We start from the raw sequence: 50569 nt of genomic DNA, 5'->3' as shown, positions 1-50569 counted from the left end.
GCTCCTCCATCCCTGGTCGGAATCATCTTCTCAACTTCATCCAGACCTTTTCCCCCTACAATCAATTGTGACAATTCTTTTCCGTCTTTGTCCAATCGGGTGATCAGGACATCTTTGGAGCCATATCCTTTTGATGAATTTTGTACATTTCCGGCTACAAAAAATCCTAAATCGGTAGTCTGAATAACTGCCCTGGCTTCTTCATCCGCCGAGGTTCCAAGCGTTTTCTGCCATAATTCATCTCCAAACTCATTGATACGGATCAGCCAGATATCTGAGCCGCCTTTGGAATCATCTTTTTTGTCCAATCCTTTCCCGGAATAAGAAGTTCCGGCCAAGAGAAATCCTCCATCCTGAGTGGTTACTGTAGAGGATAGATAATCATGATTTGATCCTGAGAAATACTTTTCCCAAGCCTGCTCTCCCTGTTGGTTGAGTTTGACTGCATGGAAATCGTAACCGTTATTCTGTTGTTTTCCAGCCTCCGGCTTCGTGCTTGCTGACCGGATAGAACTGCCTGTAATAAGATACTGCTGGTCAATTGTCGTAGTGACCTGGCTGAGAAAATCCTGAGTGGAAGACCTGATGTCTTTCTGCCAGAGAACTTCCTGGGCAGACACCCGTAAGAATGCGCATACGACAGATGCGCCGAGATAAATTTTTTTCATATGCATTATTTTTTGAAAAATAGGATTAAATACAATTTTAAACAATGATCTACTGTGTATTTTTATTGTAATTTTTATATGCAATAGTTTACAATAACCGGGATTACTTTTCAGAAAGTCCAGAAACTATTTTTAGCATAAGGTTTACACAATTATTTTTTAGGCTAAGTAAGCCGGAAAACACATCCCGCGAGGAATATCTTCAAGTATTTTTTCATTTGTGTCTTATTTTTGAGATACATTCAATTATTAATTTTCCGCAAATTTACTTTTTTTACAGTAAAAAGCATACTGACAAATCTCACAATCAACAGCTTACTGCTTATTATTAAATTCTTGGTCCAAAATACTCCTTAAAAACGACAAAACTTGACGTAATAAAAAAGGGGTAACTCTAAAGAATTACCCCCTCAAACATTAACTGTTTGTTGAACTGAATTATGATGTTTTATTTCCAGCCGCCTCCCAAACCTTTGTAAATATCGACTACGGTACTTAGTTGTTTTTGTTTGGCTTCTATAAGATCCATTTTAGCATCCAGAGCATCTCTTTGATTCAACAGAACTTCAAGATAGTCTGCTCTGGAGTTTCGGAACAATTGGTTGGCAATATCAATGGATTGATCCAGCGCTTTTGTTTCCTGAGATTTTAACTGATAATACTGATCAATGTTTTTAATTTTTGACATCAGATTGGCCACATCCAGATAAGCATTCAAAATAGTCTTGTCATACTCGTACAATGCCTGAACCTGCTTTGCATCCGCAGTTTGGAAATTGGCTTTGATGGCACTTTTATTGATCAACGGGCCCGCCAGCTCTCCTACCAGATTATATGCAATAGATTCCGGCATTTTTACCAGATAGGAAGGTTTAAAAGCTTCCAGTCCTAATGTTGCTGAAATTTCCAGAGACGGATAAAATTCTTTTCTGGCCGCCTGAACATCCAGTTTTGACGCTTTTAATTCCAGCTCTGCCTGTTTGATATCGGGGCGGTTTGCAAGAAGCTGTGAAGGAATTCCCGTATAAATCGTCTGCGGAATGGTTGACATGAAATTCTCCTTTGCCCTGATAATCGGTTGCGGATATCTTCCCAGTAAGGCATTGATTTCATTTTCCTTCTCCGTAATCTGCTGGCGGATGGTATATTCTGTCGCTTTTGACTTAGCCAGCTCAGCTTCAAATTTCTTTACCGCAAGCTCTGTCGCTGCTGCCGCCTCCTTCTGAATTTTGGAAATCTCCAGTGCTTTCTGCTGAAGCTTGATATACTGTTGTATTATATCCAGTTGGTTATCCAGTGCCAATAATTCGTAGTAGTCATCAGCTACTTCTTCAATAAGGTTAGATAACACAAAGTTTTTTCCTTCCACTGTGGAAAGATAATGAGCTACTGCTGATTCTTTTTCATTTCTGAGTTTTTTCCAGATATCAATTTCCCAGTTGGCCATTAAGCCACCTTCAAAATTCCCTAAAGGATCAGGAATAGGTTTCCCCGGTTCCATTTCTGTGCTCGCATCTCCTGCCCCTTCACTGGTATAGCGGCCTGCTTTTTTCAATCCTGCTCCTACAGCAGCAGAGACAGTGGGACTTAATTTTCCTTTTTTGGCTAATACACCACTTTTGGCAATTTCAATTTCCTGAAGGGTAATCAAGAGGTCCTGATTATTCTTTAATGCCGTTTCAATGAGACTTACCAGGTTCGGATCTGTGAAAAACTGTCTCCACGGTGTTGTCCCGCTGTTGTTATTAGCATCCTGTTGTTCTTCCTGATTAAAATTTTGAGGTATCGTTTCTTTTACCTCATCTTTTATGACTGTTGCCATCGGCGCTTTACAACTTGCCAGAACAAGCGATAAAGCTAAGGCTATGAATATATTTTTAATCTTCGAATTTTCCATCGTGTTTATAAGGTTCAGTTTGTTCTGTTAAAGGATTTTCTTCTTCATATTTTGCCAGTTTCGATTTCTCTGCTATTGTTCCGAAGATGTAATACAGTCCCGGAATAATCATCAGACCGAAAATGGTTCCGATCAGCATTCCTCCTGCCGCCGCTGTTCCAATGGTACGGTTACCAACAGCACCCGGCCCTGTAGCGACAACTAATGGAATAAGCCCGGCAACAAAGGCAAATGACGTCATCAGGATAGGACGGAAACGAATGGCAGCTCCTTCAATAGCAGCCTTAGCAACAGGTATTCCTTCTTCTGCTTTCTTCTGTACTGCAAATTCTACAATCAATACTGCATTTTTTCCTAAAAGACCGATAAGCATTACCATCGCCACCTGTGCATAGATATTATTTTCCAGTCCTAAGAGTTTTAAGCATAAAAATGCCCCGAAAATACCTACGGGAAGGGATAAAATAACCGGAAGCGGAAGGATAAAACTTTCATATTGTGCCGAAAGAATCAGATAAACAAATCCCAGGCAGACAAGAAAAATAAATATGGCCTCGTTTCCACGGCTCACTTCATCTTTAGAGATTCCGGCCCAGTCGATACCAAAGCCTCTCGGAAGCGTTTTATCAGCAACTTCCTGAATAGCTTTAATGGCTTGTCCACTACTGTATCCCGGTGCCGGAGTTCCACTTACCTGAGCTGAATTGTACATATTATGTCTGGTCATTTCAGATAAACCATACACTTTTTCCAGCCTCATAAAATCTGAATAGGGCACCATCTGATCTTTGTCGTTTTTCACATATAATTTTAAAAGATCGGTAGGCAATGCACGGTATTGCGGCCCGGCCTGAACAATAACTTTATAAGGTCTGTCGAAACGGATAAAGCTTGTTTCATAATTGGAGCCTATTAATGTTGACAAATTATCCATGGCTTTGGCAATTGTCACTCCTTTTTGCTCAGCAAGATCATTATCAATTTTCAGCATGTACTGAGGGAAACTCGCAGAATAAAAGGTAAATGCAGATCCAAGCTCCGGACGTTTTTTCAGCTCCTTTACAAAATCACTGCTCACCTGTTCCATTTTATGATAATCACCACTTCCCGCTTTATCCAGTAAACGAAGTTCAAATCCACCGGCAGCTCCATATCCGGGAACGGAAGGCGGTTGGAAAAATTCAATATTGGCTCCCGGAATATTTTTAGCTTTCTCTTCCAGTTTTTCTACAATTTCAGCGGCAGATTCTTTACGTTCCTCCCAACTTTTAAGATTGATCAGACAGGTTCCTGAATTGGATCCGGTACCCTCGGTCAAAATTTCATATCCTGCCAGTGAAGAAACGGACTGTACACCATCAATATCTTCAGATTCTCTCAAAAGTTCTCTTGCAATCTGGTTCGTCCTTTCTAATGTAGATCCGGGAGGAGTCTGAATAATCGCATAAATCATCCCCTGGTCTTCGGCAGGTATAAATCCTGAAGGAAGCGAATTACTAAGGAAAAAAGTACAGGCACAAAATGCCAGCAACAAAGGAAGGGTAATAGTTTTCTTTGTCACTGTTTTATTCAGCATTTTCTCATACTTGCCGGCTCCTTTTGTAAAAAGATTATTGAATTTTTCAAGGAAAACCGTAACCGGAGTTTTCTTTTTAGCTTTTCCGTGATTGTTTTTAAGGATTAAGGCACACAAAGCAGGCGTTAATGTCAAAGCTACCACTCCTGATAAAATAATGGAGGAAGCCATAGTAATTGAGAACTGACGGTAAAATACCCCCACAGGACCGGACATAAATGCAATCGGGATAAATACCGATGCCATCACCAAAGTAATAGCAATGATTGCCCCACTAATTTCGTGCATCGCTTCTTCTGTTGCCTTTAGAGGAGAGAGGTTCTTTTCTTCCATCTTGGCATGTACGGCCTCAATAACTACAATCGCGTCATCTACCACCACCCCGATTGCCATTACCAGGGCAAAGAGTGAAATCATGTTCAATGTAATTCCAAAAGCGGACATGACTGCAAAAGTTCCCACTAATGAAACCGGAACTGCCAGCGCCGGAATCAAAGTAGAACGCCAGTCTCCAAGGAATAAGAACACCACAATTGCCACCAGAATAAAGGCTTCAAACAGTGTGTGTATTACCTTTTTCATAGATGCATCAAGGAATCTGGACACGTCGTAACTAATTTCATAGTGCATCCCCTTAGGGAAATTATTTTTTTCCAGGTCCTTCATCAATGCTTTTACATTTTTGATAACATCACTGGCATTAGAACCGTAAGACTGTTTTACTGTGATAGCGGCAGAAGGTTTTCCGTTGAGCGTGGAATAAATGTCATACATTGAACTTCCGAATTCAATATCAGCAACATCCTTCAACCTTACGGATTCACCGTCAGGTTTTGCTTTTAAAATAATATTTCCATAATCCTTTTCGTTGTTGAAACGTCCCGGATATTTTAACACATATTCGAACGACTGCGATCTCTTCCCGGAACTTTCACCTGTTTTTCCCGGCGAAGCCTCTAAACTCTGGTCGTTCAGAGCTTCCATCACTTCATCAGCTGAAATACTGTAAGCTGTAAGCCTGTCTGGTTTAAGCCAGATACGCATGGCATATTCACGGGTTCCCAGAATGTCGGCAAAACCTACCCCGCTTACCCTTCTCAATTCGGACATCACGTTGATATCCGCATAGTTGAAAAGGAATTTCTGATCTGCTTTGGGATCATCACTGTACAGGTTAATGTACATCAGCATATTCGGTTCTTCACGGGTGATCTTTACCCCTTCACGGACTACCAGTGGCGGCAGTTTATTCACAACTGAAGATACACGGTTCTGAACGTTTACAGCTGCTACGTTGGGATCTGTACCCAAATCAAAAACAATCTGGATGGAGGCTTCACCATCATTTCCGGCATCGGATGTCATATATTTCATACCCGGCACTCCGTTCAGACCTCTTTCCAGAGGGATAACAACAGATTTAATCAAGAGTTCGTTGTTGGCTCCGGGATATTCTGCCGTAATATTTACTTTAGGTGGAGAAATAGAGGGAAATTGTGTTACCGGTAACTTTACCAGTGACAGAACTCCCATAAACACAATAATCAATGAGATTACAATAGACAGAACAGGTCTGCGAATGAATTTTTTAAACATACCTCTACTACTCTGCTTTTAGTTTCAATGACTGAAGAACTTTTTTAGGATCCTGGAATTTTGTTTTCAGTTTCTGATCATCCTTTACTTTCTGTACTCCTTCCAAAAGGATCTGGTCACCTTTTGAAAGTCCTGATCCCACTACATAAAGATCTGGAAGCTCATAAGCGATCTTAACATTTCGTGATCTTGCCGTTCCGTTTTTATCAACAACGAAAACATATTTCTGATCCTGGATTTCATAGGTTGCTTTCTGGGGAATAATTAAAGCATTATGAACCGGCATCGTCATCTGGACTTTACCTGTTTCGCCATTTCTAAGGAGTTTATTGGGATTAGGGAATTTAGCACGGAAAGCAATATTTCCGGTTTCATTGTCGAATTCTCCTTCTATGGTTTGGATAAGTCCTTTTTCAGGGTATACTTCACCATTTGCGGTAATCAATGATACCTGATCTGTGCCTCTGTCGGCAACATGTGTCTGATAGCTTAGATACTCAGGTTCGGAAACATTAAAATACGTATAGATATTGGTATTATCAGATAATGAAGTGAGCAAATCACCTTCATCGACAAGACTTCCCAGTTTAAGGGGAAGTCTGTTGATAATTCCTGAAAACGGAGCTTTAATATCGGTAAACGACAGGTGAATCTGAGCCAGCTTCATTTCTGCATTGGCAGCATCCAGCTTAGCTTTAGCCATTGCTCTTTCATTTTTAGAGACAATATTATTTCCTGCCAAGGTACTGGCATTTTTCAATTCAATAGAAGCCTGCTCCACTTCTGCTTTTGCTTTCAATAGCTCTGCCTGATAGAGTTTGGGCATAATTCTGAACAGTGTCTGGCCGGCATGAACATATTGTCCCTCGTCGACGAATATTTTTTCCAAAAACCCTTTCTCCTGTGCACGTACTTCAATATTTTTCACAGACTGGATCTGAGCTACATATTCTTTATTGATCACCGTATCCATTACCACGGGAACTGTCACAGGGTATACTGTAACCTCTTCCTTTTCTTCTTTTTTCTTGTTGCAGCCAACCATCAATAGGAGAATGCTTAGCGCAATGCCTGAGGCAACTCTTTTTATCATAATTCTAGAGTTTGTATAAATCGTTAATGTTGTGAATAGAAATAAAAATGGTAATAAAGAGGACTACGAAGTGATGACTACCAACATACACAACGCAGTGTTTCCTGCCCGCAAACAGGTAGAAAACAAGAAAAAAGGATTTTAAATTCTTAGGGAACGGATCAAAATAAATCTTTTGGTAGCAAGGCCAAAGACGAAGCCATGAATGTTTTGTCTAAAACGTTTATAGCTTTTTAATCCGAAAATATAAATCAGGTTGAAGACTCCTGCAAATACAGCAATCGTCTGCATTATATCAGATAATTGAAAATCATTCTCCACAAGTTCTAAGGATGAATTATCAATAGTATCTGCTATTTGCTGAATAGAAAGTTTTTCAAAAGTCTGGTTGAGGCGATTAGCCCTTTTAGGAAGGTGATGAGAAACATGGCCGGAATAATCATTCCGGAGTGTTTTAACATTAAGCCGGCTTTCTACCACAAAAAGCAAAAAAAGACTTGTTAAAAAATATATGATATAGTTTCTCATTTTGAAGTTGCAAATGTACACTTACATTATCATACCATCATAGTAGATTAACAAAATTTAACGAATCTTTAAATAAGCTGAATGGAAAAATGTAAGAAAAATTAAACCGTCTTCTTGGTATGATTAAAAAATCCAGATCGTAAAAAATAGTAACAGGCAGCTAAGAAAAAAAACATATTTCAGCCAATATATTGATAAAAAACCGGGCTGGCCACCCATTTCTTCTTCAGTTTTTATAGAATAAAATTTCTAAACTAATTCCCTATCAAAGAATGACATACCTACAAAAAACTAAATTTTATCATGAATTCAAATAATTCACATACATCTATTGTTATTCTCTGATTTTTGAATTATTTTTGCCGCAAATTACAACAACAAATGAACTACGAAAAAACAACAACTTATCTGATTGAAAATAATCCCATTAAAAAAACAGCACAGCATCTTTCAATCTAAAATCCTTAACAATTATTATTAGTTTTTAGTTTTTTCACGAAAAGTGTTTTAAAATGGTCCTTTCATCAGGACCCGATTAAAATACATTGTTAGTTTATGTAAAATTAACATATATTTATTAAAAATATTCGTATTTTTATATAGTATTAACACAATAATTCATGAAACACTTTAAAATCACTTATCACTATGAAAAATTTATTAACACCGATCCTTATCGGATTGGCAGTCCTTTCCTCAACAGCGTGTAAACATCCGAGTAAAGAAGCAGAAAACGTTACGGCAGCCGCTCCCGAAAATACGGATAACATCTCCAAAAATGTATACGTCGACAGCTATGGAGAAAAAATAGAAGTTACGATCAACCAAACTAAAAATACAGCGACCATACATTTAAACGGCAAAACTTATGACCTTAAAAAAAGCGATGCTTTACCGGAATATACCGCTTCAAATGAAGAGTATCAATATTCTGAAATTAAGGGTAATATCACGTTCCTGAAGAAGAATGTAGATATGGTTCTGTTTCACCTTAAACAGGCTAAAAAAGAATCGGATCCTGCAAAAATGGCATCATATTAGCATATATTAAACAAATGTTTAAATTTAAAATTATGAAAAGCTTATATTACTTTTTATCAGCTCTTTTTCTAAGCGTATTTCTTGTTTCCTGTAATACCCAAACTGCGCAGAAGCCTGCAGCAACAGATATCACCGGCAAAACGTGGAAACTTACAGAGCTTAACGGACAGCCTATCCAACTGAAAAACCCTAAAAATAATCCTCATTTCAAACTTGATATGAAAGGAATGAGATATGAAGGGCATGCCGGTTGTAACGGATTAGGCGGTACCTTTGAGATCAAGCAGGACGTGATGAGAATCAAATTCAATCAGGGAATGTCTACGATGATGGCTTGTGAAGACCTTGATATTGAAAATCAGTTTACTAAAGCCCTGCTTTCAGCAGATAACTATTCTGTAAATGGAAATACATTAACTCTGAACAAAGCAAAGATGGCTCCTCTGGCTAAATTTGTCCTTCAATAAAGAAAGATATACAATATAAAAGCCCTGCAATTGCGGGGCTTTTTTTGTGATTAAAATTGTTTTCTTTTGTTGTACTTTATGTAGCATACAAGAAGACTGAGATTCACCAGAACAGCAAATGCATTGGAAAGGATAATGGGTAATTCATCTTTGACAAAACCGTACCACACCCATAATGATAGTCCTGAAATAAGAACCAAAAGCATAAGCAATGAAATATCTTCGACATTTTTCTCCCGGATAACTTTGATAAGCTGGGGAATCATGGAGATGGAAGTCAGTACTCCTGCAATAATACCTAAGAGGTTTTCATTCATAAGCTGTCATCTTTAAAATTATATCATCTTATTATTTTCTTTACACTTCGGTTACTGAAGAAAAGCTTAGATTACTTAAACCTGTCCGATGAAACTTCTTCATGCAACGGAACACCTTCTTCAATACAACGGTACAGGTCTCTTGCAAAGTAACACCCGTTAAGAATTCCCCTTGCTCCAAGGCCATTGAATACGTATAAATTATCATGAGTTTCATGTCTTCCAATTATTGGCCTTCTGTCTTTTACCGTAGGTCTGAAACCGAAATGTACCTCTTTCACGTCAAAATCATACGGATAGATTTCAGAAAGTCCTTTGACCAGTTGGTCAACTGCCGATTCATCAATATGATGATGAAGTTGGTCTCTGTCGTAAGTTCCACCATAAAAATACAGTCCTGTTCCTGTGGGAAATAAGAAATGTTTTTTCTTTATGGTTATGTTTTCGGGAATTGGCTGAGAAAGCCTGACTTTTATGTGATGTCCCTTATTCGGATTTACACTGATTTCAGAAAAGTAGGGATTATCTCTGACACGCATCCCTTCACAGAAAATAATATTTTTAAAACTAAAATCCTTATATATTGCTCGTGCCGGATCCAACTGTGTATATTCAAATTTTTCTCTGATCAAAAAATCATTTTTTTCAAAATAATCGAATAAACCGCTGAAAAATCCATTTACATCAAGTCTGGCAGACTGATTGACCTTTCCTGACTGAAAGTCGTTTTTTACTCCATTTAAACGCTCAAATTTTTCACTGAGAAAACCTGATAATTCTTCATTCGCTGATTTTTTCAGCCAAAGTTTCTGTTCGTTTTCATCATGAAAAATCCTGTGAATAGGTGCATCTATGAGGTAGTTCTTCCCTGTATATGTCTCTATTTCCCTGAGGCTGTTTTTGAGGAAATCAATTTGCTCCTGTGCTTTCCAGAATGTCGTAAACTTTTTAAGAACAACGGGATTGATAATTCCGGCTGAGACCTGGGAGGCACTTTTTCTGCCTTCAGAAAAAATCACGAATGATTTATTATTTCTGATTAACTGATGGGCAAAGAACAGTCCGGCATATCCATCTCCTACAATAATATAATCTACATTTTTCATATGGAAAATTTCATTTACTTAAAGGTTATATACAATCGCTTACATTACTGATTACCGATTGACAATATATCAAAGGGCAATTTCATCATAAAAAAACCTGAGTAAAAATACTCAGGTTTTGTATAAATATCAAGTGAAATCTAGTAATTCCACATATCATTTTCCATTTCAAGAATCTGCTTTTTTATTCTATCACTTTCATCTATCTGATCATCAGCATCTTTAGGGATATAATCTTTGATTGTACCGTCTCCTAAACCACTGGAAGATTTATAGATCACTGAAGAGAATCTTCTTGCATTGATGATATCATCGAAAGATAAGTCAGCAGAAGAGTTTTTTCTGTTGAAAACATAATTGTTTGCTAAAACATCTCTTGCATTAGGATAGAATATCCAGAACAGGTCTATAAGTTCATCATTTCCTGCGATGGGTTTACCATCCGGTCCGATAACTCCCTGTACGGCAGGATCAGGCCCCATAGCTGCGATACCAAGAGGTCTGTATTTCATCTGACCGTCTCTTTTATCAACGAACCACATTCCCATAATTTTAAGAACTTTTACTTTATCGGTAGTTGTCTTAAATACGTCTGTATATTCTTTTTTCTCCTTATCAGTTAATTGTCTTCCTGAATTTAAAATGTCGATAGCAGCATCGTTGATTCTAACATTCTCCAATCTTTTCTGAATTCCTTCAGGTGAAAGTTTTACCGTAAAATTTTCATCATCATATACCTGCTCTATTTTACCTGTTAAAGCTGCATCCAGCAATAGCTGATATAAAGATCTTGTAGGAGTGGAAAGAAGGCCGTCCGGATTGTCATAATAGAATGGCTGATTGATCTTATCATTCATGTCAATGATTTCCCAAACAAACATACTTTTAAGGATATCTTTATCTTCAACAAATCCGTATTCAAGAGGCTTTACTGTTTTATCTATAATAGTATCACCAACTTTTTGTTTGTTCTCCTCTCTCATCTTTCTAAACTCTTCCGGAGAAGAAGCGTTCAGAATAGTCTGGGAAAAAGCAAATCCCGAAACTAATACTAAAAGGGTACTAATATATTTTTTCATAATCTATTACAATTTTAGTCCTATTGAACGTTAATTAATATAGGAGTAATATTTTTAATCTGTTGTCCTTCTAAACCTTGAGCAGTTGCTTTAATATCAAAGATTGAAACAACATCTCCACTTCTTAGATTTTTAATTAATCCTGCTGCATCATTTAATGAGTTACCATGAATCAGTAATGCTGCTCTGCCAGGTACTCTTACCATAAACTGAGTTACAGTGAATGAAACCGGGAAGTCGAAGTCAGGAATCGCTGCCTGCACAGACTGATTCGGGATAGAAGTTGCCGGCATCGACAATACATTCTGACCTCTCATCTGACCTTGAGGTGGCGGTACATTCTTAATTCTGTATTCAAATACCTGAGATACTGATTTTCCATAAGGATCTACACCGGATAAGGTCAGCTTCACAGTTGTACCTGTAGAAGGTTTTACAATCCATTTTCCTGGTCCTGTATTTCTTACGCTAGCACCCGGAGCTGATAATGAAAGTTTTGAGTTGTCTGCACCTAAGATTGATCCTGAAACAGGGTTTTCAAGTCCCCTGTACATTACATTCATCTTATCGGCAGAAAGTAGCAATCCTTTTTCAAGTTTAACTTCTCTTGGTCCGGCGATAACATTATACGTATGAGTCCATGGGAAACTTTGTGGTTTACCTGAAGCATCTGTTAATGTAATAGTACCTCCTAATTTATGTTCTCCAATTCCAGCACCTGAGATTGGAATAATACCTTTACCATTTTCTTGTCTGCTTACTCCTGAAATGTTGATCTTATTGCTATTAGAATAAGTTCCTAACATTACTTTTATCTCCGCTTGTTTACCCGCCTGAATATCGGTAGGTCCGGAAATAATCGGCTCATAGCTTGTGAATTTAATGCTTGCATCAACTTTTTCCTGAAGTAATAATGCTAATGCATCAGACTGAACATTTCTGGCATCATTTTGGATAATTTCCAGATTAGATATTGCAGCGATAAGCGGCTGATGATAGAATTTATTCTGGAACCAGGTCTTTTCGTTTGGAGATTTTCCTTTAGGATATTCTGCAATCAAAGACTTGTTGGCTCTGTCTACTAAATCTCTAAGCTGTGCATTATTCCCAAAAGTTGCGTTGATATAATTTCTTACGTCATCGATTTTAGCTTTTAAGTCCAGTGCATTCTTTGAAGGTGAGTTTTCATCTCCTTCGTTAAAGAAGTATTCAGTAGTAGCTTCATTATTATTTAATGCCGCAAAATTTTCGCTTACATCAATATCTTTTCCGGTTTTAGGATCTTTATCATGAAACTCGGATTGTTTTTTTAATAAAACCTTAACATCCTGAGCTGATTTCACGAGTGCATCAATTTTGCTCTTTAATACTTTGTAATCCTCCCAAGGTTTAGCATAAGTATCGGGAACTTGTTGTGCTTTAGCTTCAAGCGTTTTTTCAAAGATCTTTTCGTTTTTCTTCTCCGTTAAAGTTCTGGTTTCATTCAATGCTCTGGTAGAGTCGTAGTATGATCTGATGATTTCTGCATCAATATTGAGGGCCATCATCGCGATGAACACCAGATACATCAGGTTGATCATCTTCTGACGAGGGGTCTGTTTTCCTTGTGCCATTTTCTGTTTTTTGTTTTTTGATTAAGTAGTTAAATTTAGAAATGGTTAGGAATTAAGACTTCATAGCAGTTAGCATACCACCATAAACTCTATTTAAGTTGTTTAGATTAGATGTTAAACCTTGTAGTTCTTGATTGAATTTTTCAGATTGCTCAGCAGATTTTTGCATATCTGCTACATATTTATTGGCAAATTCCGATTGTTTTTTACCGCTTTCCAGCTGCATGGCGTATAAGGCATTCATGCTTTCCATATGCTGAGCTGCTTTATTAAGCTGGTCGTTATATTTATGAGTAGAAGCCGAAACGTCCACCGTTTGGTTAATCTGGTCAACAGAATTTGAGAACTTGTCGATACCTGTTCTTAGTCTTTCAAATAATTGAACGTCTAGTCTAGCATCTTCAAGCATTTTATCTAATTTGTTTGAAAGAGAGTTTTCTAATTCAGCAAACTGAGCACCTGTATTTCTTGTTGTTACGTTAGAATGCAATGGGTTTGGGTTGGCATGTTTATCTAATAATTCAGGATAAACATTTTCCCAGGCATAAGACTCTTCAGTTTTCGGAGGGTCAAATGCAAAAATGATAAAGATAATTGCCTCTGTAATAAGCCCTACTGTAAGAGCTATATTACCGTTAATTGGTCCCAGGGTAATGTGAGTAATTTTAAGCCAAGCTCCAAGAATTACAATTGCAGCACCGAATGAATAGAAGAAATTCATCCAAGCATCTTTAGTCTTAAACATATTGAGTTAGTTTTTTTAATGTTAAATAAAATTGTATTGAAAAATAATTGTTTTGTTATTATCTATTAACTCTTCTTGGCTTAACAGCTGCTTCAGGAATATCCTGTACAGTTCTAAATCCGATATAGCTTCTTGCTGAATCTTTTCTTTCCCAATCTCTTGCCCCTGTCATCAACGCATATCCTATATCTTTCCAAGATCCACCTCTTACAGATTTTTTTACATCCTTTTTATCTTTAGTAGAAGGATTTAATGTAGAAGAGAATCCATATGAAGAATTGTTGTAAGCAGATTCTGTCCACTCAGAAACGTTTCCAGCCATATCAAATAACCCAAATCCATTTTTCTTAAATTTCTTAACTGGAGCTGTATATGTATAAGTACCTTTTTTCTCGTCTTCCATGTAGTTACCTCTCTTAGGTTTGAAGTTGGCTAAGTAGCAACCTCTGTCGTCCATTAAATACGGACCACCCCAAGGATAAGTAGCATTTTGCATTCCACCTCTTGCAGCATATTCCCATTCTGTTTCTGTCGGAAGACGGAACTGCAATGGTCTTTGTTTTTTTCTTTTCAGGCTTTCGTTGTAGTCTGTCTTTAATTTAGATCTGAAGTTACAATAAGCTCTTGCCTGATCCCAGGTTACTCCCACTACAGGGTAGTTTTTGTAAGCCTTGTGCCAGAAGTATTGTTCAAATAATGGCTCATTGTAAGCAAAGTGGAAATCCTTTACCCAAACAGTCGTATCAGGATAAATCGCAATACTTTGACTCTTCAGGTAATTGGCTCCTCTTTCGTTATCCGCAAGTGCAGCATCCATATCTCCCCAACGGTACGTATATTTAAGCTTACTTACATCTAAAATTCTTTCGTTTCCTATTCTGGAAGAAGCAGGCAAATACATAGATTCCAAAACTTCCGCATATTCTACATCCGGGTATTTTGAAGTACTCCAGTGTAATGGGATTTTCCAGTCCAGTCTTTTGCTTGCGTCATAGGTTCCGTCTTCACGGCCGCCCTGACCTTCCATATATTCCTGATAAGGAGTTAAATTTTCTTCTTTTTTAGCAAGGTATGCGTAATCTCCTATAGCTGCACCTCTACGTCCGCCTTCGTCACCACCTTCTCCGGCAGCTTCGGCAAGTAAAGTTCTTGCAATAGAATCTCTTACATAATTGATAAATACCCTGTATTCTGAATTGGTAGTTTCTGCTTCATCCATGAAGAAAGAAGAAACAGTAACTGTCTTCAATGATGCTTTTTCAGGTGTATTTGTTGGATCCTGGTCTGCTAAACCAGCCACAAATGAACCTGCAGGAATCGCCACCATTCCGTATGGTCTTTCCGCAACAAATGATTTAGTTTTTTCTCTTGGTATCAATTCTCCTTTTGTTCCTGGCTTCCCTACAGAAGAGCTGCCACCACCTGAACAAGATACCGATGCTACCGACGCAGACAATAATAAAAGAAATATCCTTTTCATGTTAATTTTTATAATTAAGCCGTAAATATATAATTTTTTTAAGAAACTTTTAAGATTTATTTTGAAATAACGAAAGAAATCTAAATTTATTTTATTTACAACAATTTTTTATTCCACAGTTACAGATTTTGCTAAGTTTCTCGGCTGATCTACGTTCGCTCCTCTATATACTGCAATGTAGTATGCAAGCAGTTGTAGAGGTACTGAAGCCACAATCGGAGAGAAGCATTCTGATGTCTCAGGAATTTCAATAACATAGTCTGCCATTTCGCTAACCTGGCGATCACCTTTATTAACGACAGCAATAACTTTTCCTTTTCTTGCCTTAATTTCCTGAACATTACTTACTATTTTATCATAGTGACCTTTTTTAGGGGCTATAATAACAATCGGCATGTTTTCGTCTATCAATGCGATAGGTCCGTGCTTCATTTCTGCTGCCGGATATCCTTCTGCATGGATATAGGAAATTTCTTTTAATTTTAAAGCACCTTCCAGAGCTGCCGGATAGTTGTATCCTCTTCCTAAATAAAGGAAGTTTGTAGTGGCTACAAAATCTTTTGCAATCTCCTGAATTTGCTCATGGGTAGAGTTTAGTACGTCTTCTACTCTTTTAGGAATTGCGTCAAGCTCGGCAATAAGACTCATAAAGTCTGCATTTCCTAAATTCCCGTTATGTTTTCCTAATTTGAAAGCTATTAATGTAAGAATGGTAAGCTGAGCAGTAAATGCTTTTGTAGAAGCTACCCCAATTTCAGGGCCTGCATGGGTATATGAACCGGCATCTGTAATCCTCGCAATAGAAGAATCTACTACATTACATATACCATATATAAATGCTCCTTTTTCTTTAGCTAATTTTAAGGCTGCCATTGTATCTGCTGTTTCTCCTGACTGAGAAATGGCAATAACAACGTCTTTATCTGTGATAATAGGGTTTCTGTATCTGAATTCAGAAGCATATTCTACTTCTACAGGAATTCTTGCATATTCTTCGATAAGATACTCCCCGATAAGACCTGCATGCCATGAAGTTCCACAAGCGATGATAATAATCCTGTTGGCATTTTTAAACTTCTCAACATGATCCCAGATTCCTGCCATTTTGATAACTCCTTCATCTACAAGAAGTCTACCTCTCATAGTATCGTGAATGGATTTTGGCTGTTCAAAGATTTCTTTAAGCATGAAATGCTCATAACCTCCTTTTTCAATCTGCTCTAAGCTTAATTTTAGTTTCTGAATTTCAGGCTCAATCTTAGAGTTTTCATTGATGGTTCTGATATCTACTCCATTTTCAAGAGAAATGGTCGCCATGTGTCCTTCTTCAAGGTAAATAGCTTCTTTTGTAAATTCCACAAAAGGAGAAGCATCAGAAGCAATAAAATATTCTTTATCACCGATTCCGATCGCCAATGGAGATCCTAATCTTCCTACGACCAAAACGCCAGGATAATCTTCATGAAGTACTGTAATGGCATACGCCCCATATACTTCATTCAATGCATATCTTACTGCTGTCGGGAAATCTATTTCAGGGTTCAGATCCATAAAATACTGGATTAAATTCACCAATACTTCAGTATCTGTTTCTGATTTAAAAGAAAATCCTTTTTCTGTAAGCATTGTTTTGATGGTATCATAATTTTCAATGATCCCGTTGTGTACAATTGCTATTTTACCGTTATTTGACAAATGCGGGTGGGAGTTTCTGTCACTTGGTACTCCGTGAGTTGCCCAACGCGTATGTCCCATCCCCACTTTGAATTTTCCTTTTAAATCTTTCGAAATATTCACCAAATCATCAACTTTACCTTTTGTTTTTTCTACTTCAAGCTTATTGTCTGAACCTTCTAAAACAATTCCGGCACTGTCATATCCTCTGTATTCTAGTCTTCTAAGCCCATTGATTACAATATCATAAGCATCCTGAAAACCTGTATATCCTACTATTCCGCACATATTTATTTTGTCTAGTGTTGTTGTTTATTGTGTTTTATTTTTTCTTTCCGTACGTAACTATCAACTGAGTTTTGTAAGGGTTTGAATCTTTAGTTGTACCTGTTAAAATGACTCTGCTCATATCAAATGCTCTGGTTGTGTATCTCGCACCTACAGGAGCTCCTGAAGCATTTCTCACAAATGATCCCATATTGATAAGGAAAGGAGTATTAACAGCTAATTTATTATTTACCAGTTTACCTTCAACGATATCTTTAAGGGTTTTTGTAATTACAAAATCATAATATTCCGGTACAGGGTCCTTTTTCGGAGTATACGTATAAATATTAAATCCGTTTAAAGCATCTGAAGTAAACTGAGTAAGATCAATTTTTCCTTTATCGTCTGTAATTACCGGAACAAGATTAAATTTACGATCTCCACTTATCGTATTTGTAATATTCGTCCAGTTTTGAGATTGAGGATCTACAAAAAATCTGATTTTAGCTCCAACGATACCTATTTTATCTTTTTCAAATAAAGCTTTAAGCTCGTTAATTTTTTCATCAGGAATTTTCACATTGACGGATGGTCCACCCATTCCCTGTACAAAAAGTCTTGCATCTCCACCTATAGGATCGCTTGCTGGTGCATTAGCCAGAGCAGATCCTGTTCTGTCATACTCATACTGTCCCACATGAGCATTAGGACTTCCCATAGAAAATTTCAAAGAAGTCTGAGGACGGGTTACTACTCCATTATTGGTTACATCATATTTGTAATACATAATCATTTCCATATCATCAGGTGCAAACTGGAAAAGATAACCGTCATTACTTTCTGTAGAAATTCTAAGTCCTCTGATATATCTCACAAAGTTTGAAGCATCCTGAAGCTCAGGCTTACCTTTTTTAGCAATAATACGGTTTTGGAAGAAATCGGTATTATCCAATTTTATTCTAAATCCTAAATTACCTGTAAACACATTGGTATTATCAGACTTTTTCGTCACAGTCACGGTACTTACATTGCCGTCAAAAGTTGCTGATCCTAATTTTTCACCAAGACCAACGTTTAGATTCGAACGGGTAAGACTTTCTGTGTTTATATCAAGGAAAGTTGTAATTTCATGTACGTTAATCTTCATTGATTTCATGGTTTTATAATTACCATATTTACGTACAGGATAAGATTTTTTCTCAATGGAAACCGCAACTTTTTCATCACCTACCGGGAAGTCATTTTTATCATAAGCGCCCGGTGCTTTGATTGAATCAGTGATATAATAAGTATCATCAGCCGTATTCGCAGGAGTTCTCAATACCAAAACTACGGAATCTACTTTCGCATTAGGCCCGTTAAAATCAAAATTATCGGTAGGCATTCTGAACTGCGTAACGTACGATGCCTTCTGCATACCAAATTGTGAATCTTTAAAAGCTCCTAACACCCCAACGGAAAGACCTCCACCTGTGGTGTTTAATGAGTTAATAAGTCTGGATGCATCACTTCTGATTGAGTCGTTATTGCTGGAGTTGTATGCTACAACGGGATATGAAACTTCCGTACCTTGTGCTGCATCATTGTTAAACAGCTGCTCTCCGAGAGCATCCGGATCCGGTTCACAGTTATAAAGGATTGTACTTCCGAAAATCGCCAGTAAAAGCACGGCGAAAGTCCTTTTAAGAGTATGAGTCATTAAAAATGTGTTTTTTAATAAAGTTGGTTTATAGAATCTACATCAAGATACTCTGATTTTTGAGTAGCCGTTTCTTTAAATGCCTGGTCAAGGTCTTCGTCAAGAAACTCATCGCCCTTCACTACCGTATCTACATAGTTCATACTTTCGATAACAAAACTTTTAATTGTTGGGTTATCTAACGCTTTTAATCCTGAAATATTATCAAACTTCAACTTTTCATCAATCTTTTTATCAAGATCTGCATCCTTCTCGTTGTACAGAGAAAGAACAATTTTCGCGTCCTTGAAATAAGTATCTGATTCGTAGTAAGTTTTAAGATAAATTGGAACAAAAGAAGCCATCCATCCGTTCAGATGAATAACATCAGGAACCCAGTTCAGTTTCTTGATGGTTTCGATAACTCCTCTTGCAAAGAAAATAGCTCTCTCGTCATTGTCATCGAAAGGATTCCCTTCGTCGTCAAAATAGTACTGCTTTCTTTTGAAGTATTCTTCATTGTCAATAAAGTATACCTGAAGTCTTTCCCCCGGAAGAGACGCTACTTTAATGATTAAGGGCTGGTCCAGGTCATTGATAATAATATTCATTCCTGAAAGACGGATCACCTCATGAAGTTGGAATTTCCTCTCACTTATTTGTCCAAATCTTGGCATAAAAACTCTTACATCATTGCCTTCATTGTGCATCTTAAGTGCCATTTTGTTTACCACAGCAGCCATATTTGTATCTTCCTGATATGGATACATCTCTGTAGTAATGTACAGTATTTTTTGATTCGGCATAAACTTTCTATCTAATTTTTGTAAAAATGCTTTAATGTGCAAAATTACAAAAAAACATCCAACATTATTTTAATTAACATTTTTTTACGAAAATTCCGATTTTCAAATTATTAAAAACACACCTTATTATGTGATATTTTTAGTAATTTTGAATTAGTATTAAAATAAACTATGGAAGTTATTAAAAACAGTAAAGCCCTGAAGGATTTCATTGAAAGACAGAAAGAAATGGGAAAAAGAATTGGCTTTGCCCCTACTATGGGAGCACTTCATAAAGGCCATCTTTCTCTTTATGAAGAAGCAAGAAAAGATAATGATCTTGTTATTTCTTCAATTTTTGTAAATCCTACTCAATTCAACAATCCTGAGGATCTTGAGAAGTATCCGAGAGATATCAACAGAGATATTTTAATTCTGGAAAATTCAGGACTGGTAGATGCCGTTTATATTCCTGAAGTCGTAGATATATATCCTGAAAAGGCAGAAAGCCAGCATTACGACTACGACGGATTAGAAAATGAAATGGAGGGAAAATCCAGACCGGGACATTTTGATGGTGTAGGAACTGTGGTGGAAGAGCTTTTCAGACAAGTACAGCCGGACAACGCCTACTTTGGTGAAAAAGACTTTCAACAGCTTGCGATCATCAAAAAAATGGTTGAGAAAAAACATCTTCCGGTTAACATAAAAGGAGTCCCTATTTATCGGGCAGAAAACGGACTGGCTTTAAGCTCAAGAAACCAGAGGCTGCATGAAGACCGAAAAGAAACTTCAAAAGTAATTTATGAAACGTTGAAAAAAGTGAACGACTGGTTCAGAACAGTTTCCGTCCCTGAGATCAAAGAAAGAGTGACAGACATTTTCGATCAGCAACAGGGAATGAGACTTGAGTACTTTCTGATTGCCGATGAAGATACTTTAAAAGAAACTGATTTCTTTTACAAGGATAGAAACTACAGAGCTTTCATTGTAGTTGTAGTAGACGGTGTTAGATTAATTGACAATATGCATTTGGATTAATTCCAAAATAACATACAGCAAAATAAAATCTCCGACTCTGGTTATGAAAGTCTTTCAGACTCTATAATCAGAGTTTTTTTATTCTGTTATAATACCATCCTGATAATAAAATAATAACAGGGGAAAGAAACAACACCGCAAGGAGTATCACAGCCACAATATCCTGTATCATTCCATTGCTGATGCTAAGACAAAATAAACAGATTGATTGCAGTCCAAATAAGATCACGCCACCCGCAATATAACCATATGACAAGGTTTGTTTTAGTGTTATATTTTCTTTGCCCGCTTTTCTATTCCCGTTAATGACATGAAATAGAAAAATCAAGTAGAAAATTCCTGCTGACAGCAAAGCAATTAATAGCACCCAGGCTAATTCTTCATTAATAATACTCATATTCCCCTAAGTAAAGGTTTAATATAAAAAATCAAAGGCCTCCGGAAGGAAGCCTTTGAAACACCAAATCACAAAATATTAATATGAAAAAAATTTACTTTTCAGTAAACTTGTGACCCGGCTGGGATTCGAACCCAGGACCCATACATTAAAAGTGTATTGCTCTACCAGCTGAGCTACCGAGTCGGCCACAATTAAAAATGAATAAATTTCACTATTAATTATTAAATTTTCTTTGCAGTGCCTGCGACTGGACTCGAACCAGCACATCCTTAGGAAACCACCCCCTCAAGATGGCGTGTCTACCAATTTCACCACGCAGGCAATAAAAATTACAAAATTCCAGTAACTTTTTTTGCTTGTGACCCGGCTGGGATTCGAACCCAGGACCCATACATTAAAAGTGTATTGCTCTACCAGCTGAGCTACCGAGTCGGCCACTTATGCATCAAGTTTCATTTAAGTAATGTCCCTTGTTTTAAGTGGTGCAAAGATATGACTTTTTTCTTTATCTCAAAACTTTTTCGCAAATTTGTTTAAAAAAAATTCATGATAGTTTCATTGATCGGATACATGGGCAGTGGCAAATCTCACGTTTCCAAAATATTAAGCGAGAAAATAAATTTCAAATTGATAGACCTTGATAAAGAGATTTCGAGAAAGAACAAATTAACGATTCCGGAAATCTTCGAAAAAAAAGGAGAAATTTATTTTAGAAAGCTTGAAAGAGAGGCTCTGGAAGAGATTCTTGCCTCTGAAGAAAATGTAGTTTTAAGCCTTGGCGGAGGAACTCCTGTTTACTATAATAATATGGAGATCATCAACCACAATTCGAAAAGCTTCTTTTTAAGGAGCTCTGTGGGCACTTTGGTAGAAAGATTGTCTAAGCAAAAGGAAAAAAGACCTTTAATAGCCAATATATCCGATGAGGATCTCCCGGAGTTCATTGCTAAACACCTGTTTGAAAGAAATCAGTTCTATAGTAAGGCTCAATTTACAGTAGGAACAGATTCGCGTGATCCGGAAGAGATCGTCAACGAAATAATAGAAAAGCTCTATCCCTAGAGCTTTTTTATTTTAATCGTCACCTTCTGTTTCGTCACCTGTTTCTCCAAAGAAGTCATCCCAATCTGTAAAATCTGAATCGATATCATTACCTACATAATCATCCATATCTCTTCTGTCTTTTTTAGTTGGCCTTCCTTCACCTTTATTACGGTAATAATCCTGTGACATTTTGCGAAGTTTTAACAATTCATATTGTTCTTTATCCGTCACATCCTGTATGTGAAGTGGGACCAATTTGGCTCCAATTCTGCTTTTAGGAATCTGGATAACCTTTATTTTGTAATCAATCTGATTTTTACGAATTTTGATAACATCCCCTTCTTTTACCTCTTTAGATGACTTTACGGCAGACGTTCCGATAGAAACTCTGTTCTTTTTAATCTCTTCTGCTGCAATACTTCTTGTTTTATAAAAACGAATGCTCCATAAAAATTTATCTATTCTCATAATTTTTTATACTTTTGCCGTTATATTATTTGTAAAGTAATTAAAAGTTTTTTGAAATGAAAAAAATATTTTTATATACCCTTGTAGGATCTTTATGCTTTTCTGCATGTAAAAAAGATGATGAAGTGGTAGGCTATCAAGAACCTGCAGATGTTGCCACCCAGGATAGCTATGATGATCAGTCTATTAAGAAATTTATGGACGAAAACTATCTGGATGTACAGGGGAATATAAAACCTTTCAGTGCCACTGATACTACTGATGACAAATACAAAAAATTGTCTGAATTACCTAATGAAAAACTACCTTCCGGAACTATTTACATTAAAAGAGAAGGTGCACAGCCAACGACTAATCCGCAGGTCATTAAGACGGATGACGTTATTAAAATGATGGGTAGGGCTTATTCTTTCATAGCTGTTGAAACAGACGGAAAAGTAGCATTTGCATCTCAGCAGACTTTTTTTAATACAATAGACGGCTATACAGTTCCTGTGATTGACCCCATGTATTACTATGTTAAGAAAAAGGTATTGGATGATGCGACTGTAGAAGCTGCTAAAAAAGCAAAATACTATCAGATACCAGGGTTTAGAGAAGCATTACAAAAGTTCAATGCTTTTGATAATCTTCCAAGCGAAACGCCTTATAATCTTCAGGGGGTAATTATTGTTCCTTCGAGAGCCGCATTTGCAAGAAACCCACACTATCCTTACCTGAGCATGTCTCACAGAAACAGATCTTTTGTTTTCAACTTCCAGATTTACGGAAGATCGGACAGACCTGCCGATCAGGCGCAAACTTCAGAACAACAACAATAGATATAATAGATATACTAATAAAAAAACCGTCCTGAGGACGGTTTTTTTATGTTTTATTATGTTCTTGCTTTTTGTTTTACATTTCCTAAAATATCCGGGAAATACAGGTCTGCAAGGTGATCAAATTCATCTCCACGCATAAACATTGTAGCATCTACTTCTTCATAAGAACTCCTTCCTGCAGCGGCAATAAGCTCATTGCATGTATGAAGGGTATTTTTATGGAAGTGATATACCCTTTCACTTTTATCGGTTACATCAAGTCCTTTAATCAGCATTTTATCCTGAGTGGCAACTCCTGTAGGACAATTGTTGGAATTACATCTCAGCGCCTGGATACAACCTAAAGAAAACATAAATCCTCTTGCGTTATTACACATATCTGCTCCCATAGCGATAGCCCTTAAGATATCAAGGCTGGTAAGGACTTTACCACTGGCAATAACCCTTAATTTATTTCTTACGTTGTAGTTATTCAGTGTTCTGTTTACAAAGATCAAGGCAGGCTCAAGTGGCATCCCTACTCCATCTGAAAATTCCGGCGGAGCGGCTCCTGTTCCCCCTTCTGCACCGTCAATGGTGATAAAGTCAGGATAAATTTTCAGAACATTCATTTGTACACAGATATCTTCAAATTCTTTAGTATCACCGATACAAAGCTTGAACCCAACCGGTTTTCCTCCTGAAAGCTCTCTTAATTCCTGTACAAATCTTAATAGTCCGGCAGCATCAGAGAAAGAAGTATGTGATGGTGGTGAAATCACCGTCATTCCCGGTGTTACGTGACGGATGGCTGCAATCTCCGGAGTGTTCTTTACTCCCGGAAGTACTCCACCGTGTCCCGGTTTTGCTCCCTGTGACAATTTGATTTCAATCATTTTCACATTGGGAAGTGTTGAATATTTCGTGAATAATTCAGGATTAAACTTTCCTTCCTCATCACGACATCCGAAATATCCGGTACCGATCTGCCAGCATAAATCGCCTCCTTCCAGATGATATGGAGAAATACCTCCTTCTCCTGTATTATGGTAAAAGTTTCCTTTTTTGGCCCCTCTGTTCAGGGAAATCTGAGCTCTGTCACTTAATGCCCCAAAACTCATTGCTGAGATATTCAATAAAGAAGCATGGTAGGGTTGCGTACATTGTTCTCCTCCCACCCAAACTCTCGGGAGCTCCTCGGAAGGGGATTTTGCATAAATGGAATGCTTAATACCTTCATATTTTCTGTGATTTACTTCCAGCTGAGTACCAAAAGCCACCGTGTCGCTTAAGTTTTTAGCACGCCTGTACACTGCAGAACGCTGATTTCTTGGAAAAGGCTTTCCGTCTGTTTCTCTTTCAATAAAATATTGCTGCATTTCCGGCGAAATACTCTCGAAAAAGTACCTGAAGTATCCCAAAACCGGGAAATTCCTCAAAATAGCATGTTTCGATTGGTAAGCATTATACACTCCCAATGCATAAATTGCGGATAACAGCGTCGGTATCCAATAATGCGCTCTGATCAGTATTGCGACAATCCAGGTAGCAATAACTAATACAATTCCCCAAGATAAAAACTTATCTCTCATGAATGTAGTATTTTAAAGTTTAAAAATAAATTTAGTAGAAATTTTGCAAAGAGCCTATGCTTTTGCTAAAAAATTTTGGTAGGAAGATTGCACAGAAACTGTGCCATCTGACAGGATTTTTTCTAAATTTAGAAATTCTATCTGATTAACGGATGCAGGATCAAAGTCTTTCTGAACCCTCACATAATTTTCTGTGAAGCCAAACATTTTGCCGTCTTTATTTTCATGCTCCCAAAGGACAGGAAGCGTTTTTCCAAGTTGAGTCTGATAAAATGCCATTTTCTTTTTTTCAGAAAGAATCCTCAGCATTTTATTACGTTTTTTTCTTTCAGCTACCGGTACTACGCCGTCCATAGCTGTTGCTTCTGTATTTTCTCTTTCCGAATAAGTAAATACATGAAGATAAGTAATAGGAAGTTCATTAAGGAAATTATAGGTTTCCATAAATTTTTCCTCGGTTTCTCCCGGGAATCCGACAATAACGTCTACCCCAATAGCAGCATCAGGCATTACCTCGCGGATCTTGCTTACTCTGTCACTGTACAGTTTGGTCAGGTAACGGCGTTTCATTTTTTTCAATACATCATCGCTTCCTGACTGCAACGGAATATGGAAATGCGGAACAAAACTTCTGCTTTTAGAAACCAGTTCGATACTTTCATCCTTCAGCAGATTAGGCTCTATGGATGAAATACGGATCCTTTCAATACCTTCCACTTTATCAAGTTCTGAAATCAGATCAAGGAAAGTATGTTCGTGTCTTTTGTTTCCAAATTCTCCCTTTCCATAGTCCCCGATATTCACTCCGGTAAGAACAATTTCTTTAATATCTTTTGCTGCAATCTCAGCAGCATTTCTGAGAACATTCTCTATGGTGTCTGAACGTGAAATACCTCTTGCCAACGGAATGGTACAATAGGTACATTTGTAATCACAGCCATCCTGAACTTTCAGAAAGGCTCTTGTCCGGTCACCAATTGAATAGCTTCCGATAAAGAAATCGGTTTCTTCAATCTCACATGAATGAACGATTCCTTCGTTTTCTGTTTTCTCCAGATCGTCAAGGTAGCTTAGAATATTGAATTTTTCTTTAGCCCCCAACACAAGGTCTACTCCTTCAATCTGTGAAATTTCCTCAGGTTTCAACTGAGCATAGCAACCCACAATTACCACCAGACCTTCAGGGTTGGCTTTCATTGCTCTTTTTACGTGAAGCTTACATTCGCGGTCTGCATTTTCGGTAACAGAACATGTATTGATCACATAGATATTGGCTTTCTCATCAAAGCCCACCTTATCATAACCTGCATCTGTTAATTGACGGGCAATAGTAGATGTTTCTGCAAAGTTTAACTTGCAGCCAAGTGTGTGATACGCGGCAGTTCTTTGAAAACTAGACATGAGATACTCCTTAATTTTATGGGTGCAAAGATAGTAATTTTAATAAGAACTCAAGATTGATTCAGTCTATTGCTTGTATTCATCCTTTACTTCGGAACTATTTTGGAAACATACCGGTGAGGAATTTGCATCAGGTTCACTGCCTGAAAATTTATTCTTCATTTCAGCATTATACTCCTGAGACTTGTTTCTTGGAATAGAAAGTGTTTTCCAGTCTTCATTCTTTATCATTTTGGCGATATATACAATTTGTCCGATATGATAAGGATAGTGAGCCAGTTGTCTTAAAATTGCATCAATAACAGGATGTGCTTCTCCTCTAATGTAAATTGTTGAATATAAATTTTCATTGGTAATTTGTTCTAAAGCGTTAAACAGACATCTCCAGCCTTTTTCCCAAAATTCAATAACATCTTTTTTGGTTTTGGGTGTATTTATAAATTCTTCGTCACGGTTACGCCAGGATTTTTCGCCATCTTCAGTAAGGAAGTCCGTCCACCTTGACAGCATATTTCCTGCGATATGATTTACAATGACAGCAATAGAATTACTTTCTTCATTATACTGCCAGCAAATCTGCTGATCTGACAATTGCTCAAATGATTGATCACCAAGAGATTTATAATATCTAAAACGCTTTACAAACAGCTCTTTCATTTTTTTATTTTGTTACTAATCTAAAGTATTTGCAGCATAAAACCACCTCTGACGAAGTGGTTTTATCTATTTATTTTATTGATCATTATTCTCTGTTTTTCACCAATATCCAACCTGTAAATTTAATGGCTGTATTATTTTTATCATTTTCATTCCACATTACAGAATACCAATAAGTTCCTGTAGGGACTTTTCTTCCTTTCTGAGTTCCGTCCCATGTATAGCCGCTCAGTTTATTAAGCTGATGGATTTTAGTTCCATACCGGTCAAAAATATCCATTACCAGATTTTGCTTACCTCCTAATGCGGAATAATCGACAATATCATTAATACCATCCGCATTGGGAGTAATAACATTGACAAGATTAGGCACAACAATTCCTATTTCTACAGGAACACAATCATAGGTATCTTTTACAAATATTTTATAATCTCCTCTCGCCACATTATTGAAAATATTGGAATTCTGCCACGTTACGTTATCCAATGAATATTGATAAGGAGGTGTACCACCCATCACAGATACCGTAACCGTAGTATTGCCAATATCAACTGTAGAAATAACCGGCTGTTCCGAAGCGTATACTTTTACCGGCTGGGTAATTACACATTCTCCGGTTTTGAGCTTCACCCAGTAAGTTCCGATTCCTACATTGATCGTCTGGGTAGTCGCTCCGGTACTCCACTCATAACTTTTGAATCCCGGGCCGGCATCTAAAACAGTTCTTGCTTCGGCACAAATAATTTTATCTTTGAGTATCGCAGAATACACCGGCTCAATGACTACCAGTGTAATCTTTGCCACATTATAACATCCCTGCGCATTGGAGACTTTTACATATACTACTCCATTAGGCGCAATATAATTGTTGAAGGTTACTATTTCATTGGTTTGATTAACAGCATCTGTCAGAGAGGGATAATATTTTTTGATAGGATTTGTCTGGCCTGTAACAGACGCATTCCCAAGGTTGAAAGCTCCTGTAGAAAGGTTTGTTTCGAGAGCACACGATCTTAATATTGCATCATTAACGACGACGACAGGATGAAATTTCAAACTGATCTGAGCAATAGCTTTACATCCGAATTCAGAAGTTACCTTTACATAAATAGTTCCTTCTGCGGATACAAAAGTCATAGGATTTGTAATTTCATTAGCATTGGCATTAAGATCTGTCATGCTTAGAAAATACCTCTTAATGGAATTGGGGTTTGACCCGACGTCCGCTGATGTAAGGTCAAATAAGGCAGTACCCGCATTATTGTTATTACACTGCGTTAATGTTGCATTTTTTGCTGTAATTGCTCCATTTTTAAATCTGAAAGCGCCAACCTGTTTACATTTGTTAAGTGGATTATCAGGATTTGACGCATCCGTATAGCTGATACTGTAGTAATAAACCGTCGTCGTATTTACCGTCTGAGGAGTTGTAATCGGGTTATTTCCTGTTAAAGCATCATTTTGACTCACGTGATAGCTTACCCCGAAATGTTGATTCCCGTTAAGAATTCCCGGAGTCAGGAGTGAAAAGTCAAATAATTCAGTGGCACCACAGATTACCACTTCTCTGGGGTCAGCAGGATTCGCTGCAGGAATTCCGGGAGGCATAAATGGATAAACCTGAATATTCGGGTCGGTAAAAGGAGAAGCCAGGGTTGCCGTTCCTCCCCATGTTAAAGAAAACGGCGCTGTTATACTACTGGTACTACTCACCCAGTTGTCTATGAATAAATAATATGTTTCTCCGGGCAAAACATCCATATATTTGCAGTACGGTGTTGGGGAACCTCCGGGAGCACTTGTAATTGTACTTGTCATATTAAGGCCTGTGGCCGCTCCAACACCAATCACCGTGGCGGCATTACAACGTATTGGCGCTCCCAGGCTGCCACAATTCACATTGGGGCCGAAAATAGCCCAGTCGTAGTCTGCACCGGGGTTATTCGGAGTAAGATCAAAAGTAAGGGTACCTCCGGTTGCTATTGTAATTTTATACCAAATCGAATTATGCTCTCCAGTGAAATCTATACAACTTCCCGAGTTTTCCAATTCTTTGATATCACCGTATCCTGACGGGCTGTATGTAATATTTGAGTTTCCGCAGACGGCCAATGCTGTGGCACAATCTTGCTGAGAATAAAAAGTATGGGATATCAATAAAAGAACAAATAGTAAAAGTTTTCTCATAGACATGTTTTTATGGTTGAATTAGTTACATCCACATATCCCTCTCAACACATATCAAATATACCTATAATTTCATTACAAATAATAAAGTTTACATTATTTTAAAATATTTTAAATAAAAAAAATATTTTATTGCGTAATACTCTACATAAATCGATTTATTTTATACTTGTAATATTTCCACAAAGGTTTTCAAGGTGAAAAATTTTATGGAAAGGGCTCTTGACTTCTTTCAAATGTTCTTTATCCTGAATAAAAGTATACCTGGAAGCGATAGAGTTCATATCAGACACAATGACCAGCCAACATTCATCCACAGAGGTGTCATAATAAGGGAACTTTTCATTTTTCTTTTCGATCAGTTCAAGAATTTTCTCAGAGCATAATTCGTCAAAAAGATTCATACTGTACTCATGAGTAATAAATACATTTCTTCTGTGGAAAGATTTTCGTATACTTTTTACACATCCTAACGGTTTATTCTTTTTTATACTTTTATAAATACTGGTAATATTTTCCTCCTGTTGTTCCAAGTGATCAAATTTTACATTGGAATGAAATTCTAAAAAATAAACACCACGATATTTCGTAGTGTCTTCTTGTTCTAGTAGTATTTCTGCCTGACGGAATATTTTATTTAAAGTGCTTTCCACCTTTTTCATTTCCAGATGATTGATCACTTCGGTCAGTTCTATTCCGATTTTTTTGTCGTTTAACTTAGCGATAAAGTCAGGACTTTCGCAGGTAAAGTTTTCAAATTTCACTTCGGGAAAATGATGCATGAAAGAATTGAGTAGCAAAATCTCGGACTTCTTTCTGTATTTTTCACGATCATGAAGCGGAGACTCGTCTATGGTACGGTGGTACTTTTCTATGGGCTTTTTTTTCAAATGCCTGTTGAGATAATATAAACTTAGATTTTTAATCAGATCTTCATCAGAAAACGTCTTTTTCATGTGATTATTTTTTAAAAATTACGAACACATGCAGCCAATGGCTTTCATCATTAAAAGTTTTTGATAATCAAAAATTTACACACTTAAAGATAAGTAAAAAAACAATTCAACATCGGGTTTTATCATTTATTTATCAAATAATTAATGTAAGGTTTATTTTCATTATTAATACCTTTGTCTCTTGTAACACAAATCAGCATTATGGATTTTAGGAATTTTAAGATACCCTACAACATCAATCCCCAATATTCAAAGAAAACAGCGTACTTCTCAATGGAATTTGCCCTTGAGCAGGTACTTAAAATATACTCCGGCGGTCTCGGCTTTCTGGCAGGATCTCATATGAGAAGCGCCTATAACCTGAAGCAGGATTTAATAGGAATTGGTATTCTCTGGAAATTTGGTTATTATGATCAGGCCAGGAATCATGATCAGACTTTACAACCTGTATGGACCAGAAAAATGTACAGCTTTCTTGAAGACACAGGGATAAAGTTCCAAATTGAAATTCATAGTGCACCTGTCTGGGTAAAGGTATGGTACCTCAATCCCGAAACATTCAATACGGCACCTATGTTTTTTCTGTCTACAGATGTTCCGGAGAATGATCACGTATCGAAAACGATCTGTCATAAATTGTATGATGCCAACGAATCTACCAAGCTGGCACAATATATTTTACTGGGAAAAGGCGGAGCTCAGTTACTGGATGAGATGAATCTTGAAAGAGAGGTCTACCACCTCAATGAAGCTCACGGTCTTCCTGCTGCATTTTATCTGTTGAAAAAGTACAATGGTGACCTGGGTAAAGTAAGGGAAAAACTGGTCTTCACTACCCATACACCGGAAGAAGCAGGTAACGAAAAACATAATCTGAAGCTATGCTACGATATGTCATACTTCTCAGGATACAGCATGGAAGAGATAAAAAGTATTGAAGGAGGTGATGGAGATCGCTTCAACCATTCTCTCTGTGCTCTGAAGATGGCCCGGAAGGCCAACGGAGTTTCCCAACTCCACGGAGTAGTTTCCAGAACGATGTGGAATAAATATCCGGGAATCTGTGAGATCACTTCCATCACCAATGCTCAGGAATTTAAATACTGGGCGGATAAGCCTCTTTATAACGCAAAGGATGAAAATGACGAAACCGTTTTCGACTACCGTAAAAAGAATTTAAAGAAAAAATTATTCAACATTGTTGCCGATCAGACCGGAAATCTATTCAACCCCAACATCTTTACTATTGTGTGGGCAAGACGATTTGCAGGATACAAACGTGCAGAACTGCTGCTGCATGATAAAGACAGATTTTACAGGCTTTTAAATCATCCGAAATATCCGGTACAGATTATCTGGGCCGGGAAACCCTACCCTATGGATTATTCGGCTATTTCTACTTTCAATACACTCGTGGAAGAAAGTAAGAACCATAAAAATATGGCTGTCCTTACAGGGTATGAATTGTCTCTCAGCAAATCTTTAAAGCAAGGTTCAGATCTGTGGCTCAACAATCCAAGGGTACCCCGTGAAGCTTCGGGTACTTCCGGTATGACCGCTGCGATGAATGGATCGATCAATTTATCTACTGACGATGGCTGGATCCCTGAATTCGCAAAACATGGGGAAAATGCTTTTGTAGTACCAAAAGCAGACTACCAGAATATGAGTATTTATGAGCAGGATAACTATGATTTAAATAAATTATACGAAATCCTTGAAAATGAAATTCTTCCCACCTACTATGATCATCCGGAGCAATGGAGAAAAATTCAGTACAACTCAATGAATGACGTGAAAGATCAGTTCAATAGTGATAGAATGGCAGATGAATATTACAGAATACTCTATCAAGAAAGATAATATCCTGCTATCAAATAAATAAAACAAAACCGCCCTGTAAAACTTTTACTAGGCGGTTTTTTATTGAGAATTAATTATTTACTTTTTTTCTTTGCAGGCACCTTTAAGCCTTTTTCTCTTGCTTCAGAAATACCGATAGCTACGGCTTGCTTCTTGCTTGTCACTTTTTTACCGGAAGAAGATTTCAGTTTTCCTTCCTTAAATTCGTGCATAACTTTTCCTACTTTGTCCTGAGCTTTTTCTGAATATTTTGTCTTGCTCATGATACTTGTTTTAAGATTTTGGCAGGGCTACCCCCAGTTCGTAAACTCTGGCGTGTTTCAAATATTTTGAACGCTCTCTTGAAGTTACCGATTGAAAATGATCATTTTTAATCACAATTATCGGGTCTTCTGCATTTTCAATCTCGAAATTGGCTAAATATCTTTCATCCGGTGGAGATTGTTGTTGCTTTGCTTTAATTTTCTGCAGTTCATCCGCATATTTCCGGAATCCCGGATCTGAAGAATGGATAAATTTGTATTCATCGCCGGCATACACATAATAGTGAAGTTTTTTTTCTATCAAACCTGCTTCATCAGTGATTTCAGGGTTGTCGTTTCCGTCCTTAAAGCCCACTTCCACAAGAGTTCCACCTTTTTTGCGGGCACATTCGTCAGCATCATTAAAGCTGGAAAAACCGGTATAGACAATCTGGTCGTTCAATACGTAACGGTTTAATTTCTGGTTATAGGCATTCGTTTCCATAATTATTATTTGATTTGATTATATGAAATGATATTCAATTTTTTTGCCAAAAAGCATATTTGGAAAAGCTTTTTTATATATTTTAATAAAATTATTATCTTTGAAATTGATTAATGCTAGAAATGAAAAAACTACTTTTAACTCTTACTATGGCAGCCGCATTCTATAATGCATCAGCCCAGGAAATCACACTAGACAAAATATATTCAGGATATTACCGTGGCAAAGGCATTGCCGGAATCACATCTATGAAAAACGGTGAAAATTATCTTGTTATTGAACCTACCGGAATAGCTAAATATTCTTATAAAAATTCTCAGAAAGAAGGAAATCTTGTAGATGGAAAATTTGAAAGCTATATTTTTTCTGATGACGAGTCTAAAATTCTGTTACAAATAGGCCGTCAACCGGTCTACAGACATTCTTTCCTAGGAAAATTTGATGTCAAAGATCTGAAGTCAGGAAAAACAATCAGTTTAAATGATGGAAAACCGGTACAGGAACCTAGCTTTTCACCTGATGCTACAAAAGTTGCTTTTATTGTAGACAATAATTTGTTTTATCAGGATTTAACTTCAGGAAAAATTACGCAGATCACGACCGACGGCAAGAAAAATTCTATTCTCAATGGGCTGGCAGACTGGGTGTAGGAAGAAGAATTCGGTCATGCAAAACAATATGAATGGACCAAAAATTCTGATGCCATTGTATTTGTAAAGTCTGATGAAAGCCAGGTTCCGGAAGTTTACATTCCCATCTACGGAAAAAATCTTTATCCTGCTGAGATGCGTTATAAATATCCGAAGGCCGGAGAGAAAAACTCTGTAGTTTCAGCTCAGCTGTATCGTCTTGATAGCGGAAAAACAATACAACTCAACTTAGCTTCTTTCAAAAATTACTATATCCCGAATGTGTTCCAGACGGCAAAGCCTGATGAAATGGTGTTGATTACTTCAGAAAGAATTCAGAATGCATCCGACATCTTGAAAGTAAATACCAAAACGGGGGCGGTTCAGAAACTATTTACAGAAACGGATGATAAATGGATAGAAACAGATAGCCCTACACTTCAATTCCTTGATGACAATTCTTTCCTCTGGTCTTCTGAAAGAGACGGAAATCGTCATTTATACTGGTATGATAAGGATGGTAAGCTTAAAAAGCAAATCACGAAAGGAAACTGGGAGGTAACCAATTATTATGGATTCAATCCCAAGACAAAAGAAATTTACATCCAGACTACTGAAAAAGGAAGCATCAACAAGGTTGTTTCTAAGGTAAATATCGAAAGCGGGAAGATTCAACTGATTTCCAATGGAGAAGGAAACAATTCTGCCAATTTCAGTAAAAATTACAACTATTTTATCGAGACCTCTTCTACAGCTTCAAAACCTTACACTTATGTATTGAAAGACGGAAACGGTAAAACAGTAAAGGAACTTCAGAATAATAATGACCAGCTACAGAAATTAAAAACGGATAATTTTGCAGAAAAAGAGTTCATTACGATTCCTAATGCGGTAGGTGATCAAATGAATGCCTGGGTAATGAAACCGAAGAATTTTGATCCTAATAAAAAGTATCCGCTTTTCATGTTCCAATATTCCGGACCGGGATCTCAGCAGGTTGCCAATTCGTGGGATAACGGTAATGCCTTGTGGTTTAATCATCTGGTACAAAAAGGATATATTGTAGCTTGTGTAGACGGACGCGGAACAGGATATAAAGGTGCAAAATATAAGAAAGTAACTTATATGAATCTTGGTAAATATGAGATTGAAGATCAGATCACTGCTGCAAAATGGTTCGGAAATCAATCTTATATTGATAAAAGCAGAATCGGAATGTTCGGATGGAGCTTCGGAGGTTACATGACGAGCTTAGCAATGACCAAAGGTGCAGATGTTTTCAAAATGGGAATTGCTGTAGCACCGGTAACCAACTGGAGATATTATGATTCGGTGTATACTGAAAGATTTATGAGAACTCCACAGGAAAATCCTGATGGGTATGATAAAAACTCTCCTACAGAATATGCAAATCTGCTGAAAGGCAAATTCCTGTTAATCCATGGAACGGCTGACGATAACGTACATTTTCAAAATTCGATGGAATTATCTGAAGCGTTGATTCAAAATAAAAAGCAATTTGATTTCATGGCTTATCCTGATAAAAACCATGGAATCAATGGTGGGCAGACAAGACCTCAGCTTTATCAGAAGATGACGGATTTCATTGTACAAAATTTATAAAAAATAAATAAAACAGATAAACTCCCTTTCAGAAATTCTGAAAGGGAGTTTTCATAAAACACATTCATTAAGGATACTTTACGGCCTTATCTAACTCTATCGGATTATTAAAGGCTTTTAATTTTTTTCTTTCGTTGGTTTCTGCTGGTTTCAGTTGTTCTTTGGTGAGAATTGTACCGTCATCAAGCTGTAATTTTTGCCCTTCGCGCATAGTCAGATTTCCATTAAATATATATTTAAAAGGATTGGAATAGAGGTCCAGCCTTAGTTTATTTAAATCTTTCTGAGTAACGGAAATCGCTCTGAGGATATAATTATTTAATGAATTACGTTGATAATCATCCGCAATCTTTTCACTCTTAATCACCTTAAAATAATAATTCTTTTTTGTATCATACAATTCCATAATCAATCCCGGCAATCCGTTAAACTTATAAGGTCCGTAGGCCATTGGAATATCTTTTGTAAACCATGCGATCCAGTTTCTTCCTCCGAACTGAGTAGTAGCTTTTTGAAGTTTCAAATTATCCAAGACTTTTATGCTGTCTGAAATACTCCATTGTTGGTTGGCCTCATCAGATATTTTATAAAAATTCACATCCCCGATATATTCATAGTTTTGAAAGACATTGTTACCTTTCTTTTTTATTAAAAAAGAAGTCAGTCTATTACCTTTAAACCCATAGTGCCCGGTAGCATTAAATATTGAATCATTAATATAATTCAGTCTGTTATAATACGCTATATCCTCTTTTGTGATATCCAGATAATAATTTTCCCTGGTGATATCTTTTGAGGTTGAATCTTTCTTGTATTTCACCTCATAGATGAACCTGTTGTTCTGAGCAAACATCATACATGTTCCCAGCAATATAAATAATAAGCCTTTCATAATAATTTAATTTTCAGATAATAATTCCGGAATAAAGAACTCAAGATCTGCTCTTTCGTACTGAACCGGGTATTCCGTGTCATTGATAAAGATATTGGGTGTAAAATGCACACCATTGCTGCTTACCCATTCTTCATGTCCTTTTAATAATGCTAGTGCACTCTCCGGGTTTCCAAAATATTTAGAATACTTTTGATACCAGCCACTTTTGTCTTCACTATATCCCTGAACCTCATACCAGCCGCTTAACGCTTCCAGAAATTCTATTTTATTTTCGCTATTGATATAAATATTGGTAAGATTTACATGAACCGTTCTATTATCCAGATCATCCCTGCTAAGGTCTATATCAAAAAAAATAGTGATTCTCAACTCATCTGAATACTTTTTAACCAGCTTTAGAAAAACAGGATAAAATTCTTTACAATGCTTACAAAAGGGATTAGTCACAAAGGTCAAATTCTGGTCTGCATTTTCGTTTCCAAATACAAAAGCACTTGAAAAATCAGTATTGACCAACCGTTTTTGTAAAGACAAATTATTTTTGAAAAACTGATAGTTTCTTCTGAATTTTAAATTTCTTTTAAGCGTATTTTCATCTTTCTGGGCATTTTGATTTTTTATCCTAAAATTCATCAGAACAATGAGCGAACCCAAGCTCCCGATTAAAAACAGAACAGCACTTATGTCCGGTTTCTTACTCGTAAAGGAGATAAGATTGGCAGCCACCAGTTGAATACCTACTAAAGCTATGATTACCATGCAGACAGGACAGTATTTTTTAACAACAAATATCTGATAGTATAATGATAAAACAGCAACGGGTATAAATGCAAATAACCCATACCGATAGGTCTCAAAAAAGAATTCAACATTTTTTATCAGGCCAAGTAAAACAAAACACACGATCTGACTCGTAAAAAACAACAATGAAATCTCAGATAAATCTATTTTGTTAAAAATCTTCCATTTTTTCGAATTAAAAACCAGGTCACAATCCGTATTCAGATAATTGCTTTTACATACTCCAACCGGAATGAATGTTCCTTTACCATGAGTTTTTTTGTAGGCCTCACGGGCAAAGATGAAGCCGATAAGTCCGGTAGCGGCAAAGATCAATTTCAAAATCAGATTGGAGTGATCATATGCGAAAAGAAACAGAAACACCAGCGCTACAATTCCCCAGTTGACATATGTATACTCAAATTTTGATTTTTTGTAAAACTGGTCTTCAGATTTTTCTACAATAAGTATTATATTTTCCCATTCTGAAAAAAAATCATCCGTATGCGAACCATTGACTGTTATTTTATTATCTTTATTATTCACCACTGCCAACTCTCCTTTTACTAAGGCCAGGAAATCCTCAGGTAAAATATCTTTTTCATCATTATCTATTCTGTAACTGTAATTTTCAATATTGAAAAAGTGTAAAGCATCAGAAAATGCCAGAAGACTTGGAAAATCAGGATGCCCTTCCAATTGAAGTTCGAACTCATCCCTATCAATATATATTTTATTATCATCCAGATAATTCATAACAGCTATATAACTTTTATGTGTCATCTCTAATGCATCTTTATTGTTCAAAAAAAATAGCAACAGTTTCCCGTTGCCATTTTAAAAAAGTTTCAGTGATTATCCACAGCAAAAAGTACCATTGCAATAAGAATCTCCATTACCATTATGAGTGTTTGCACAGGCAGCATTAGTGCATCCGCATCCACTAGCCTCAATAAGCCCTCCCTTAATTGTTCTCTGCTCGTCTCTGGACAAGCTTCCCTTCAATTTTTTCAAATCAATTTTTTTCATGATGTTTTTTTTAGAATGATTTTATGTCACTATTGACATTTCGAAACTAGAAAACAAATATCACATCAAAGAGAAATAAACTTGCATTTATGCTGCATATACCCTTATTTGCAATATGTACACTATTTGTACAGGTTAATTTAATACAGTGAATTATCTTTTTAAGCTTAAAATTTTATATTTATTTCATTAATCGTTTACTCAATGATTATTTATTTTATCAATTAAAATTAAAAACCTAATTTTGGGAAATTTGAAAATTGATTATATGAAGACTAAACATCCTAAAGGGCTGCCTTTTCTCTTTTTTACAGAAATGTGGGAGCGTTTCGGGTATTACCTGATTCTTGGAATCTTTGTTTTGTATGTTATCGAGCCTGCCGGTATGAAAGGAGGCCTTGGATTACCGGATAAAACCGCCGATGACATTTTCGGGACTTATATTGCATTGACTTATCTTACTCCTTTTATTGGAGGTTTCTTGGCAGACAGGGTTTTAGGATATATAAAATCGATCTATCTGGGTGGTTTTTTAATGGCTGCAGGATATATCGGAATGGGAGTTTTCAAAGATCTACCTTTATTTTATACTTCTTTAGCATTAATTATTATCGGAAATGGTTTCTTTAAGCCTACTATCTCAACCCTTCTGGGAAATCTATATTCTGAAGAACCTTATAAAGCCAACAAAGATTCCGGATATAATATTTTTTACATGGGAATCAATATCGGAGCGTTTATCTGTAATATTATTGCAGCATTCATGCGTAATAAATTCGGTTGGGGTGAAGCTTTCATTACTGCCGGAGTAGGAATGCTGATCGGTATGGTTATTTTTACCATCGGTAGAAAACATTATCTCCACGCCGCTCAGATGAAGCCGGTACAGGAAGGAGATACTAAGCTTTCAGAGATCCTTATCAAAGTATTTGTTCCCGCTATTGCAGCAGGAGCAATCGGCTGGTTTATTCCGAACAATATTTTTGGAAGTGACAGTACTGACGCTTTTATTTTCGCCTGTATTCCTGTTATTTACTTTTATGCTTCCCTTTATTTCAAGGCTAAACCTGAGGAAAAAGCTTCAATCGGAGCATTGTTGTCTGTCTTTTTGATCAGTATGTTCTTCTGGGCTGTATTCAAACAAAATGGTACTGCACTGACAAGATGGGCAAATTATTACACCGACAGAAGTGTTCCTGCTTCCCTGGAAAAACCATTAGAAGGTATCTATATGGTGGATGGCAAGAGCTATGAAGACAAAGAAACTCCGGTTTACGATAATCAGTTCAGATCTCAGAAGGATGAAAATGGTGATACTAAAAAAGAAACAGGCAAAGATGTTTATTTTAAAAATATATCTCCGGAACAACGTGCTGTCTTAGAAAAGAACCCTGAAAATAAAGTATACTTATACAATACAGAACTTTTCCAGTCTATTAATCCATTCTGGGTAATCGCACTGACTCCGGTGATCGTCGGGTTCTGGGCATTGCTGAGAAGAAAAGGAAAAGAGCCTTTAACTCCTACGAAGATTGTTCTGGGGTTATTTATTTCAGGCTTATCATGCCTGGTAATGGTTCTTGCTGTAATGGCCGGAGATAATGGATCGGTAAAAGTTTCTCCTTTATGGCTTGTTGCCAGCTACGGGGTAATTACTATCGGCGAATTATGCCTTTCACCAATGGGACTTTCCTTTGTTTCAAAGCTTTCACCAGCCAGAATTACAGCATTGATGATGGGTGGTTTTTTTCTGGCCAACTCTGTAGGAAACAAACTTTCAGGAATCCTTGCCAGTACGTGGTACAGCTATGAAAACAAGACGAATTATTTTCTTGTAAATTTCGGTTTGTTAATATTTGCTACGCTATTAGGCCTTTCTATGTTAAAAAGATTAAATAAAATCATGAAAGAAAAAGGACATTAATCCTTTATATCTATAACAAATATCAAGCTGCGGACCGGTTCCGCAGCTTTTTTATTTAAAAATAAAATTAAAAACTTGCCAAAAACCCAAAATAAACTATATTTGTCAGTCTTAACAAAAATTAACAATAGAAATGGATAATATTGAAGCATTAAGTCCGAAACCGGATGAATTTGTGGAGAATAAGAATTCCAGACATCCAAAGGGATTATGGGTTCTTTTCGGAACGGAAATGTGGGAGCGTTTCAACTTTTATGGAATGAGAGCACTTTTAACGCTCTTTATGGTAAATTCCTTATTAATAAAAGAAGCAGATGCTGCAATCATCTATGGTGGATTTTTAGCTTTATGTTATCTTACTCCGCTTTTGGGAGGATTTATTGCCGATAAATATATCGGAAACAGATTTGCCATTATTGTGGGAGGATCCCTAATGGCCATCGGACAGTTTTTATTATTTATCAGTGCATCTACTTTCTCTGCGGATATCGGAAGTGCTAAACTGATTATGTGGCTGGCTTTATTTGTTATCATCTTTGGTAATGGATTTTTCAAACCGAATATTTCCTCAATGGTGGGAAGTCTATATCCAAAACAAGAAAAATCTAAGCTGGATTCTGCATTCACTATTTTCTATATGGGGATCAACATCGGGGCATTCCTTGGCCAGTTTATCTGTCCTTATGTAGGAGACGTAAAGGATGCTACGACCGGTGTAAGAGATATTTTTGCTTTCAAATGGGGGTTCTTGGCAGCTTCCATTGCGATGGTAATCGGAACAGTTACATTCTTCATTCTTAAAAATAAATATGTAGTAACTCCTGAAGGAAGGCCTATCGGCGGATTACCAAAGAACAATACCACTGCAGATTTTGAAGAAGGAGAATCTCAGACAGCAAAATTTTCGGGTGCTTTCCTGGGAGCTACGATAGCAATTTTCGTTGTTCTCTTCTTTGTATTCAGATATTTATTGGTAGGAGAACTCGGATTCAACTCTGTGGAAATGGGACAGATGATTAAAGGGATTATCTATCCTTTCATCTATGCAGCAGGTATTTCATTAGCTTTCTTAATTATGTCTTCAGCTGAAAACAAGGTAGAAAGACAAAGAATTTGGGTCATTTATATCGTTTCTTTTTTCATCATCTTTTTCTGGGCAGCTTTCGAACAGGCAGGTTCTTCATTAACGTTTATTGCAGATAACCAGACAGACAGAAATATTTTTGGATGGAATATGCCACCATCAATGGTTCAGATATTTAACGGAATTTTTGTAGTTCTACTAGCGGTTCCTTTCAGTTTATGTTGGGATAAGCTTAGAGCAAAAGGAAAAGAGCCGGTATCTCCATTCAAACAAGCGATGGGGCTTGCATTAATTGCTCTTTCTTATTTCATCATTGCACATAATGTAAAAGATCTAGGAAACTCCGGTTTATTGGCAATCAAATGGTTGATGCTTTTATATTTCATCCAGACTTGTGGTGAGCTTTGTTTATCACCAATCGGGCTTTCGCTGGTAGGTAAACTGGCTCCAAAAAGATTTGCTTCATTGCTATACGGTGTTTTCTTCATCTCTAATGCTGCCGGATACGCATTGGCAGGTTCATTAGGAGCACTTATCCCTGCAACAGGTGATAAATTTAAGAAAGCTCAGGAAATCGGAGTTAACTTACAGGATGTTTTAGATAAAAAAATTACTTTAAATGCTGATCAGATTGCAGCATTTGAAAAAGCACAGCTACCGTTACACAACCCTAGTTTTGTAGGATTTGAGATTCATAACTTATTTGAATTCTTCATGGTGTTTGTGGTACTTTGTGGTATTGCTTCAGTAATCTTAGGTCTACTGTCGCCGATCTTAAAGAAAATGATGCACGGTGTCAACTAGCAGCATTAACAAAATATGAATAAAACCTCTGCTAAGTCAGAGGTTTTTTTTATTTTCGTATGATGGAAATTTCCGAAGATTCTTTATTCCAGTCCGTAAAGGAAATTGTTAGGCAATCGCGCGAAAAAGTTTTTCGGATAGCGAATTCTACGCTATTGCTTACCTATTGGCAAATCGGAAAACTGATTGTTGAAAATGAGCAGCAAGGAAAAGAACGTGCGGAATATGGAAAATACACCTTAAAGAATCTTTCACAAAAACTGACTCTGGAGTTTGGAAAAGGTTTTGATTACACAAATCTTTCCAATATGCGTAAGTTTTATACCGCTTTCCCAATTGTTGACACATTGTCTCAACAATTGAGCTGGTCGCACTACCGACTGCTTTCAAGTCAGGATGATAAATCCAAGAGAGAATATTATCTCAATGAAGCTGTACAAAATAACTGGAATGTAAGAGATTTAAAAAGACAGATCAGTTCACTTGCCTACGAAAGAGTTTTAAAACATAAAAAAACTTCAACTGAAAGTATCCACAGTGTTTTAAAAGATCCTTATATTTTTGAATTTCTCGGTTTAAAAGTTGATGAACAGTTTTCAGAAAAAGAAATTGAAACCGCCATCATCGACCATATTCAAAAGTTTTTACTGGAATTTGGAAAAGGATTCGCTTTTGTTGCCAGGCAACAACATATCTCTACTGATACCTCAGACTTTTATATCGATCTGGTTTTTTATAATTACATCCTAAAATGTTTTGTAATCATCGACCTGAAAACTGGCGAACTGTCTCACCAGGACATCGGGCAAATTGATATGTACGTAAGAATGTATGATGATATGAAACGTGGTGAAGGAGATAATCCCACTATCGGAATTTTACTCTGTTCTGAAAAAGATGAAACAATCGTAAAATATTCCGTACTCAATGATAAAAACAATTTATTCGCCAGCAAATACCTGCTGTATCTCCCAAAAGAAGAAGAATTAAAACAACTTATTGATCAGGACAGAATTCGTTTTGAACTGGATCAGGAAAATAAAACCCCTTAACTAAAACTTAATCATATAGCGCTATGAGCTTAACTCTAGAAGAAATACAAGACTTTAAAGGCAAGTATCCAAAACAACTTTGGACCTTATTCACCATTGAAATGTGGGAACGTTTCTGTTTTTATGGAATGCGTGGTGTCCTTACTATTTTTATGGTAGACCAATTAGGATTATTGGAAGACAAAGCCAATTTACAATATGGAGCCATACAGGCTTTCATTTACGCCTTTACTTTCATAGGAGGGATTTTTGCTGATAAAATCTTAGGTTTTAAAAAATCTCTCGTTTTTGGAGGACTTATTATGGCTGTCGGTAATCTGATTATCGCTCTTTCTCCACACGATTTCTTTTATTTCGGAATTACCTGTTCCATTATAGGTACCGGGTTTTTCAAACCGAATATTTCTTCTATGGTAGGCGAACTTTACAAAGAGGATGACCCGAGAAGAGATGCCGGATATGGGCTTTTCTACGCAGGAATCAATATTGGCGGACTTTTAGGAGGCGCTCTCTGTGTTTATCTCGGAAAATACCATTCGTGGTCTTGGTGCTTCCTTGCAGCTGCCATTGTAATGGTTTTAGGACTTATTACATTTTTTGCTACCAGAAAGACATTAGGTCCTATCGGTGATTCTCCGTTGCAATTTATTCCTAAATCAAAGAGAACATTACGTGAAGTGTTGGTCTATATTGGTGCATTATTAAGTATGCCCCTTATTTTTGTCATGGTTAAAAATACAAGCTTTACAGATTATTTCATGTACTTAATCGGTGTAGCGGCTGTAGGCTATTTCATTATAGAAACCTTAAAGCAAACAACTCCTTATCAGAAGAAACTGATCGCTGCCTTTATATTTATTTTCATGTATTTTGTTTTCAATTCTATATATGAACAGAGTGGCGGGTCTTTATCTTTGTTTGCAAAAGATAACCTTGTGCACAATTTGCTGGGATTTGGGATGGATCCAAATGTGATTAACAATAGTGCCAATTCATTTTTTATCATCATCTTCAGCCCTCTTATCGGCTTAGCATGGGTTGGTTTAAACAAAAAGAAACTTGAACCTAATACAATTAACAAGTTCGGAATCGGTTTTTTATTTCTGGCCGCCGGGTTTTTCTTATTCTATAGTTTAAGATATTTTGCAGGAGCAGACGGAAAGTCTTCTCTTAACTTATTTACTTTCACATGGCTTGTCATTACTTTCGGGGAACTTTGTTTAGGTCCGATAGGTATGTCTATTATCACTAAACTATCTCCGAAAAAGATGTTTGGAATGATGATGGGATTATGGTTTTTAGCAAGTGCATTCGGGCAGTTTGCCGCAGGAAAGATCGGAGCCAGTTTCTCTGAATCCAATACAGGCAATACCAATATGAGTAAACTTCTGGCTTATACAGATGGATATAAAACACTGGGTATTTACGCTTTAATTGCCGGAGTGGTATTAATATTGCTTTCATCACTCGTGAAAAAATTAATGCAGGATGTAAAATAAAAAAATAAGTAATTATGCTTATTTTTACGCAAATATCAAATTATGAAGAAAATTTTAAGCATAACACTCTTATTTTTATTAAATTTTACTTTTGCCCAGGTAAAATGGATGACTATAGACGAAGCTTTAAAAGCACAAAAAGTAAGTCCGAAGAAAATCCTTATTGACTTCTATGCAGATTGGTGTGGCCCATGTAAAATAATGGATAAAAAAACGTACGGACATCCCATTATTGCTCAGATCTTAAATGAAAATTATTATCCTGTAAAATTTAATGCAGAAGAAAAAAAATCATTTGAAATCTTTGGAAGAACTTTTTCCAACCATGGTACTGAGCATAAAGGCAGAAATTCATTACATGAATTTACCCAATACATGAATGTAGGAGCTGTTCCAAGCACTGTTTTTTTGGATGAACACGGAGATCCCATCACCATCCTTCAGGGAGAATTGTCGGCCAAAGAGCTGGAACCCTACCTTGAACTGATCTCAAAAGATGTATTTAAAAAAATCAAAACCCGGGAGCAATGGGAAGATTACCAGAAGAAATTTAAATCCAAAATAAAAGACTAACACTCGAACTTCCGATTACCTTATAAAAAATCAGACTTCCATTTTTTTGGAAGTCTTTTTTATTTTCCCGAAATTCGGACCTTTGTTTTTCCATTCAAAAAATACAGGTCCGGAATCGCGGATCTTTTAAAAAAATGACTTTAGAAACCTCCATAGAATATGTAAAAGGAATAGGTCCGGAAAGAGCCAAACTCATAAAAAGTGTGTTGGGCCTATCCACCGTAGAAGATATGTTGAACTTCTACCCTATCCGGTATCTGGATAAAAGCAAAGTCTATAAAATCTCCCAGCTTCACGAGGAAACCAGTGTTGAAATACAGCTGAAAGGAAAAATCACCCAGGTACAGGAAATTCAAACCGGAAAAACCAAGAGACTTTCTGCAAAATTTAATGATGACACCGGTAGCATGGATCTGGTATGGTTCCAGTATTCAAAATGGCTGAAAGAACAGCTTCCCATCAACCGTGAGGTGTATATCTTTGGAAAAATCAATGTTTTTAACCGTCAGTTTTCTATGCCCCACCCGGAGATTGAAGCTGAAGAAAATAAAGAAAGTGATAATCGCCTGAAACCGATTTACCCGAGCTCCGAAAAATTAACCAAAAGAGGATTAAGCCAGAGGTTCTTCCAGAATGCATTAAGAAATATATGCAAAGAAATTCCTAATCTGATTGAAGAAAACTTTCCGGAATACATGGTGAAAACTTTTAAATTCATCTCAAGACAGCATGCCTTTCTGAATGTACATTTCCCAAAGGATATGGAACATTTTGAAAAAGCAGATTTCAGATTAAAGTTTGAAGAGTCCTTCTTTTTTCAGCTCGGATATGGCTTAAAAAAGCTCCATCATAAAACGCAGTCATTGGGTAATCCCTTTCCTATTATAGGAGATCATTTCAATGGTTTTTATGAAAATCATCTGCCCTTTGAACTCACCAATGCGCAAAAAAGAGTCTTAAAGGAAATTCGTATGGATATGAAAAAACCTATCCAGATGAACAGGCTCCTGCAAGGTGATGTGGGTTCCGGGAAAACAATGGTGGCTTTGCTGACAATGCTTATTGCCATGGATAATGGATTTCAAAGCTGCCTTATGGCGCCTACAGAAATCCTTGCGCAGCAGCACTATAATGGCATAAAGGAATTGCTTGAAAATACGGAAGTTAATATTCGCCTTTTAACCGGATCCACAAAGGCGGCAGAAAGAAGAATTATTCATGAAGAACTGGAAAATGGAAGCCTTTCTATTTTAGTGGGAACTCACGCTGTTTTGGAAGATAAGGTTAAGTTTAAAAACCTTGGGCTGGCCATCATTGACGAGCAACACAGGTTTGGTGTGGCACAACGCGCTAAGCTTTGGGCCAAAAACAAAATTCCACCTCATATCCTGGTGATGACGGCTACTCCTATTCCAAGAACTCTGGCAATGAGTTTCTATTCCGACCTTGATGTATCGGTTATTGATGAAATGCCTGTAGGAAGAAAACCCATTATCACTGCTCACAGACGGGAGAAAGACAGATCGTATGTATATAATTTCTGTAAAGATGAAATTAAAAAAGGCAGACAGATTTATTTTGTATATCCTCTTATTGAGGAATCCGAGACGTTAGATTACAAGAATCTCATGGAAGGTCTTGAGCATGTCATGGATTATTTTTCAGACTATAATGTAACGATGCTGCACGGGAAAATGAAACCCGATGAAAAAGATGCTGCTATGGCGTATTTTGCTTCAGGGAAAGCTGAAATCATGGTTGCAACAACGGTTATTGAAGTAGGTGTCAATGTACCTAATGCTTCCGTAATGGTTATAGAAAGTTCGGAAAGATTTGGTCTTTCTCAGCTTCATCAGCTCAGGGGCCGTGTAGGAAGAGGTGCAGAGCAGAGCTACTGCATTCTGATGACCTCGGATAAGCTGAGCAAAGAAAGCAGAACCCGTATCCGTACCATGACAGAGACCAATGACGGATTCAAAATCTCTGAAGTTGACATGCAGCTTCGCGGGCCCGGAGATATTCTGGGAACACAACAAAGTGGTGTGGTAGATTTCAAAAGACTGGACCTGGTAAAAGATTCTGCCATTATTAAGACTACGAAAAATACGGTGGAGAAAATACTGGAAGCAGATCCGTTACTGGTAAGGCCAGACAATCTTGTCATGAAAAATTATTATCTCAGAAATTATAAAGGGAAGAATAAGTGGAGTAAGATTTCATAAAAAAACCGCAGAAAAAAAATTTCCTGCGGTCCCCTTATAAAACTGTTATTTAGAAGAAATTACTTTTAGTCTTCGAAAAAATTTATTTTAATAGTTTAGGCTTAATATTTTGTGATGTGGTGTGAAAATATGTATCTACTATTTGAATAGGCTCAAAACCATCAACTATTAAAATAAATTATAAAAAACAAAATGAATTATTTTTCCAACTTGCTTATTATAAAAACTAACTGTGTCGAGGTTGAAGATGAGGGAATGAAACGAATAAAAAATATCTCCAACACTCTTAAGTTTTCATGATTGTACCGTTTTGTTTAAAGATCTTCTATGCTTTAAAATTGGAAATGAGTATAATTCATTTTGTTAGCTAACATCGTGATTTATATATTTTTTTGTTTTTAGAAACAATTTCCTTTTCATTCATCCGTATTTTCGTATATGGTTAAATTTGTGTAATTATTTTATGATTACAAATGTCAGAATATTAATTGATATTTTTTTTATATGATTTCAACTATTAGTTATAAAATTTTCACTTTTGTGTGAATAGTATGCATGAAATATAAGTCTATTTTTAACAAAAACCAGAGCTTTTAAATCTTGTATTCATCATATTTTCAGGATAAAATGATCTTTATTCAATCCTGAAGTGTGGTACTGCCAATTGATACTGATAATATCTGAAAGAACTTTCTTTAAACTCTTGAAATCTTCCGGTTTTCTCATGTAAATATTGGTGCCCGCCACAAAAATATCTTCAATCTCATGTTCTGAAATCTGGTCGGAAAATATAACAGTCACCATATTATTGAACTTTGAATGTGATTTAAATTCTGCAATACATTCCATACTATCTATCTCAGGAATTGCATACTGAATAAAAACAATTTCAGGAACCACTGCATCTTCATGATTCAGATACTTCATCATATTTTTTCCGTTGTTGAAGCTTTGAATTTTTATAGATATCTTCTGTTCTTTGAATATATTTTTAAAAAAGGTTAAAGTATTTTCATCGCTATCTGCTACTATTACGTTCAGAAATTCTTTATTCATACTGCATTTTAGGATTTATTACCGTAGTCTGGGCCCTTCTTCTTTTTCCTATGATCTTTTGAAACTGGGAGGGAGTAATCCCTGTGGTATTTTTAAATTGTGTACTCAGGTGAGCGACACTGGAATAGTTCAGCTTATGAGCAATCTCAGTGAGACTCTGCTTATTTCTTATAATGAGAGCTTTCGCATGCTCAATTTTTTGCAGAATAATAAAATTCTCAATAGATGTGTAAGCGACCTCTGAAAACAGATTGGAAAGGTATCCATAGCTGTGATTCAGTTTTTCGGAAATATAAATAGACGCTTTTACAGGAATAATCTCATCTGAAAAAACAAGTTCTACAATAGCATCTTTTATTTTCTGCACTAAAGCCGTTTTTTGGCTTTCAATGATCTCGATCCCATAATCTCCAAGATTTTTCTTAAAAAGATTATGCTGCTCCTGAGTAATGGGTTCGTAAAACTCTACCTCACCGAAGTTCAGTAGCCGGTACTTTAGCCCATGCTCTCTAAGTTTTTCCTCCAATACCTTTTTACAAAGAGCATTGAAGTCAAATTTTACGTACATTTTCATCCTAGTAATAAGTAAGCCAATTTTTTAGTAAATATAATAATTTATTTCAATTGAATGTGAAATAGGATTATATTTTTTAACATATTTTATAGAAAAAAAAACTCCTGTATTCTTGAATACAGGAATTTAAACACTAAGGATGAAAAAAATATACTGATAAAAAGCTAAAAAAGCTCAAAACCAAGCATATGAATGTATTGTATTATAAGTGATTTGGTTCTGAAGCAAAGATGACTTAAAAAAAGAAATCACCCGTTATAGAATTACAGGTGAAAGTTACAAAATTTTAAGTCAATTAATCGTGAATTAGAAATTCCATCAGAAAATCATCCATTACAAAACCGTTTCCAATATCGAACACACCCTCGTCATAGACCCTGTATCCCTGCGATTCATAGAACTTCCTGGCTACATTATGCTTATTAACATTTAAAATAATTCTGCTGTTTCCGTTTTCAGACACCTGCCCATTTATAAACTGAAGAGCTTCTTTTCCAAAACCTTTTCCCTTACTTTCCGGAGTCAGGTAAATACGATGCAATTTGGTCGTTTTATCTTCGTAATGATGCTGGTAGCCGATAAAGCCTTCATATGATCCGTTGTTTTCATCAAAAATCAGATAATAATGATAATCAGGATTTTGAAAATGGCTTGCTATTTCCGTTTCAGAATACATTTCGGATAGCATGTATTCCATTTGTTCTGCAGAAAGTATATCCGCATAGGCATTTTCCCAAGAGCGTCGTGCCAGGTCCTGAATTAAAGGAATATTTTCCAGTGTTGCTTGTATTAATTTCATAAGTCGGTATTATTATGATTAAAAAAAGTGAAAAGCCGGAGCTTCTCACTTTATGATATTTTGTTTAGTCTTTCGAATTTAAGAATACTGATAAACATTAAAATTACAGTAAAAAATTTACCAGAAACAAATCATTGACTAAATATTTGCCATTTCTGCTTTAATTTTCGCGTATAGCCCTTCCGAAGCAGGAACCAACGGAAGTCTAAGATAATTTTTAATAATACCTTTTTCAGCCAATACGACTTTAATACCGCAAGGGTTTCCTTCTGCAAAAATTAAACGGGTAATTTCTACCAGTTTATTATGAATTTCGTAAGCTTCTTTCACCTTTCCCTCAAAAGCCAGCTGTACCATCGTAGAAAACTCCTTCGGATATCCTTGTCCGATCACGGAAATCACACCATCACCTCCTGCTAACGTCACAGGAAGAGTATATTCATCATCTCCTGATACAAGAGAGAATCCTTCAGGCTTCTTTCTCAAGATATCAAAATACTGCAGAATATTGGGTGAAGCTTCCTTGATCATGAATAAATTCGGGAATTCTTTTGCAAGACGTATCGTTGTATCTGCTTCAACATTCTGCCCTGTTCTTGACGGAACATTATAGATAATAATATTCTTCCCTGTGGATGCTAAAGCTTTATAATGCTGATAAAGACCTTCCTGATTAGGTTTATTGTAGTAAGGTGATACAGAAAGCACTGCTTCAAATGCAGAAAGATCCGCTTCTTCGATCTGTTTCTTGACTTCAAGGGTATTGTTTCCGCCAATTCCCAATACAAGAGGAAGACGTTTATTATTCACCTTAATGATATGCTCAATTACCTGTTTCTTTTCATCATCAGAAAGCGTTGCGGCTTCTGCCGTAGTTCCCAATACTACCAAATAATTGGTACCGTTGTCGATATTATATTCAACAAGCTTTGTTAAACTATCGAAATCAACGGATAAATCTTCATTAAAGGGTGTCACCAATGCAACACCTACTCCTTTTAAAATGCTCATCTGTTCGAATTATTTTTGCCAAATTTAATCATTTACGTCAAGAATTTGTTATAAATAATAATGTTTTATTATACATATAGTTATATTTGCATATACTAAAAGATATTATGAAAAATAAATTCTTGTTACTAGGAATTGCTCTGGCATCTCTTACAGCATGCAAAACGGCCTCTACGCCGCAACTTGTGAATGTAAAGACCCAGAAAAATATTTCTATTAATAATGAGCTAAAGAATGATGAGGAA

The 50569-nt window shown here is 36.6% G+C and carries 42 protein-coding genes, 3 tRNA genes and 2 pseudogenes (1 of these 47 only partly in view); 14 read left to right on the top strand and 33 right to left on the bottom strand.

Features of this window, described 5'->3' with window-relative positions; all coding sequences use genetic code 11:
* The 5 genes and pseudogenes from M030_RS0111565 to M030_RS0111540 form a co-directional block, all read right to left on the bottom strand.
* Positions 1-668, bottom strand: a pseudogene (locus tag M030_RS0111565) (T9SS C-terminal target domain-containing protein); the annotation flags it as partial.
* A gap of 448 nt (positions 669-1116) precedes the next feature.
* Positions 1117-2565, bottom strand: a complete 1449-nt coding sequence (locus M030_RS0111560) for a TolC family protein (RefSeq protein ID WP_027373644.1) — start codon at positions 2563-2565, stop codon at positions 1117-1119.
* Positions 2546-5737 (bottom strand): efflux RND transporter permease subunit, encoded by a 3192-nt coding sequence (locus tag M030_RS0111555; RefSeq protein WP_027373643.1) that lies wholly within the window; start codon positions 5735-5737, stop codon positions 2546-2548. The genes M030_RS0111560 and M030_RS0111555 overlap by 20 nt, the downstream gene beginning before the upstream one ends.
* A 7-nt stretch (positions 5738-5744) precedes the next feature.
* Complete coding sequence (locus M030_RS0111550) at positions 5745-6827, bottom strand: efflux RND transporter periplasmic adaptor subunit (protein WP_027373642.1); 1083 nt, start codon at positions 6825-6827, stop codon at positions 5745-5747.
* 144 nt (positions 6828-6971) lie between these two features.
* On the bottom strand, positions 6972-7358 hold the full coding sequence (locus tag M030_RS0111540; protein WP_027373641.1) for a hypothetical protein: 387 nt from the start codon (positions 7356-7358) through the stop codon (positions 6972-6974).
* Positions 7359-8006: 648 nt separating this feature from the next.
* On the opposite strand from M030_RS0111540, the gene M030_RS0111535 reads away from it, so the two are divergent.
* Together M030_RS0111535 and M030_RS0111530 are read left to right on the top strand one after the other, a co-directional pair.
* Entirely contained in the window at positions 8007-8399 is a 393-nt protein-coding gene (locus tag M030_RS0111535) for a hypothetical protein (protein ID WP_027373640.1), read from the top strand.
* Between the two features lie 32 nt (positions 8400-8431).
* Positions 8432-8866 (top strand): META domain-containing protein, encoded by a 435-nt coding sequence (locus M030_RS0111530; protein WP_027373639.1) that lies wholly within the window; start codon positions 8432-8434, stop codon positions 8864-8866.
* A 50-nt stretch (positions 8867-8916) separates the two neighbouring features.
* On the opposite strand, the gene M030_RS0111525 is transcribed toward M030_RS0111530, so the two are convergent.
* From M030_RS0111525 to M030_RS0111485, 9 genes are all read right to left on the bottom strand, one after another.
* Positions 8917-9183 (bottom strand): SemiSWEET transporter, encoded by a 267-nt coding sequence (locus M030_RS0111525; RefSeq protein WP_027373638.1) that lies wholly within the window; start codon positions 9181-9183, stop codon positions 8917-8919.
* A gap of 71 nt (positions 9184-9254) precedes the next feature.
* Entirely contained in the window at positions 9255-10289 is a 1035-nt protein-coding gene (locus M030_RS0111520) for an NAD(P)/FAD-dependent oxidoreductase (protein ID WP_027373637.1), read from the bottom strand.
* 140 nt (positions 10290-10429) lie between these two features.
* Entirely contained in the window at positions 10430-11368 is a 939-nt protein-coding gene (gene gldN, locus M030_RS0111515) for a gliding motility protein GldN (RefSeq protein ID WP_027373636.1), read from the bottom strand.
* 20 nt (positions 11369-11388) lie between these two features.
* Positions 11389-12981, bottom strand: a complete 1593-nt coding sequence (locus M030_RS0111510) for a GldM family protein (protein WP_027373635.1) — start codon at positions 12979-12981, stop codon at positions 11389-11391.
* A 52-nt stretch (positions 12982-13033) separates the two neighbouring features.
* Positions 13034-13726 (bottom strand): gliding motility protein GldL, encoded by a 693-nt coding sequence (gldL, locus tag M030_RS0111505; protein ID WP_027373634.1) that lies wholly within the window; start codon positions 13724-13726, stop codon positions 13034-13036.
* Positions 13727-13784: 58 nt separating this feature from the next.
* Positions 13785-15206, bottom strand: a complete 1422-nt coding sequence (gene gldK / locus M030_RS0111500) for a gliding motility lipoprotein GldK (RefSeq protein ID WP_027373633.1) — start codon at positions 15204-15206, stop codon at positions 13785-13787.
* A gap of 108 nt (positions 15207-15314) precedes the next feature.
* On the bottom strand, positions 15315-17168 hold the full coding sequence (gene glmS, locus M030_RS0111495; RefSeq protein ID WP_027373632.1) for a glutamine--fructose-6-phosphate transaminase (isomerizing): 1854 nt from the start codon (positions 17166-17168) through the stop codon (positions 15315-15317).
* A 34-nt stretch (positions 17169-17202) separates the two neighbouring features.
* Complete coding sequence (locus tag M030_RS0111490) at positions 17203-18846, bottom strand: DUF4270 family protein (RefSeq protein WP_081735613.1); 1644 nt, start codon at positions 18844-18846, stop codon at positions 17203-17205.
* A gap of 14 nt (positions 18847-18860) precedes the next feature.
* Positions 18861-19631: a glycogen/starch synthase gene (locus tag M030_RS0111485; protein WP_027373630.1), complete on the bottom strand. Its 771-nt coding sequence runs from the start codon at positions 19629-19631 to the stop codon at positions 18861-18863.
* A gap of 171 nt (positions 19632-19802) precedes the next feature.
* Between M030_RS0111485 and panC the strand changes: the two genes are divergently transcribed.
* On the top strand, positions 19803-20651 hold the full coding sequence (panC, locus tag M030_RS0111480; protein ID WP_027373629.1) for a pantoate--beta-alanine ligase: 849 nt from the start codon (positions 19803-19805) through the stop codon (positions 20649-20651).
* A gap of 67 nt (positions 20652-20718) precedes the next feature.
* Here the strand turns inward: panC and M030_RS0111475 are convergent, their stop codons facing one another.
* The 4 genes from M030_RS0111475 to M030_RS0111460 all read right to left on the bottom strand — a co-directional run bounded on the left by M030_RS0111475 (position 20719) and on the right by M030_RS0111460 (position 21483).
* Positions 20719-21048 carry a hypothetical protein gene (locus M030_RS0111475; protein ID WP_027373628.1) on the bottom strand — a complete coding sequence of 110 codons (330 nt, stop codon included), beginning with the start codon at positions 21046-21048 and terminating at the stop codon, positions 20719-20721.
* Between the two features lie 113 nt (positions 21049-21161).
* Positions 21162-21234, bottom strand: a tRNA-Lys gene (locus M030_RS0111470).
* A gap of 55 nt (positions 21235-21289) precedes the next feature.
* Positions 21290-21372: transfer RNA gene (locus M030_RS0111465), tRNA-Leu, on the bottom strand.
* A gap of 38 nt (positions 21373-21410) precedes the next feature.
* Positions 21411-21483 (bottom strand) — tRNA-Lys (locus M030_RS0111460).
* Between the two features lie 114 nt (positions 21484-21597).
* Between M030_RS0111460 and M030_RS0111455 the strand changes: the two genes are divergently transcribed.
* Positions 21598-22113 (top strand): shikimate kinase, encoded by a 516-nt coding sequence (locus M030_RS0111455; RefSeq protein WP_027373627.1) that lies wholly within the window; start codon positions 21598-21600, stop codon positions 22111-22113.
* Positions 22114-22125: 12 nt separating this feature from the next.
* Here M030_RS0111455 and M030_RS0111450 read toward each other — a convergent pair whose 3' ends face one another.
* The gene (locus M030_RS0111450; RefSeq protein WP_027373626.1) at positions 22126-22563 is read right to left on the bottom strand and encodes an RNA-binding S4 domain-containing protein; all 438 of its coding nucleotides are present in this window, start codon (positions 22561-22563) and stop codon (positions 22126-22128) included.
* A 56-nt stretch (positions 22564-22619) separates the two neighbouring features.
* Here M030_RS0111450 and M030_RS0111445 point away from each other — a divergent pair, with 56 nt between their 5' ends.
* Positions 22620-23384: a hypothetical protein gene (locus M030_RS0111445; protein ID WP_027373625.1), complete on the top strand. Its 765-nt coding sequence runs from the start codon at positions 22620-22622 to the stop codon at positions 23382-23384.
* Between the two features lie 56 nt (positions 23385-23440).
* Here M030_RS0111445 and M030_RS0111440 read toward each other — a convergent pair whose 3' ends face one another.
* The 5 genes from M030_RS0111440 to M030_RS0111420 all read right to left on the bottom strand — a co-directional run bounded on the left by M030_RS0111440 (position 23441) and on the right by M030_RS0111420 (position 30160).
* The gene (locus M030_RS0111440; RefSeq protein WP_027373624.1) at positions 23441-24958 is read right to left on the bottom strand and encodes an FMN-binding glutamate synthase family protein; all 1518 of its coding nucleotides are present in this window, start codon (positions 24956-24958) and stop codon (positions 23441-23443) included.
* Between the two features lie 54 nt (positions 24959-25012).
* On the bottom strand, positions 25013-26359 hold the full coding sequence (gene mtaB, locus M030_RS0111435) for a tRNA (N(6)-L-threonylcarbamoyladenosine(37)-C(2))-methylthiotransferase MtaB (RefSeq protein WP_027373623.1): 1347 nt from the start codon (positions 26357-26359) through the stop codon (positions 25013-25015).
* A gap of 66 nt (positions 26360-26425) precedes the next feature.
* Positions 26426-27016: a DUF1572 family protein gene (locus M030_RS0111430; RefSeq protein WP_027373622.1), complete on the bottom strand. Its 591-nt coding sequence runs from the start codon at positions 27014-27016 to the stop codon at positions 26426-26428.
* 85 nt (positions 27017-27101) lie between these two features.
* The gene (locus M030_RS0111425; RefSeq protein ID WP_027373621.1) at positions 27102-29204 is read right to left on the bottom strand and encodes a T9SS type B sorting domain-containing protein; all 2103 of its coding nucleotides are present in this window, start codon (positions 29202-29204) and stop codon (positions 27102-27104) included.
* A 158-nt stretch (positions 29205-29362) separates the two neighbouring features.
* Positions 29363-30160, bottom strand: a complete 798-nt coding sequence (locus M030_RS0111420; protein ID WP_027373620.1) for a hypothetical protein — start codon at positions 30158-30160, stop codon at positions 29363-29365.
* 201 nt (positions 30161-30361) lie between these two features.
* Here M030_RS0111420 and glgP point away from each other — a divergent pair, with 201 nt between their 5' ends.
* Positions 30362-32023, top strand: a complete 1662-nt coding sequence (gene glgP / locus M030_RS0111415; protein WP_027373619.1) for an alpha-glucan family phosphorylase — start codon at positions 30362-30364, stop codon at positions 32021-32023.
* A 74-nt stretch (positions 32024-32097) separates the two neighbouring features.
* On the opposite strand, the gene M030_RS0111410 is transcribed toward glgP, so the two are convergent.
* Both M030_RS0111410 and M030_RS0111405 read right to left on the bottom strand, forming a co-directional pair.
* Positions 32098-32286 carry a DUF6496 domain-containing protein gene (locus tag M030_RS0111410; RefSeq protein ID WP_027373618.1) on the bottom strand — a complete coding sequence of 63 codons (189 nt, stop codon included), beginning with the start codon at positions 32284-32286 and terminating at the stop codon, positions 32098-32100.
* Between the two features lie 10 nt (positions 32287-32296).
* Positions 32297-32770, bottom strand: coding sequence for a hypothetical protein (locus M030_RS0111405; RefSeq protein WP_027373617.1), 474 nt, complete (start codon positions 32768-32770; stop codon positions 32297-32299).
* A gap of 122 nt (positions 32771-32892) precedes the next feature.
* On the opposite strand from M030_RS0111405, the pseudogene M030_RS24020 reads away from it, so the two are divergent.
* Positions 32893-35022: pseudogene (locus M030_RS24020) on the top strand (S9 family peptidase).
* 67 nt (positions 35023-35089) lie between these two features.
* Here the strand turns inward: M030_RS24020 and M030_RS0111395 are convergent.
* The 3 genes from M030_RS0111395 to M030_RS25535 all read right to left on the bottom strand — a co-directional run bounded on the left by M030_RS0111395 (position 35090) and on the right by M030_RS25535 (position 37726).
* Positions 35090-35914, bottom strand: a complete 825-nt coding sequence (locus tag M030_RS0111395) for a GLPGLI family protein (RefSeq protein WP_081806330.1) — start codon at positions 35912-35914, stop codon at positions 35090-35092.
* A 6-nt stretch (positions 35915-35920) separates the two neighbouring features.
* Positions 35921-37453 carry a vitamin K epoxide reductase family protein gene (locus M030_RS0111390; RefSeq protein WP_185097390.1) on the bottom strand — a complete coding sequence of 511 codons (1533 nt, stop codon included), beginning with the start codon at positions 37451-37453 and terminating at the stop codon, positions 35921-35923.
* Positions 37454-37552: 99 nt separating this feature from the next.
* Entirely contained in the window at positions 37553-37726 is a 174-nt protein-coding gene (locus M030_RS25535) for a hypothetical protein (protein ID WP_155860246.1), read from the bottom strand.
* A 268-nt stretch (positions 37727-37994) separates the two neighbouring features.
* On the opposite strand from M030_RS25535, the gene M030_RS0111385 reads away from it, so the two are divergent.
* From M030_RS0111385 to recG, 6 genes are all read left to right on the top strand, one after another.
* Positions 37995-39650 (top strand): peptide MFS transporter, encoded by a 1656-nt coding sequence (locus M030_RS0111385; RefSeq protein WP_027373614.1) that lies wholly within the window; start codon positions 37995-37997, stop codon positions 39648-39650.
* 133 nt (positions 39651-39783) lie between these two features.
* Entirely contained in the window at positions 39784-41538 is a 1755-nt protein-coding gene (locus M030_RS0111380) for a peptide MFS transporter (protein ID WP_034722473.1), read from the top strand.
* A 59-nt stretch (positions 41539-41597) separates the two neighbouring features.
* On the top strand, positions 41598-42590 hold the full coding sequence (locus M030_RS0111375) for a YhcG family protein (protein ID WP_027373612.1): 993 nt from the start codon (positions 41598-41600) through the stop codon (positions 42588-42590).
* A 23-nt stretch (positions 42591-42613) separates the two neighbouring features.
* Entirely contained in the window at positions 42614-44089 is a 1476-nt protein-coding gene (locus M030_RS0111370) for a peptide MFS transporter (RefSeq protein ID WP_027373611.1), read from the top strand.
* 42 nt (positions 44090-44131) lie between these two features.
* On the top strand, positions 44132-44662 hold the full coding sequence (locus M030_RS0111365; RefSeq protein WP_027373610.1) for a thioredoxin family protein: 531 nt from the start codon (positions 44132-44134) through the stop codon (positions 44660-44662).
* A 101-nt stretch (positions 44663-44763) separates the two neighbouring features.
* Positions 44764-46884, top strand: a complete 2121-nt coding sequence (gene recG / locus M030_RS0111355) for an ATP-dependent DNA helicase RecG (RefSeq protein WP_262483295.1) — start codon at positions 44764-44766, stop codon at positions 46882-46884.
* A 609-nt stretch (positions 46885-47493) separates the two neighbouring features.
* Here recG and M030_RS0111350 read toward each other — a convergent pair.
* From M030_RS0111350 to dapA, 4 genes are all read right to left on the bottom strand, one after another.
* Entirely contained in the window at positions 47494-47940 is a 447-nt protein-coding gene (locus M030_RS0111350) for a response regulator (protein WP_027373608.1), read from the bottom strand.
* Positions 47933-48514 (bottom strand): helix-turn-helix domain-containing protein, encoded by a 582-nt coding sequence (locus M030_RS0111345; RefSeq protein WP_027373607.1) that lies wholly within the window; start codon positions 48512-48514, stop codon positions 47933-47935. The genes M030_RS0111350 and M030_RS0111345 overlap by 8 nt, the downstream gene beginning before the upstream one ends.
* Positions 48515-48809: 295 nt before the next feature.
* Positions 48810-49313 carry a GNAT family N-acetyltransferase gene (locus tag M030_RS0111340; protein WP_027373606.1) on the bottom strand — a complete coding sequence of 168 codons (504 nt, stop codon included), beginning with the start codon at positions 49311-49313 and terminating at the stop codon, positions 48810-48812.
* A 138-nt stretch (positions 49314-49451) separates the two neighbouring features.
* Entirely contained in the window at positions 49452-50324 is an 873-nt protein-coding gene (dapA, locus tag M030_RS0111335; protein WP_027373605.1) for a 4-hydroxy-tetrahydrodipicolinate synthase, read from the bottom strand.
* Positions 50325-50431: 107 nt separating this feature from the next.
* Here dapA and M030_RS0111330 point away from each other — a divergent pair, with 107 nt between their 5' ends.
* Positions 50432-50569: the start of a 5'-nucleotidase C-terminal domain-containing protein gene (locus M030_RS0111330; RefSeq protein WP_027373604.1), read on the top strand. The gene runs 621 nt beyond the window's last position; the window shows 138 of its 759 coding nt (coding positions 1-138); the start codon lies at positions 50432-50434; its stop codon lies off the right edge, out of view.

The sequence above is a fragment of the Chryseobacterium sp. UNC8MFCol genome (genome assembly GCF_000482305.1).
Lineage (GTDB): Bacteria > Bacteroidota > Bacteroidia > Flavobacteriales > Weeksellaceae > Chryseobacterium > Chryseobacterium indologenes.
Note: the sequence above shows the minus strand (reverse complement) of the source record. Positions and strands in the feature narration are given on the sequence as shown.

Coding starts and splice junctions, on each gene's coding strand:
- M030_RS0111560 (WP_027373644.1), bottom strand. CDS start 2,565: ATGGAAAATTCGAAGATTAAAAATATATTCATAGCCTTAGCTTTATCG.
- M030_RS0111555 (WP_027373643.1), bottom strand. CDS start 5,737: ATGTTTAAAAAATTCATTCGCAGACCTGTTCTGTCTATTGTAATCTCA.
- M030_RS0111540 (WP_027373641.1), bottom strand. CDS start 7,358: ATGAGAAACTATATCATATATTTTTTAACAAGTCTTTTTTTGCTTTTT.
- M030_RS0111535 (WP_027373640.1), top strand. CDS start 8,007: ATGAAAAATTTATTAACACCGATCCTTATCGGATTGGCAGTCCTTTCC.
- M030_RS0111530 (WP_027373639.1), top strand. CDS start 8,432: ATGAAAAGCTTATATTACTTTTTATCAGCTCTTTTTCTAAGCGTATTT.
- M030_RS0111525 (WP_027373638.1), bottom strand. CDS start 9,183: ATGAATGAAAACCTCTTAGGTATTATTGCAGGAGTACTGACTTCCATC.
- M030_RS0111520 (WP_027373637.1), bottom strand. CDS start 10,289: ATGAAAAATGTAGATTATATTATTGTAGGAGATGGATATGCCGGACTG.
- gldN (WP_027373636.1), bottom strand. CDS start 11,368: ATGAAAAAATATATTAGTACCCTTTTAGTATTAGTTTCGGGATTTGCT.
- M030_RS0111510 (WP_027373635.1), bottom strand. CDS start 12,981: ATGGCACAAGGAAAACAGACCCCTCGTCAGAAGATGATCAACCTGATG.
- gldL (WP_027373634.1), bottom strand. CDS start 13,726: ATGTTTAAGACTAAAGATGCTTGGATGAATTTCTTCTATTCATTCGGT.
- gldK (WP_027373633.1), bottom strand. CDS start 15,206: ATGAAAAGGATATTTCTTTTATTATTGTCTGCGTCGGTAGCATCGGTA.
- glmS (WP_027373632.1), bottom strand. CDS start 17,168: ATGTGCGGAATAGTAGGATATACAGGTTTTCAGGATGCTTATGATATT.
- M030_RS0111490 (WP_081735613.1), bottom strand. CDS start 18,846: ATGACTCATACTCTTAAAAGGACTTTCGCCGTGCTTTTACTGGCGATT.
- M030_RS0111485 (WP_027373630.1), bottom strand. CDS start 19,631: ATGCCGAATCAAAAAATACTGTACATTACTACAGAGATGTATCCATAT.
- panC (WP_027373629.1), top strand. CDS start 19,803: ATGGAAGTTATTAAAAACAGTAAAGCCCTGAAGGATTTCATTGAAAGA.
- M030_RS0111475 (WP_027373628.1), bottom strand. CDS start 21,048: ATGAGTATTATTAATGAAGAATTAGCCTGGGTGCTATTAATTGCTTTG.
- M030_RS0111455 (WP_027373627.1), top strand. CDS start 21,598: ATGATAGTTTCATTGATCGGATACATGGGCAGTGGCAAATCTCACGTT.
- M030_RS0111450 (WP_027373626.1), bottom strand. CDS start 22,563: ATGAGAATAGATAAATTTTTATGGAGCATTCGTTTTTATAAAACAAGA.
- M030_RS0111445 (WP_027373625.1), top strand. CDS start 22,620: ATGAAAAAAATATTTTTATATACCCTTGTAGGATCTTTATGCTTTTCT.
- M030_RS0111440 (WP_027373624.1), bottom strand. CDS start 24,958: ATGAGAGATAAGTTTTTATCTTGGGGAATTGTATTAGTTATTGCTACC.
- mtaB (WP_027373623.1), bottom strand. CDS start 26,359: ATGTCTAGTTTTCAAAGAACTGCCGCGTATCACACACTTGGCTGCAAG.
- M030_RS0111430 (WP_027373622.1), bottom strand. CDS start 27,016: ATGAAAGAGCTGTTTGTAAAGCGTTTTAGATATTATAAATCTCTTGGT.
- M030_RS0111425 (WP_027373621.1), bottom strand. CDS start 29,204: ATGAGAAAACTTTTACTATTTGTTCTTTTATTGATATCCCATACTTTT.
- M030_RS0111420 (WP_027373620.1), bottom strand. CDS start 30,160: ATGAAAAAGACGTTTTCTGATGAAGATCTGATTAAAAATCTAAGTTTA.
- glgP (WP_027373619.1), top strand. CDS start 30,362: ATGGATTTTAGGAATTTTAAGATACCCTACAACATCAATCCCCAATAT.
- M030_RS0111410 (WP_027373618.1), bottom strand. CDS start 32,286: ATGAGCAAGACAAAATATTCAGAAAAAGCTCAGGACAAAGTAGGAAAA.
- M030_RS0111405 (WP_027373617.1), bottom strand. CDS start 32,770: ATGGAAACGAATGCCTATAACCAGAAATTAAACCGTTACGTATTGAAC.
- M030_RS0111395 (WP_081806330.1), bottom strand. CDS start 35,914: ATGAAAGGCTTATTATTTATATTGCTGGGAACATGTATGATGTTTGCT.
- M030_RS0111390 (WP_185097390.1), bottom strand. CDS start 37,453: ATGAATTATCTGGATGATAATAAAATATATATTGATAGGGATGAGTTC.
- M030_RS25535 (WP_155860246.1), bottom strand. CDS start 37,726: ATGAAAAAAATTGATTTGAAAAAATTGAAGGGAAGCTTGTCCAGAGAC.
- M030_RS0111385 (WP_027373614.1), top strand. CDS start 37,995: ATGAAGACTAAACATCCTAAAGGGCTGCCTTTTCTCTTTTTTACAGAA.
- M030_RS0111380 (WP_034722473.1), top strand. CDS start 39,784: ATGGATAATATTGAAGCATTAAGTCCGAAACCGGATGAATTTGTGGAG.
- M030_RS0111375 (WP_027373612.1), top strand. CDS start 41,598: ATGATGGAAATTTCCGAAGATTCTTTATTCCAGTCCGTAAAGGAAATT.
- M030_RS0111370 (WP_027373611.1), top strand. CDS start 42,614: ATGAGCTTAACTCTAGAAGAAATACAAGACTTTAAAGGCAAGTATCCA.
- M030_RS0111365 (WP_027373610.1), top strand. CDS start 44,132: ATGAAGAAAATTTTAAGCATAACACTCTTATTTTTATTAAATTTTACT.
- M030_RS0111350 (WP_027373608.1), bottom strand. CDS start 47,940: ATGAATAAAGAATTTCTGAACGTAATAGTAGCAGATAGCGATGAAAAT.
- M030_RS0111345 (WP_027373607.1), bottom strand. CDS start 48,514: ATGAAAATGTACGTAAAATTTGACTTCAATGCTCTTTGTAAAAAGGTA.
- M030_RS0111340 (WP_027373606.1), bottom strand. CDS start 49,313: ATGAAATTAATACAAGCAACACTGGAAAATATTCCTTTAATTCAGGAC.
- dapA (WP_027373605.1), bottom strand. CDS start 50,324: ATGAGCATTTTAAAAGGAGTAGGTGTTGCATTGGTGACACCCTTTAAT.